This window comes from Hymenobacter sp. PAMC 26628 (assembly GCF_001562275.1).
In the GTDB taxonomy this organism is placed as follows: Bacteria; Bacteroidota; Bacteroidia; order Cytophagales; family Hymenobacteraceae; genus Hymenobacter.
Genome location: NZ_CP014304.1, coordinates 3017449 through 3075119, shown reverse-complemented (window position 1 = coordinate 3075119; position 57671 = coordinate 3017449). Strand labels below are relative to the sequence as shown.

Below are 57671 nucleotides of genomic sequence, written 5' to 3'. Positions count from 1 at the left end.
AACTTGCGGTCGGCCCCGGCCACGGCGAAATCTTGCAGCGGCGCGCCGCCCTTGGCTTGCAGGCCAGCGCCGGTCTGGGTGAACTTTAGGCGGATGGCGGGACCCTCGGTGGCCTGGCTGGCGTAGGTGGGGCCGCTGTAGGTCAGCTGGTTGTCGGCGTAGGCCACGTGGCGGGCGGCCAGGGCCAGGCGGCGGCCCACTTCCTGCTTGTTGTGGGGGTGGATGTCGGCGGGGTTGCCAATGTCGATGGCAGTGGCCATGCCGGTGCGGGGCAATTTTAGGGCCCCGGCCTGGGCTTCGCGCAGCTCTGCCCAGGCCGACTCGGTGGGCTGCGGCTGGGCGGGCTGGAAGTTGGCGAGCTGCACGAACAGGAACGGCAGCTGGGGGCCCCAGTGGGCGCGCCAGTCGGTAATCAGGGCCGGGAACAGGGTGCGGTACTGGGCGGCGCGGTCGGCGTTGGCTTCGCCCTGGTACCAGATGACGCCCTTGAGGGCCATGGGTTCGAGCGGCGCAATCATGGCGTTGTAGAGGGCCGTGGGCGCGTTTTGGGCCCCGCCGGCCACCGGTGGCTTTGGCATTAGGCCGGTAGCAATGCCCACCTGGTACTGCCAGGGCCCCGCCAGCGCCAGGGTGCGGCCGGGCGTGGTGAGGTGCATCTCCTCAACGGGCCCCATCAGGCCGCCGCCGCTGCCGGTGTCCACCACGCGCACGGCCACCACGTTGCGGCCCGGGTGCACCAGCGCGGCGGGCACGTTGTAGCGGCGGGGCAGGGCGTGGCCGGTGGTGCCGCCCACCTTCACGCCGTTGAACCACGTGCTGTCGTTGTCGTCGATGGCCCCCAGGGCCAGGGTGAGGTCGCGGCCGGCGTCGGCCGCGGTCAGCTCAATCTCTTTGCGGAACCACACCACGCCGTCGTAGTTGGCCAGGGCCGGGGCGCGCTCCCAGGCGCCGGGCAGGGCCATGGTGGGCCAGGCGCGGGCGTCGAAGTCGGCGTTGGCCCAGGTTTTACCGCCCGGCAGGTAGCCTTGGTCGTGGGTGGCCATGTTCTGGGCAAAGGCGCGCTGCTGCGCCACGAAGGCCTGCTGGTCGGCGGCCAGGTCGGTGGTGCGGCCGGCAAAGTCGGTCACCGTTTTACCAAACTCAGGAAAGGCTTGCAGTCCCGCGGTGCTCACCCAAGCCTCGGCCGGGGTGCCACCCCAACTGCTCACCACCAGGCCCATCGGCACCTGGTACTGCTGGTGCAAATCGCGCCCGAAGAAATACGCCACCGCCGAAAACTGCGCCACCGTGGCTGGGCTGCACACCTGCCAGCCGCTGCCGGCGGCTTCGGCCTGGGGGCGGTAGGCCACGGCCTGGTTCACGGTGAAAACGCGCATTTTGGGCCAGTTGGCAGCGGCAATTTCCTGGTCGGCGTTGTCGGTGGGCTGGTAGCCGCCGCGGTTGCCGTCCTTCACTTTGTACTGCATGTTCGACTGCCCCGAGGCCAGCCACACGTCGCCCAGTAGGATGTCCGTCAGCTCGATGCGGTTGCTGCCCTGCACCGTGAGGGCGTAGGGCCCCCCGGCGGGCGTGGCCGGCAGCGTGGCCTGCCAGCGGCCACTGGCGTCGGGCGTGGCGGGGTAGGCCTTGCTGCGAAACGTGATGGTTACTTTTTCGCCCGGCGCGGCCCAGCCCCACACCGGCACCGGCCGGTCGCGCTGCAATACCATGTGGCTGCCCACCAGCGCGGGCAGGCGCACGGCGGCGTGGGCGGCCGGCGCGGCCAGGGCCAGCAAAACGGTGGGTATTAGCAGCAAGCGGCGGGTGGGCATGGCGGGCGGAACGAGGGTGAAAAAACGAGCAAAAAGCTTGGGCGAAGGTCGGCCAATTGCGCAGAACAATCCTGGTATTTTTTTGACCAAAACACGTATCAACCAGCGCCCGGGCTGGGCCAAGCCGGAGTTTTGTGGGCGGTGGTGAATACCTTGGGGCCCCAAGTCCTTCCCCTTTCCACCCGGTGTTGGTGGGGTTTGCCGCCGTTGGGCAAAACTCCCCAGTGCCCTGCACCACCGCATGAAACACACCCTTTTGCTCGCCGGCCTGCTGGCCGCCAGCGCCCCCACCTGGGCCCAACGGGCCCCCGCCAAACTTGCCCAAGCGGCCGGCAACCCCATCTTCCCCGGCTGGTACGCCGACCCGGAGGCGGCCATTTTTGGAAACCAGTACTGGATTTACCCCACCTATTCGGCCGTGCCGGGCTTTGTGTACCAGCCGGCCGAGGCGGTGGCCGACCGCGTTTCGTACGCCCAGCAGGTGTTCCTGGACGCGTTTTCGTCGCCTGACTTGGTGCACTGGACCAAGCACCCGCGCGTGCTCGACACGGCCAGCGTGAAGTGGGCCCGCCGGGCCGTGTGGGCCCCCGCCATCGCGGCGCAGGGCGGCAAGTACTACCTGTTTTTTGGGGCCAACGACATCCAGAACAACCAGCAGCGCGGCGGCATTGGGGTGGCCGTGGCCGATAACCCGGCCGGCCCGTTCAAGGATTACCTCGGCCACCCGCTGGTGGACAAATTTTACAACGGGGCCCAGCCCATCGACCAATTCGTGTTCAAGGACGCAGACGGCAAGCACTACCTCGTGTACGGCGGCTGGGCGCACTGCAACATCGCGCAGCTGAAAGAGGACTTTACCGGCTTCGTGCCCTTCGCCGACGGCACCACGTTCAAGTCTATTACGCCCCCGGGCTACGTGGAGGGCCCCGTGCTGTTCCGCCGCCAGGGCAAGTACTACTTCATGTGGAGCGAGGGCGACTGGACGGGCCCCGACTACTCGGTGGCCTACGCCGTGGGCGACTCGCCGTTCGGGCCGTTCCAGCGGGCGGGCAAAGTGTTGCAGCAAGACCTGAAAGTGGGCACTGGTGCCGGGCACCACTCGGTCATCCAGGTGCCGGGCACCGAGCGCTGGTACATTGCCTACCACCGCCATCCGCTCGGCGATGCCGAAGGCAACCACCGCGAGGTGTGCCTCGACGAAATGCATTTTGATAAAAATGGCCGCATCCTGCCCATCAAAATGACGAACCAGGGCGTGGCTGCACAGCCGCTGAAACGATGAGCAACAGCGCCACGAAGCGCCAGCGCCTGGCGGTCCAGTTGCCCGAGATGTTCACGTTGGGGTCGAGCGTCGCGGAAGATTGGTAGATGTCGTCGCCGGCCACGTCCACGTACGCATCGCCCGGATACCAGGCCGCGTCGGGCGTGGCGTCGGTCGAGTACACCCAAATCAGGTTGTGCAGCTGGTGGCGCACCGTCAGGCGGGTGTAAAGCAGCTGCCAGAGCTTCTTAAAATTGTCGGCGCCCTGGTTACCCCACCAGAAAAACGTGCCCGGGGTTTCGTGCAGGGGCCGCCACAGCACGGGTACGCCCGCCGCCTGGAACTTCTTGAGCTGTGCGGCAATCAGGTCGATGTCGTTGAGCAGCAGGTGGTACCTGGTGCCGGAAGTGTCGGCCAGCGCGGCCGCGAAGTTGAAGGCTGTGTTGGCGGTGTAAAAAGCACCGTCGGGGCTGCCACTCGGGTTGGCGGTCGTTACATTGTCGGCGGGGGCCCGCCAGTGCCAGATCAGGGCGGTGATGCCGCGGCCGTTGCCGCTGCGGCTCCAGGTGAGGTAGCGCTCGGCGTCAGTCGAGGCCCCGTACCGCGTCACCGCCGCCGAAGCGTAGTTCAGCAGGTCCATGCTCACGATGGCGGGCTCCTTGCCAGTGGTGGCCAGCACGTATTTGACTTCGGAGTTCGCATTGCCGTACTGGTCGTCTTGCTGGCCCGACAGGATTTTGGTGCCGTACAAGTCGGCCAGGTAGCTGTGCAGCGCCTTGGCACCGGCCGTGGCCAGCGGGTCGGACAGCTGCTTGGGCGGCGGGGCCACCGAGGCAGCCGTCAGCTGCATGTAGTCGACGCCGTAATAGCCGTAGTTGCCGCCGATGGTGACGGTGTTCAGCCCCTGCGGTAGCAGCACAGTGCCGGCATCGCTGACGGCAAAAGCCGGCCCGGTGGCAGTGCCGGCAAATGCAACGGTTGACTTGGACCCGTTCACGTCCAGGTTGGCCACCTTCGGGCCGTAGGGCGACGTGTAGCCCACCGATAGCTTGTAGAGGCCGGCCGTGGGGTTGTTGAAGGTGATGGCAACGTTCAGCGTATCGCTGTTGGTGAAACCCGTAACGTAGCCCGTGCCGGAAAACCCGGTGGGCGTCGTCGCCACGGTCACGCGCCGCAGTACGCCGGCTTCGGCCTCGGCGCGGCCGTTGGTGAGGGGTGCCACCGTGGTTTGGGCGTGGCCAGCCAAAGGGGCCAGCGCGGCCCCTTTGGCTGGCCACGCCCCCAGCGGCCCAGCGAGTCTAGTAAAGTAGAAGAGTCTATAAAAACGGCAAGAAAGTGGAGGGGACAGGAGAGGTAAAGCGCTAAAAAGCAAGGGTTTCGTTTGTCACGGGTAGAGATTTTGGAAACCGTTTGCTTTTTTCATGAAAGTATCTGCGTCAATTGGGCGTTAATACTAATCCGGCAATTACTTGCCCGCAATCCGCGGCTACCGGCGGCGTTTGGTGGGGGCCCGAGGGCCCGCCCCGTGCAGAAGCAAGCCGGAAACCATCATCGGCGCAGTGGCCGGCCACCCCAACAACGGAGGACACCCCGGGCAGTGGTGGGCCGCCCATGGCCTTGCTGCCCGGGGCCCTACCTTCGGGGCGTCCGAGGCGCTAGCTGCGCCGGACGCCTCGCTTATGTCCGCATTCTCTCGATTTTTAACCCATAAACTATTGCTGCTGGGCGCATTGGCTGTGGTTGTGCCCGTAGCGCCGGGGCACGCCCAGGCCCGCGGCGGGGCCCCGCCCGAAACGCCCGCCGCCAGCTACCGCGGCCAGTCGTTTCCCCAGCAGCGCACGCCAATTGAGGCGCTGCCATTAGGTGGCCAGGCCGAAATCCTACGCCTGGAAACGCTCCTTGGCCAGGCCTACACAGCCTTGACGGCCAGCCCCACGGCCGCCGTGTTCCCGCCCATCCTGGCCGAAGCCGTGGCCCAAGCCGCCGAGCAAGCTGCCGCCGTGGAGCCCACCTGGGACCAGGACGCCTACCGCCACGAGGCCGCTTTCTACGCCGCCGAAGAAGCTCGCCGCCGCCCCGCCAGGCCCCCGCGCCAGGCTCCGGCCGCCCCAAAAAGAACGGGCGGCCGGCAGTAAGCCAGCCGCCCGTTCGACGTCGTCAATCCCGGCCCGGTGGTGCGTAAATTCGTGCTATAGCCCCAGGCTGGTTAGTGTAAACTCGTCAAAATCAGCCACGGCGGCGGTGGGTCCCTGGGCCAACACGCCTACCCGAATGCCGCGGTCCCAGGGCGGGAGGTAGGCGCCGTCGGCGCTTGGGCTGTCGGCCCCGGCCATGGGGGCCCAGGTGCGGCCGCTGTCGGTGCTGTAGGCAAAGGTGAACTGGGTATTGCGGCGGGCTTGCAGGCGCAGGCGCAGGGGCCCCGCGCCGGCGGGCAAGGCCGTTTCCACCAGCACTTCTTCCTGCCCTTTGGCGCGGCGCACGAGGCGCAGGCGGCCGTTGCCGGCCAGCAGGGCCAGGGCGTTGTCGGGGTCGCCGAGGGCGGCCAGGCCGGCGGCGGTGCCAGCGGGCAGGGCCCCCGGGCGTAGCAGCGTGGCCGTGGCCTCGTAATCCGCCGCGTAAATGGTGTGGCCCAGGGCCGCGCCGCCGTGGTCGGGCCGGGCCGTGAGGTGCAATTGGCCGCTGCTTACGGCCGCCGTGGGTTGGTATTCCACCGGCCACTGCCAGGCCAGGCCCAGCGCGGCGCCGTCGAAGCCGTCGTGCACGGCCGGCGCGGGCTGGGCCGGGGCCGCCACCGGCACCCCGCCGCCGGCGAATACCGGCCAGCCGGCTGCGTTCCAGGTGAATTCGCTGAGCACGCCCTGGCGGCCCACCAGCTGGCTGCCGGGCGCGGCGGCATAGGCGTGGTGCAGCAGGTACCAGCGGCCGTTACGCTCCACGGCGGTGCCGTGGCCGGGGCACTTCCAGGCCGCGTTTTGGGTGAGGACGGGGTTGCGGGCGTACTTCTCCCAGGGCCCCAGCAGGGTGCGGGCGCGGGCCACGCCGGTGGCGTAGGTGCAGCCGCCCCCGCAGCAGCCATTGGCCGCGTAGAAAGCGTAGAAATAGCCGCCGTGGCGTACCATGCTCACGCCTTCCACGAGGTTGCCCTCCCAGGGGGCGGTGTTGCGGAATAGCTCGGTTTTGGTACCCGTGAGGGCGGTGCGGGCCGCGTTCAGCGGCTGCGCCCAGATGGGCGTGGGCTGGCCGATGCTGTTGCCGTCCTCCTTCCACACCAGGTAGGGCTGGCCCTTTTCGTCGCGCACCGGGAAGGCGTCAATCGAGCCGTCGGGCTGGCCCACCAGCGGGCCGTGGTCGCGGTAGGGGCCCTCGGGGCGGTCGGCGCTGGCCACGCCCACGGCCAGGTTGCCGCCGCGCTTGTGCGCTGTGTAGAAAATATAGGTCTTGCCGCCGTCCTGGCTGATTTCCGGGGCCCAAAAGTAGTAGTCGGCCCAGGCCGGCCGCTCGCCCCCAAACACGCTGCCCACCGGCGTCCAGTCGGTCAGGTTGGTCGATTTCAGCAGCGGAAACACGGGGCCCCAATTCGACGACGTGGCCGTGGCCCAGTAGGTGTTCCCAATTTTCACCACCGACGGGTCGGGAAAATCGCCCGGCAGCACGGGGTTGGCCGGGGCGGGTGGCGTGGCGGTGGTGCCCGGGTGGGCGCTGGTTTGGCCCAGGGCCCCCAGCGGAGTAGCACCCAGCAGCAGACTGCCCACCAGGGCGGTGGCCGGCGGCAAAAACGCGAGGAACGAATGTTGAAAGCGCAAAGCGAGGAAAAGCTAAAAAGTGAAATGCGGAAAGCGGCCCAAACCTACGGCCGTTTTTTGCGGCTCGCTTTTGCCCGGGCGGGCGGCGTGGGCAGCGGGGCCGTTTGGTAAAAGGCTTGGCAGGTGCCGTCCACGAAGTTTAGGGCTACCTCCAGTACGGTCAGGCCGTCGGCGCCGGGCACCAGCTGCGAGCTGTAGTTGGGGCAGGGGTTGTCCTTGGCCTCGGGCACGGGCACGGGGGCGGGCACCTCCGTCCAGGGGCCCTGGCCGTTGTGGTCGTTTAGCATGTACACCCGGCCGCTGGCAGGGGCCACGGCGTTGTCGGCGTTGCTGAGCAGCAGCTGGCCCACGGCCAGTAGGCGGCCCTGGGGCTGGCCGGGCAGCGGGGCCCAGGCCAGGGTGGGGGCGTGGGCAAAGTGGTGGCCTTCGGCCGACTCAATGCGGGTGCCCAGGTCAGCTGGGTTGCCCCAGTGCGTGCCGTCGGGCGAGCGGCGCAAGTAGGCGTCGCAGCCCTGGCCGCACAGCTCGTAGCTCATGGCGTAGGTGCCGTCGGGCAGGCGGCGCACCACGGCCATGCCCGGGCGCAGGGCCCCGTCGGGGCGGCCCACGTCGAGGGTTTCGGGGCCCCAAGTGCGGCCGCCGTCGGCCGAGGTTTTGTGGGCCAGGGCCTGGTTGTAGCCGTCGGCTTTGTGCTCTTCGGTGGAATAATACACCACCAGCTGGCCCGCCGCGTCCACCGCAAACTCGGCTTCCCACAGCCCGATGAAGCCCCTCACGGGCTCGGAAAAGAAGGCCCAGGTGCGCCCGCCGTCCAGGCTGCGGTACGCGCGGATGCTGCACGGCCCGCGCCCGCCGCGGTCGGTGCCCACCGAAGTGGCCCACAGCAGCGCGCCGGCCGGGGTATCCCCCAGGGCCTGCGGCACTTCGTACAGGCCCGAGCAGCACATGCCCGGCGGCGTGGCGTCGGCCACGTCGGCCAGGTGCTGCCAGGTGCGGCCGTTGTCGGGGCTTTCGTAAATGGTACCAGCCTTGCCCACATCGAAGCTGGCCAGCAGGCGGCCCGCCCCGGGGCCCTGGGCCAGCCGGATGACGCGCGGGTAGTAGGTGGGCCGGCTGATGTCGAGCCGGGTTTGGGCGGCGGCGGGGGCGGCTAGGGCCAGCAAGCCGGCCAGGGCCCCCAGGCAGCGAAAAAGCTTGTTCATGGCGCAAATGGGGGAAAGTGAGGGCCCTCGCTATTCGCCCGCAGGCCGGGCCAGAGCAGTGTTAATGGCCACGGGTGCGCCAAAGTTGGGCGAGTCGTCGGCGTTCCAGGTAAACTTCTGCATGCGGGGGTTGCGGGCGTCGCCGCAGCCCTGGTTGGCGGCGTTGTTGGCGTGGTACACAATCCAATCCTCGGTGCCGTCCTTCGACTTAAAGAAGCCGTTGTGGCCCGGCCCATAGGCCCCGCCGGCGGGGTTTTTGACGAGTACCGGCGTGGCCGACTTGCTCCAATTGGCGGCCACCAGCGGGTCGGCGGTGCTGCTCATGCGCAGCTCGCCCAGGGCGTAGTCGTCGGTGTTGCAGTGGCTGGCCGAGTAGATTAGGAACGTGCTGCTGCCGTGCTTTATAATTTCGGGGCCCTCGTTCACCGGTATGGGGCCATACTTTTCCCAGTCGTACTGCGGGCTGCTCAGCTCCACGCGCGGGCCGGTCAGCGTCCAGGGGTTGCTCATTTCGGAAATGTAAATGCGCTGCGTGTCGTCGCCGTCGGTGCGGTGGCCCGACCACAGCAAGTAGCGCTTGCCGCCCTGCTCGAACACCGTGCCGTCGATGGCCCACTGGTCGTCGTTGGGGTTGAAGAGGCGGCCCTTCTCCGTCCAGGTGCCCTGGGTGGGGTCAGCGCTGGCGTTTTCGAGCACCCACAGGCGCTGGCCGCCGCAGCAGTTGCCGGGCCCCGCCGTGAAGTAGATGTACCACTTGCCGTCGAGGAAGTGCAGCTCCGGGGCCCACACGTCGCGCGAGTTGGCGACGTTGGTGGGCCGCCACACAATCTGAATGGACCCCGTCGCCAACTCCGACATCTTGGCCGTTTTGCGGATGCGCACGTCGCCGCCGCTCGTGTTCAGGAAGTAATAGAACCCGTCCTTTTGGTACACCCACGGGTCGGGCCCCGAGGCCAGCAGCGGGTTGGTAAACGTGGTGGCCGCCGGCCCGGCCGGGGGCGGGGTGACGGGCGGGGTGCTGGGGGCCACCGTGGCGGTGGTGCCCTGGCAGGCCACGAGGGCCCCCAGCAGCGCGGCGCGGATTAAAAAATTGGGAAGCAACGGCATACGGAAGGAAATAAAAACGGGTAGGAAGCAGCGAACCGAACCGGCCTGGCCAGTGGGTCACCACCAGCTTCCAGGGCCGCCGCGCTGCCGCAGTTTTGCACCGGGCTGTTCGACACGGTGTTGTGCTGGCCGTGGCCGATGAGGCCGGCCTCGGGCAGGTTGCCGTCGTCCAGCTCCAGCAGGTCCGGCGTGTTGTTGTCGTCCGTGATTTCAAACGCCGCCGCGTGGTGCGAAGCCGGGGCCTTGCGCACCACGGCCTCGGCTTCGCCGCGGATGGCGACGCCGTCCTTGCCGGCGGTCAGGCGGATGGGCGTGGTAACGTAGTGGCGGCCCGCGCGCAGGATAACCACATCGCCCGCCCGTGCCTAGTCCACCAAGCCCTGAAAAGCGGAATTATCGCTCGGCGCGCTTCGGTAAAAAGTGGTGGCCCGACTGGAAAAAGCAGCCAGCGCCAAGAAGCCCAGTGCCAGGCAAGAGAGGACGTTTTTCATAACAGGATGTAAAAAAGAGCGGAGGAAAGCAGGGCGTCAGGGCTGCGGAACGGCGGGTGCCGGCTGCGGGCCGGTGCTGGGCGTGCCGTCGGGCACCACGCGGGGCCAGCCGTCCACGTAGTCGAGCCGGTCGAGCAGCATCACCCGGCGCGTGCCTTCCTGTTCGGCGTTCACCGCGTCGAAGGTTTTGCGCCCGGTGCCGATGGCGTGGTAGGTAATCCAGTCGTGGCCAGCCGCGTCGGTCACCACCGAGTTGTGGCCGGGGGCCAGCCACCGGGCGTTGCGCACCAGGATGGCGCTGTTGGGGGCCCCGGTGGCGTGTTGGCGCGTTTCGAAGGGCCCCGTAGCGCTGCGCGAGCGGGCCACCAGCACCGCGTAGTGGGCCCGGTCGCCGCAGCAGTTGTCGCCGGAGTAGAAGAGGTAATACCAGCCATTCCGCAGCACTACCCAACTCCCCTCCACTAGCTTCTGGTAGTTGTCGGGGCTATCGGTTTTGTCCGGGAAAACCAGGTCCGTGGCCACGCTGCCGGGCGCGAAATGCAGCCGGTCGGCTGCCAGCTCGCGCACCTTCAGGGCCCCGAAGCCCGAGCCCCAGTACAGCAGCCGCTTACCCGTTGCCGGGTCGTCGAACTGCATGGGGTCGATGTTCACGAAGCTTGGCCCGCACTGCAAGGGCTCGTTGGTGGGCACGAACGGCCCGGCCGGCGAAGTGGCCACGGCCGTGGCCAGGCATAGCCCCGCGCCAGGGTCCTTGCTATCCACCGCGTTGTCGGGTTTGGCCGAGAAGTACATGTAGTATTTGCCGCCCACCTCGCTTACGTGCGGGGCCCAAAACGAGTCGGTGCTTTTGGCCCAGCCTGGCTTTGCCGGTAGGGCGTCGCCTAGGTGCGTCCAATGAACTAGATCGGGCGAGCGGGCCACCTGAATGTTGAGCACCTTACCCGCCCGGCGCGTTTCGGTGCCGTAAGCGTAGTAGTTGCCGTCGCGCGCCCGGATGACGGTGGGGTCGGCAAAGTCGGCGTCCCACACGGGGTTGGTGTAGGTGGCGGGCGGTTTAGGGCCCCCCGCCGCGCGGCCGGGGCCTTGCGCCCGGGTCGGCAGCGCCCCGCCGCTGCTCACCAGCAGCGCCCCGGCGAGCAGGTAGCCGGTTCTGGTTATAAGTGTTGCCATGCGGGTTGTTTAGATAATGGAAGCCGCGCCGGGCAAGGCCCCACGGCAAGGCCGCCGGAACAATTGAATTCCGGCGGCCCGTTGGTAAAAAAAATGTGCTCGACTAGTAGCCGGGGTTCTGCTTCAGCGCCGGGTCGAGGGAGATGTCGGCCTGCGGAATGGGCAAGTACAGCGACTTGCCAATGACGTAGTTGATGTAGTCGGGGTCGCGTTCCGCGATGCTGTTCACGCCGGCTTGCGTGTCGAGCAGGCCCGAGCGTTGCAAATCGGGCCAGCGGGTGTTCTCGCCGCACAGCTCCGTGTTGCGCTCGTGCAGCAGCTGCGTTTTCATGGTCGCCTGCGTGAAGGTGCCGGCCACCAGCGGGGTCAGGCCCACGCGGGCCCGCACCTGGTTAATGAGCGGCACGGCGGCGGCCGGCTGGCCTTGCTCGTTCAGGGCCTCGGCCTGCATCAGCAGCACGTCGGCGTAGCGCATCACCCGGAAGTCGATGGGCGAAAAGTAGTTTTCAAAGGTGCGGGTCTTGTCGTTCTGGTACTTGCGCCAGAACACTTCGCTGTTGTCGGTGTAGCCGCGCTGGGCGTAGGTTTTGCCGTACACCAGCATGCTGCTGCTGAGCAGGGTCACGTCGCGGCGCGGGTCGGGCTTGCCGTCCACGGTAAGGTCGCTGAACGCATTATAAAGCCATTTGCGGGGCTGGCCATCGCACCAGCCCACCTGCCGGGCCCCAAAAAACTGCGCCCGCTGAGAGCCCAACGATGAGCCCGCCACGTCCTGCCCGTCGCCTTGCAGCTCGCTGGTGAAGCCGATTTCAAAAATGGATTCCTTGTTATTCTCGCCGGCCACGTTGAAGTTGTCCTCGTAGTTGGGCACCAGGGCGTAGGTCCCCGCGTCAATCACCTTCTGAAACTGCGCCTGGGCCTCGGCCCACTTGCGCTGCTGCATGTACACCTTGCCCATCAGGGTTTGGGCGGCGCCTTTGGTGGCGCGGCCCACGTCGTTGCCGGTGTAGGACACGGGCAGCGTAGTTTCGGCGGCTTTCAAGTCGGCCAGCATGAAATCCCAGCCCTGCTGCACGGTGCCCTGGGCCTCGCGCGAGTTGGCGTTTACGGGCTCCGAAATCAGCGGCACGTTGCCCCAGAGCGTTATCAGGTTCCAGTAGTAGAGGGCCCGCACGAAGTGGGCTTCGCCCAGCAGCCGGTTCTTCAGCGCCGTTTCGGTGCCAAAATCGATGGCGGGCACGTTGTTCAGCACCTGGTTGCAGCGGTACACGCCGCGGTAGGCTTCCGTCCAGGGGCTGCCCACCGTCGGAAAGTTGTAGTCGATGATGATGAAGCGGGTCGAGTTGGCCAGGTCCGTCCAGGGGCTGTTGCTAAAGCCCTCGTCCGAGCGCAGGTCGTAGTCGAAGTGAATCCAGCGGCCGTAGCTGCCCTCGAAGTGAAACGGGTCGTAGCACGACGTGGTAGCCAAAATGGCGTCGTTGGGCGTTTTAAAAAACGTGGACGTCGACGGCGCGTTGGGGTTCACCTGGTCGAGCAGGTTTTTCTGGCAGCCGGTGGCGAGCAGCACGCCGCTCAGCGCCAGGACCGAAGTAAACTTGAACTTGAAGGATTTCATAAAAATCAATTTTTAAACGGATGAAGAGCTAAGCCAAGGCTAGAAACCCAGTTGCAGGCCCCCGGTGAAGGTGCGCAGGTTGGGGTAGGAATTGAAATCGACGCCGCGCTGGAAAGGGTCGCCGTTCACAAACTCCGGGTCGGGCCCGGTGTATTTGGTGGCCGTGAAGAAGTTTTGGCCCGTTACGTAAATCCGCAGGCTACCCACGCTCTTCACCCGGCTGGTCAGCGCCTTAGGGAAGGTGTAGCCCACCTGGAAATTCTTGCCGCGCAGATAGTTGCCTTTTTCAAGGAAGCGGCTGCTGGGCTGCGAGTTCTGAGCCGAAGCCACCTGAAGGTCGTTCGTGACGCCGTTGTTGGCCAAGGCCCGGGGCGTTGTAGTCGAGTGGTTTTCGGGTGTCCAGGGCACGAAATTTGCGCGGTAGTTGCTGGGGTCGTCGGTGCGGTCCATCGTGGCGCGGGCCACGTTGTACACTTGGTTGCCGGTTACGCCCTGCAACAGCACCGACACGTCGAAGCCCTTGTAGCCCGCGTTGAGGCTCAAGCCGTAAGAAATTTTGGGAAAGGGCGTCCCGATGTGCACCCGGTCCTTATTGTTGATAGTCCCGTCGCCGTTGGCATCCACGTAGCGCACGTCGCCGGGCTTGGCGTAGGGCTCGATGATTTTGCCGTCGGCGCTCTTGTAATTATTCACCTCGTCCTGCGTCTGGAAGATGCCGTCAAACTGAATCATGTAGGCCGAGCCGATGGGATAACCAACTTCCGTGTAGGTCTGGCCCCGGTCGTACACCGAGTTGTTTGCATCGGTGGCCAGCACGCGGTTGCGCAGCGTGGTCAGGTTGCCCGAAATGCCGTAGGTAAACGGGTGCCGGTTGTCCTGGTAGCCGGCCACGAACTCGAAACCACGGTTTTCCAACTCGCCCAGATTACCGAAAATGGTGGTGTTGAAGCTGCCCGAGTAAATGGGCACGTTGAGGGGCACTAGCGCATCCTTGGTCCGCGAAATGTAGTAATCGCCGGAGAGCGTCAACCGGTTGTCGAAAAAGGCAATGTCCAGGCCGTAGTTGGTGAAATAGCGGCGCTCCCAACGTAGGTTGGAGCTGGGAAAGCCCACCTGAATAGCGCCTGGGGTTATGACATTACCGTTGAAAACGGCGGAAGCGTTGGTGTTGATGAGCGGCTGGCTGGGGTATGCGTCGCCGAGTCCGTCGTTGCCGTTCACGCCGTAGCTGAAGCGCGGCTTGAAGTTGCTGACGAAAGGCGCGGCGGTTTTGAAGAACTCCTCCTCGCTCAGGCGCCAGCCAATGGAGCCGGCGTAGAAATTAGCGTATTTCTCGTCGAGCTGCGACGAGCCGTCGCGACGGAAACTGCCCGTCAGCAAGTAGCGGTTTTTGTAGTCGTACACCACTTGCCCGAAGTACGAGCGTTTGGTAAATACCGCCTGGCCGCCGGTGGTGGCATTGGGCGTAGCCCCCGAGCCGAGCACTGGGAAGTACTGCCCGCCGTACTGCGCGTAGCCGTTGGCGCGGGCAAACGCGTTGGTGAGGCGGCGGTACTGTTCCGAGTAGCCGAGCACAGCATTGACGTGGTTATCGCCAAAGTCCTTGTTGAAGTTGAGGGTGTTCTCCGCAATGGCGCGGAGGTTGTCGCCGCGGTTTTCGGTCAGGTAGCCCGGCTCGTTGGGCGCGTTGTAGCTGATGATGCCGGGCTTGCGGAACGAGCGGTCGGCAAAATCGAGTGCGTCGATGCCCAGGTTGAGCTTGTACGAGAGGAAGTTGGTGAACCGGAATTCCGGCGTCAGGCTGCCTTGCAGGCGGTTGTTGTACTGCGTCGAGTTGATGTACTCCTGCTCGGCCACTGGGTTGGTGCCGAAGGTATAGGCCGCGTCCGAACCGAAGCCATAGCCGCTGCTGGTGGTGGGGTCGTATACCGGAATAGTGGGCAGCAGGCGAATGGCGTCCTGAAACGGCTGGCCGTTGGGCAGGGTCGCGAACGTGTGCGAAAGTTGCAACGACTCGTTGATGGTGAACCGGCCGCTCGTGATGCCCGAGTTCAAGCGCAGTGAGTACCGCTCGAAGTCGGTGCCGATGAGCGTACCCTTTTGCTTGAAGTAGCCGCCCGACACCAGGTAGTTGGAGTTATAATTTTCGCCGCTGGTACCGCCCGATAGGCCCACGTTGTAATTCTGCACCGAACCGGTGCGCAAAATGGCGCTTTGCCAATCGGTGTCGGCATATTGCCCGGGGTTGGCGGCCGAGGCCAGCGGGGCGCGGCCCGCATTAGTATAAGCAGCACTGCTGATGGCGGCCCATTGGGCGGCGTTGGTCAGATTCCAGCGGCTCACCACGTTCTGCGCCCCGGCCGAGGCGTCAAACGTAATGGCAGGCTTGCCCGACTTGCCGCGCCGGGTGGTGATGATAATAACCCCGTTTGCCCCCGCCGAACCGTAGATGGAGGTCGAGGAAGCATCCTTCAACACGTTGACGGCCGCAATGTCCTGCGGGTTCAGGTCGCGGATGTTATCCACCCAGGCCCCGTCCACCACATAGAGCGGGTTGCTGCCCGAATACAATGTGCCTGCCCCCCGGATGACTACGTTGGGAGCTTGGCCGGGGGTACCGCTATTGTTGATTTGTACGCCCGAAACGCGGCCCTGGAGGGCTTCGGTGATGGTGGCCACTGGGGCCTTTTTGGCCTCCGCTATGTTCACGCTGCTCACGGCGCTGCTCAGATTCTGGCGGTCCTGGGTCACATAGCCCAGCACCACCACCTCGTTGAGCTGCTGGTTGTCTTGCACCAGGCGCACGGTCAGCGGGCCGCCGGTCGCGGCCACTTCCTGCGTGGTGTAGCCCACTGATGACAGCACCAGGGTAGCCCCGGCGGGTGCATCGAGGGTGAAATCACCGTTGGCGTTGGTGGAGGTGCCGTTTTGGGTACCCTTCACGAGCACCGTCACGCCGGGCAGGCCTTCGCCTTTTTCATCGGTCACGTGCCCCGTAACGGGCTGAACCGAGGCTAGGCGGGCAACAACAAGCGGGCGGTACGCTGCTAAGGCGTTGGCGACCCCAACCGTGGGTAGGCAGCACACCAACGCAGGGAGCAGGTACCGCGAGGATAGTAGCAACTTTTTCATGAAAGAAAGAAAAAAATGAGGAAAATGAAAAGTAAGAAATATGCAAACGTTTGCGCTATTTATGGTAAAAAAACCCGTCAATTCGACGGCGAAGCATATTGTATTTTAATTAGTAGACGTTTACTTAAGTAGCGCAAATGGGATGGTCCTTCGCGTAAAAAGAAAATGTGGGGACTAACACAAACCCTTGCCACACGGTCAATCACCCGTTGTAAAAATAGTAGCATATTATTAAAGCACAAACGTTGGTTGCGATTTGATAATATAATTGTGCATTCCATTGCGTAATTCATGATATTTTTTTTCTGGGCCTTATTAAAAAAGCGGCTTTTGTAAGCCGTCGTGGCCGCAACGGATGGCTTCCAAGGAAAATTCTGCACCGTTCGGCTGAGCCACTAAATACGCTGGGCCCTCGGCTCGCAACCTGGCGGATAACGTCAAATGGTTTTTATACTTTACCGGGAAATAATCAAACCACTTTAAAGGTGATTTTGCCGGGTTAGTGATAACTCTGAAGAATATGCATGGGTAGATAAGTAGTGCAGTTAACAGTGTTTTACATGCATGTGTCTGATGCTAACAATCACCTTAATTGAATAAATTAAGCGCAAACGTTTGTCCATTTTATAGAAATTTCTCATCTTTAGCCGGCCCAAACGACACTTCAGGGGCCCTAAACCTGCCTGCTCATGCCCATTGCTGCCATTGCCGCCGATTTTCACCGCCGTTTCGGCCATGAACCCCTACTGGTGCGTGCCCCTGGCCGCATCAACCTCATCGGCGAGCACACCGACTACAACGACGGCCTAGTGCTGCCGGCCGCCATCGACAAGGAAATATTCTTCGCGGTGGGCCTGAACGGGGGCGATGCGGTGCGCTTGGTGTCGTTCGACAAGGCCGATACCTACGAGGTAGCGGTGGCCGATGTGGCCCCCAGCGACCACCTGTGGGCCAACTACTTGCTGGGCGTGGTGGCCCAGTTTCAGGCGCACGGGGTGGTAGTGGCGGGCTTCGACTGCGTATTTGGTGGCAACGTGCCGATGGGGGCGGGCATGTCGTCGTCGGCCGCCATTGAGTGCGGGCTGGCGTTTGCCCTCAACGAGCTGCTGCACACGGGCTTCGACCGCATGACGCTGGCCAAAATGGGCCAGCAGGCCGAGCACACCTACGCCCACGTGATGAGCGGCCTCATGGACCAGTTTGCCAGCCTGCACGGCCGCGCCGGCCACGTGGTGCGCCTCGACTGCCGCTCGCTCGACTACGAATACTTCCCCTTCGCCGCCGACCAATACCACCTCGTGCTGTGCAACTCGGGCGTGAAGCACTCGCTGGCCAGTTCCGAGTACAACAAGCGCCGCCAGGAATGCGCCCAGGGCGTGGCCGTGCTACAAAAGAAACACCCCGAAATCAAGAGCCTGCGCGACGCCACGCTGGCGCAAATCGAAGCCGCTCGCACCGAGATGGGCGACGTGGTGTACCGCCGCTGCCGCTACGTGGTGCAGGAAAACCAACGCGTGCAGGAAGCCTGCGACGCCCTGAAGGCCAACGATATGGATGCCGTGGGCCGGGCCATGTACGCCTCGCACGCCGGCCTGCGCGACGACTACCAAGTGAGCTGCCTGGAACTGGACGAACTGGTGGAAATGGCCCGTCCGCTGCCCGGCGTGCTGGGGGCCCGCATGATGGGCGGGGGCTTCGGCGGCTGCACCATCAACTTGGTGGCCGTGGCGGAGGTGGAGGTATTCGTGGCGGCGATGGGAAAGGCGTTTGAGCAGCGGTTCCAGCAGAAGCTCGAAACCTACCACACCACCATTGTGGGCGGCGTGAGCGAGCTGCATGGCGCCGCTGTGCAAGCGTAAAGCCATCCCTTTTTGCTCCATTCGCGTTTTCTAGTCATGTCTGATTCCGCCTTCGACCCCACCCACCAATCGCACCGCCGCTACAACCCCCTCACCGGGGAATGGCTGCTTGTCTCGCCCCACCGCGCCCTGCGCCCCTGGCAGGGCCAGCAGGAAAAAACGCCCCCCGACAAGCGCCCGGCCTACGACCCCGCCTGCTACCTGTGCCCCGGCAACGTGCGCGCCAACGGGGCCCACAACCCGCCGTACACCGGCACGTTCCGGTTTGATAACGACTTCGCGGCCCTGCAACCCGACGGGCCGGCCGGGGGCATCAACATTGATAACCTGCTGATTGCGGAATCCGAAACCGGCGTGGGCCGCGTCATCTGCTTCTCACCGCGCCACGATTTGACTTTGCCTGAAATGACCCCGGAGGCCATTCGGGGCGTGGTGGACGTGTGGGTGGACGAGTACCAGACCCTGGGGGCCCGGCCGGACATCAACTACGTGCAGATTTTCGAGAACAAGGGCTTCATCATGGGCTGCTCGAACCCGCACCCACACGGCCAAATCTGGGCCCAGCACACCGTGCCCGTCGACCCTGCCAAGGAAACCGTGCAGCAGGCCAAGTACTTCGAGGAGCACGGCCGCACGCTGCTCACCGACTACCTCGCCACCGAGCTGCGCGAAAAGCAGCGCGTCGTCATCGAAAACGACAGCTGGGTGGTGCTGGTGCCGTTCTGGGCCACCTGGCCCTTCGAAACGCTGCTGCTGCCGCGCCGCGCCGTGGCCTCGCTGGAGCTGCTGAACGACGCCGAGAAGAACGACTTGGCCGACATCCTGCGCCGCCTCACCATTCGCTACGACAACCTGTTCGAGCTATCGTTCCCGTACTCGGCCGGCTGGCACCAGCGCCCCACCGACGGCCAGCAGCACTCCGAATGGCACCTGCACATGCACTTCTACCCGCCGCTGCTGCGCTCGGCCACGGTGCGCAAGTTCATGGTGGGCTACGAAATGCTAGCCAACCCCCAGCGCGACGTGACGGCCGAGTGGGCCGCCGACCGCCTGCGTTCGTTGCCCGAAATCCACTACAAGCAAACCGCCGCTGCTACCGCCGCCCCAGTGGCCGGCGAGGTAGCCCCGCCCGAGGCCCCGGGTAAGTAGGGGCCCTGGATTGTTGTTGCTAAAAAGGCCCGCTAAATAATTAGCGGGCCTTTGCATGTAGCGCGGACTCTGCGAGTCCGCGGCTCTCGCTTCATCCCGCCGGTCGCTGCACGATTACCGGTAGGACGAAGCGAGAGCCGCGGATTACAAAGTCCGCGCTATAGATTGTCCAGCGACCGTTCCACCGCGCGGACTCGCAGAGTCCACGCTACGGGCTCGGGCTACTGGCCCGAGGGCACGGCCAGCACTTGGTCGGCGGGTACGGGCTGGCCGAAATCGGGCGTGCCGTCGGGGCGCCACGTGAAGCGCTGCATCCGTGGCGTGCGCTTGGGGCCGCAGCCCTGGTCGGGCGCGCTGTTGGCGTGGTACAGCAACCAGTTTTCCTTGCCGTCGGGCGAGGTGAAAAAGGAATTATGGCCCGGCGCGTACACCTTGTTTTCGGGCGACTGCTGGAACACGGGCGTGGGGGTTTTCGTCCACGACGCGGGCTTGCGCAAGTCGCTGTTTGCGTCGGCCGTGAGCATGCCGAGGACGTAAAAATCCGTCCAGCAGCCGCTGGCCGAGTACACCAAGAACAGCTTATTGCCGTGCCGAATCACCTCGGGGCCCTCGTTCACGGCCACGTGGGGCGGGTCGTTGGGGCTGTGCAGGTCGCCGTTGCGCTCCCAGGCGTAGGTGGGCGTGGAGATGCGCACCCGCGGGCCGGCCAGCGTCCAGGGGTTTTTCAGGGGGGCCAGGTAAATGTCCTGGCGGCCGTTCACGATGCCGTCCCAGCCCGACCAAATGAGGTACAGACGCCCGTTGTTGAGGAACACCGAGCCGTCGATGGCCCAGCGGTCGGCGGCCGGGTCGGCCAGCTTGCCGCGGTCGGTCCAGGTGCCTTGCAGCGGGTCGGGCGACGCGTTTTCGAGCACCCAAAGGCGGTGCGAGGGGTTGTCGCCGGCGTCGGCGGCGTAGTAGAGGTACCATTTGCCGCGCAGGAAATGCAGCTCGGGGGCCCAAATGTGCCGGCTGTTGGGGCCCGTGGCCGGCGGCGTCCACACCACGCGGTGCGCGGCGTTTTTGAGGTCGGCCAGGTTCTTGGTTTTCCAGAGCGTGAGGTTGTCGCCCGTCGTGTTGGTGTAATAGTAGTAGCCCTCGTGGTAGATGCTCCACGGGTCGGCCCCCACCGGCAGCAGCGGGTTGGTGAACGTGGCCGCTGGGGCCCCCGTGGCCGGCACCAGGGCGCCGGGGCCCCGCTGCCGGGTGCAGGCGGGCAGCAGCACCAGCGCCAGCAGCACCGCGCTGATAGTTTGCGTTACCCGAGGTGAAATGCGCATCGTCGGACTGGGTTGTTGTGGATCAAAAGAGCAGAAGTACGGCCTTTTGCATAACCGTGCTTTTAGCAGCAGTAAGGTGCCCTTCGCAGCATAGGAAGGCCTTTGCTGCCAAAATAGGGCCCTGGGCCCCTACTTGCCGTTAGTTTTCTTGATCAGGTCCACCTCGTCCTGGTGGTAGGGCGTGCCGTCTTTGCGGAACACCTCGTGGAACCACTCGCCGGGCTCCGAGCCGTCGGCGATGGGCACGTCCCACTGGTACTTGGTGTTGGTTTTGCCGTCCACCAAGCCCCAGTTGATGGCGGCCACGTTGTATTTTTTCAGCAGGGGCATGATGTTGACGAAGCGCGAGTTGCGGGGCCGCGCCATGTACTCGGTGCAGAGCAGCGGCCGGCCGTGGGTGGCCAGCAGCGCAATGATGCGCTCATGCGATGGCACCTCGTCGTAGCAGTGGTAGGTGATGACGTCGGAGTGCAGGGCCTGGTACGTGTTCAGGGCCCCATAGCCCGGGTCCCAGTTCCAGAGGCCGGCGCTCAGGGGCTGGTCGGGGCGCACCGCCGATGCCCAGGCGAACACGTTGCGCAACAGCGGCAGCGAGGCCACGCCCTTGCCGTTGTTGCCCGGCTCGTTGTACAAGTCCCACAGCAAGATGCGCTTGTCGTGGGCAAAGCTCGTGAGCACGTCCGTCACGTAGGGGCGCAGCTGCACGAAGGTGGCCGAATCGCGCGAGGCGGGGTCGCCGGGGTCCTGCGCCCAGCCCGAGTTGTGGACGCCGATTTTGGGCGCGGGCTGGGGCCCCGCCTTCGGGTCCTTGTTCCAGCAGTCGTCAAAAAACACGAGAATGGTGCTAATGTGGTGCTTGTCGGCGATGGCGAGGTAATCATTCACGCGCTTTTTGAAGCCGGCCGGGTCCTCCTTCCAAGCCAAGCTGTGCAAAAACACGCGCATCGTGTTGAAGCCGATGCCCTCGGCCCAGCCCAGCTCCTTGTCGATGGTTTGCGGGTCGAAGGTGGCGGCCTGCCACATTTCGAGCTGGTTGATGGCCGTGCTGGGCGTGAAGTTGGCGCCCGACATCCAGGGGTGTGTCTGGTACCAGGCGTTGGCCTTGGATGTCGTCCAGCGGGGGCCCTGGGCGGCGGCCGTATTGGCGCCGGCGCCCTTGGTTTTGGTTTTGACTTTTTGTGCCTGGGCCCCCGGCGCGCCGAGCAACGCCACGAACAAGAGCAAGAACGAAATTTTCTTCATGCGAAAAAGGAAAGAAATTAGTTAAGAGGGATTTAATAGAAAGCGTTACTCGCCCGACGGCACGGCCTGGGGCGTGGCCAGCGCGGCCGGGGCCCCAAAATTGGGCGTGCCGTCGGGGTTCCAGCCGAAGCGCTGGGCCCGGGCGCTGCGTCCCTCGCACTTGCCGTCGGCGGCGGCTTTGGCGTGGTAAATAAGCCAGTTTTCGCGCCCGTCGGGTGAAGTGGTGAAGCCGTTGTGGCCGGTGCCCCACACGCCGTTTGCGGCCGACGGGTGAAAGACCGGCTGCGGCGCTTTCGTCCACGAGTCGGCCCGCAGCGGGTCGGCGCCGGGGCGGGCCGTGAGCAGGCCCAGGCAGTAGTTATCGTCCCAGCAGGCGCTGGCCGAGTACACCACGAACAGCTGGCCCCGGCGGCCCGCCAAAAATTCGGGGCCCTCCAGAATCTGGCGGCCGCCGCCCTTTTCCCAGGCGTAGGTGGGCCGGGCGATGATGGTTTCCTTGCTGGCGTCCAGCGTCCAGGGGTTGGCCATGGGCGCAATGGCCAGCACACTTTGGGCCCCCACGTAGGCCGAGTACAGGAAGTAGCGCCGGCCGCCGTGCTCAAACACCGAGCCGTCGAGGCCCGAATAGCGGGTATTGATTTTGCCCTTGTCCACCCACGTGCCGGCGGTGGGGTCGGGGCTGGCGTTTTCCAGCACGAACACGTAGCGCGTCTGGTCGCTAAAATTGGCCTTGTCCGTGGCGGTATAATAGAGGTACCACTTGCCGCTGAGGAAGTGCAGCTCCGGGGCCCAAATTTCGTAGGAGTTGGGCCCCGCGGCGGGCGGCGTCCACACCACCGCGCCGGGGGCGTCTTTTATCCCTTCGAGGGTTTTGGACTTCCACAGCGTGAGGTTTTTCCCCATCGTGTTGGTGTAGTAATAATAGCCGCCGTGGCGCACGACCCACGGGTCGGGTCCGTTCGCTTTCAGGGGGTTGGTGAAGGTGCGGCCGGCCGCGGGGCCCTGGGCCCGGGCCGCTGGCAGGGCGCCGAGCAGCAGCAGAAAAATCAGGATTTTACGACGAAGCATAGGCAGGGGAGAGGGAGCGAAGCAGCGGGTTAGGGCACGACGGGCAGCGCCACCACGCGCAGCTTGGTGCAGCCGTAGGGGATGAAGGTGAGGGGCTCGGCAGTGGCCGCCACGGGGCCCTTGTACACGCCGTCGCGGGCCGTGACGGGCTGCGGCGCCACGCCCGCGCTCAGCTGCCAGTCGGGCAGGCGCCGCCCGCTGACGGTGAGGGCGATGGGCGCATTGGCGGCGTTCCAGTAGAAGCCCGGGGCATCGGCGGCCACGGGCTTCGCCACTACGGTGATGTGGCCTACCGGGTCGTCGACCACGGCGCGGGGCAGGCCGTAGTTCCAGGGGCCCTGGGGCGCGAGGGTGAAGTAAGGGCCTTCCTCGGCCTGCTGGCTTTGCTGCCACTGGGCGTCAATTTTGAGGGCGTACACCAAGGGGCCCCGCTCCAGGGTGCGCGAGTTGCGAGCCCAGTTGCTCGTGCGCACCGCCATGGGCAGGCGCAGCGTGAGGCGGTCGTGGCGCTGCCAGGTGCGCGCCACGGTGATGATTTGCCCGCCCCGGTCGGTGCGCAGCGGCTGGCCGTTGAGCAGCACGGTGGCCTCGGCGCACCACGCGGGCAGCCGCAGCGCCAGCGGGAAGGCGGTGGGTTTTTTCAGCTCCACCACGAAGTCCACCTGGTCGCCAAACGGGTAGGCCGTTTCTTCGCGGACGGTGACCGGCACGTTGCCGTTTACGGTCGCAGTCAGGATATTAGGTGCGTACTCAAGGGCCGCCAGGCCCTGGGCCGGGGTGGCGTACCAGAGGTGGGTGGCGAACTTGGCCCAGCCCTGGTGCATGTTGGCGGTGCAGCACGTGTAGCCGGCGTAGGGCCCGAACACGTTGTTCATGCCGCGCTCGAAGGGCAGCGTGAAGTCGAGCACGCCGCGCTGCACCTGCACCTGGTTGGCCACCTGGAAGTACTGGCGGCTGGTGTAGTCGTCGGTGGTTTGGGTGGGCAGGGCGTTGTAGGCGATGCGCTCCAGGGCGTCGAGGTAGGCGGCGTCGCCGGTGAGGGCGGCGGCCTGCTCCAGCGAAAACATGGTTTCGGCGACGGCGCACAGCTCCGTGCCCTGGGTGGGCAGGTTGCCGTGCAAGTCCTCGTCGGCCGAAAACATGCCGGCGGGCAGGCCGTGCAGCGTCATCAGGTCGTGCCAGCCGGTGCGCAGGGCCTGTGGCAGCTGCGGCTGGTCGGGGTGAGCCTGGGCGTACACCACGGGCAGCTTCAGGCCCATGCCCACGTTCACGCCGTGGCGGTCCATCCAGTGGGCCCCGGTTTGGTTGGCGGCGGCTTCCAGCACCCAGTCGCGCCCGCCCAGCAGGGCGGTCCAGGGCGTGGTTTGTTGGTAGAGCAGCTCGCCCAGCTCCAGCAAAAACGGCGCGCCGGTTTGGCGGTACAGCCAGTACACCACCAGCAGGTTGTCGCCGCCGCGGGTGGTGCTCCACTCGCTCCACTGGCCCAGGGGCGCGGCCGGCAGGTTGGCCAGCTGGTAGCGGAAGTACTTGGTCAGGAACGGGATAACGCGCGCGTCGTGGGTGGCCTGGTAGTGCTGTTGCAGCACCTTCAGCATCACCATGCGCGGCCACCAGTCTTCGCCTTGGGTGCCCTGCACGTCGAGCAGGTGGCCCGCCTGCTGCTCGGCTTTGGTGAGGGGCCCAAAGTAGCCCGAGGGCCGCTGGTGGGCCAGGGACCAATCGACGTAGCGCTGCACCTTGGCCAGCAAGGGCCGGTCGTGCAGCAAGTGGGCCAGGGGCAGGGCCCCGTCGAGCCAGTAGGGCGTTTCCTCCCAGCCGTCGCCAGTGCCGCCGAGCCAGCCGTTGCGGTCGCGCAGCTTGGGGTAAGTTTCGTCGAGGTGGCCGGTGGTGTGGTCGCGCATCACGGCGAGCTGGGTGCGCAGCCAGCCGTTGGGCCGAATGGCCCCCGGCGCCAACTCGTGGTACGCCAGCGGGGCCAGCGACTGGGCTTGGACTGAGGCCACGGCGGCGCCCAGTACCCCGGCCACCAGGGCCGCCGCCCGAATGAGGCGGAATGCACTTACACAAACGTTGTACATCAACTGCCTAAAAAGTTAGGATAGTACCGCTGCGAAACCAACCGAAATCCGTGTTGGGATTACCTGCCGCAAGGTAGTAAGCAATTTGATATTCGTGCAAACGTTTGCACTTTCTTCGGAATATTAATACATTCGTCGTCCCAGCCCCGCCGTTGCGGGCCCTTGCCCACGAGCCGCTTCCTTTCGCCTGCCCATGCCCTCCGCCGATTCCCGCCGCGACTTCCTGCGCTACGCCGCCTTAGCCGGGGGCCTGCTGGCCCTGCTGCCCAGCCGCAACGCCCGTGCCGCTGCCCGCACCTACACCAACCCCGTGGTGCGGCGCAACTTCCCCGACCCCGCCGTGCTGCTGCACCAGGGCACATACTACGCCTTCGGCACCACCGGGCAGGGCCGCACGGCCGATGGCCGTATCTTCAGCGTGCTGACGTCGAGCAACTTGGTGGACTGGCGCGACGCCGGCGGGGCCCTGGCGCCGCCGCCCGGCAGCGCGGGGCTCGACTTTTGGGCCCCCGAGGTCGTGTTCCGCGACGGCACGTTTTACATGTACTACTCGCGGGGCGGCGGCGCCATTGCCGCCACCGTGGGCCACCGCCTGTACGTGGCCACCAGTGCCGCGCCGCAGGGCCCCTACGCGGAAGTGGCGGCGCTCGACGTGCCGGAAAGTAAGTTCACCATCGACGCCCACCCGTTTCAAGACACTGACGGGCAGTGGTATTTGTTCTACGCCCGCGACTTCATCGATTCCAACGACGGCTATTTCCCCGGCACCGGCCTGGCCGTAGACCGCCTCGCCACCATGACGGCGCTGGCCCAGCAGCCGCGCACCGTGCTGCGCGCCCGCCACCCGTGGACGATTTTCGAGGCCAACCGCCGGGTGCCGCTCTATGATAACCAAGTGTTTGCGCAGTGGCACACACTGGAGGGCCCCTACGTGCGCCGCCACGACGGAAAGTACTACTGCTTTTATAGCGGGGCCAATTTCCTGACCGACCGCTACGGCGTGGATTTTTGCGTGGCCGACAGCATCCTGGGGCCCTACTCGGAGGCCGGCGGCGGGGCCGGCGCGCGGGTGCTGCACGCGGTGCCGGGCCACGTGCGGGGCCCCGGCCACCACTCGCACGCGGTGGGCCCCGACGGCCACACCGAATACCTCGTGTACCACGCCTGGAACCCGCAAATGACGGAGCGCCAGCTCTGTATCGATAAACTGGCGTGGACGGCCCAGGGGCCCCGCTGCCTGGGGCCTACCTATTTGCCGCAGCCGCTGCCGGGCTAAAAAAATAAGCGGCTCCGGGCAGTTCCGGAAGTGCAAAATTTGCGTAGATCTTTGCGTAGCGGTTTTCGCTGCTTTCTCCCTCAATTTCCCGTCTATTGGCTTCTAAGCGCGCTTCCATCACCGACATGGCTACTGCCCTGGGCGTGTCGGTGTCCACCATTTCGCGGGCGCTGAGCAACCACCCGAGCATCAGCGACGCCACCAAAAAGCGCGTCACCAAGCTGGCCAAGGAGCTGAACTACCACCCCAACCACTTGGCGGCGGGCCTGCGCAAGGGCCGCAGCAACATGCTGGGCGTGCTGGTGCCGCACATCGACGGCCACTTTTTCACGATGGTGGTGAAGGGCATCGAAACTGTGGCCACCAAGGCGGGCTTCAATATCCTCATCTGCCAGTCGAACGAGGACGTGGCCCACGAGCGCAAGAACATCGAAACCCTCATCAACGCCCAGGTAGAGGGTATTTTGGTGTCGCTGGCCCGTACCACGCGTGACTTCAAGCACTTCGACAAGGCGGCCAAGCGCGACTTGCCGCTGGTATTTTTCGACCGCATTCTGGAGGGGCGCGACGTGAACGCCGTGGTGCTCGACGACCGCGAGGGCGCCTACCAGAGCACGGTGCACCTGTTGGAGCAGGGCTGCCGGCGCATCGCCCACTTCGCGGGGCCCCAGCACCTGAATATCTACAAAAACCGCCGCCAGGGCTACCTCGACGCGCTGCGCGAGCACAATGTGCCCTTCGACGAAGCCCTGGTGTTCACCTGCGACATGCGCCTGGAGGACGGCATCCAGGGCATGGAGCAGCTGTTGAAGCTGCCCACGCGGCCCGACGCCGTGTTTTCGGCCAGCGACTTTTCGGCCGTGGGGGCCCTGCAAGTGCTGAAAAAGCGCGGCCTGCGCGTGCCCCAGGACGTGGCCGTAACGGGCTTCAGCAACGAGATGTTCACCTCGTTCACCGAGCCCATGCTGACCACCGTGGACCAGCGCTGCGAGCAAATGGGCCAGGCTGCTGCGCGCCTGCTGCTCGAAATACTGGGCGAAAAGCGCCAGAACGTGTCGCCGCGCCGGGTGCTGCTCCAGCCCGATTTGCTGGTGCGGGCCTCCTCGCAGCGCGGCAAGTAGGAGCCCGGGCCGCGGGCCGCGCGGGTGGCGCAGCCTACAACCGGGTGGCGCAGCTCACGGGCACGCACTTCCTTAGCCTATAGCCCGGCCGCTGGCTTTGCTTTGGAAGCAGTTTGCGTTAAAACCAGCACGGTTCAGCACGGGGCAGCGAAGCAGGGATGCCTTTCTACCCCGTTCCGGGAGCCAAAAGATTAAGCCAAACAGCTTTTCAGGGTTTTGAGCGGCACTCCGAAACCAGCGCGGAATTACTCTTAGGCAAATTTAATTGCGCACAATCGAACATTAGGCAATCGAACGTTGTTTACCCAGCTGAAGCCTATGGAAGCTACCCCCGCCCCCGCCGCCGATAACTCTTTGCTGAAGCTGGAAAGTCAGCTGTGCTTCCCGTTTTACGCCGTGTCGCGGCAGCTCACCAAGGCTTACCAGCCCTACTTGCAGGCGCTGGGCCTCACCTACCCGCAGTACCTCGTGTTGCTGCTGCTGTGGGAGCGCCAGGAGCTGACGGTGAAGGAGCTGGGCGAAAAGCTCCTGCTCGATTCGGGCACGCTCACGCCCTTGCTCAAGCGCATGGAGCAGCGGCAGTGGCTCAGCCGCCGCCGCGACCCGCGCGACGAGCGTTCGGTCATCATTGGGCTGCTGCCGGCCGGTAGGGCCCTGGAGGCGCAGGCCGGCGACATTCCCACCCAAATGCTCGCCAAGCTCCACATGACGCCCGCCGAAGTAGGGGCCCTGCGCGCGCACCTTACCCACATTCTGGCCCAGTTGGCCTAAGCCGCGGGGGTTTTTTAAGAAGCTATTTGAAGTAAAAGCGTCATGCTGAGCGCAGTCGAAGCATTTCTACCGCTTACCAATCATTAAATTACTGCCGCAGTAGAGATGCTTCGACTGCGCTCAGCATGACGTTCAATTCTGAATCTTCTGGCTTCCTAAATAGCTTCCTAATAACAAGTAGATTACCCACTCAATGAACACGAAAACCATCCTATTGGCCAGCCGCCCCGTGGGCGTGCCCACGGCCGCGCAGTTCCAGTTCGAAACCCGCGCAGTGCCGGCCCCCGCCGCGGGCCAGGTGCTGCTCAAAACCCGGTACGTATCCGTCGACCCCTACATGCGCGGCCGCATGAGCGCCGCCAAGTCGTACGTCGCGCCTTTTGCCGTGGGCGAGCCCATTGCGGGCGGCGTGGTGGCCGAAGTGGTGGAAAGCCGCAGCGAGCAGCTGCCCGTGGGCAGCGTGGTGGTGGGCAACCTGCCCTGGCAGGAGCACAGCGTGGCCGATGCCAGCGCCGTGCAGCGCGTGCCCGCCGACCAGGCCCCCGCCAGCTATTTCCTGGGGCTGCTGGGCATGCCGGGCCTCACGGCCTACTTCGGGCTGCTCGACATTTGCCAGCCCCAGGCCGGCGAAACGGTGGTGGTGTCGGGCGCGGCCGGCGCCGTGGGCCTGGTGGTGGGCCAGCTGGCCAAAATCCAGGGTTGCCGCGTGGTGGGCACCGCTGGCTCCGACGAGAAGGTGGCGCACCTGCGGGCGCTGGGCTTCGACGAGGCCATCAACTACAAAACCACGCCCGACCTGGCCGGGGCCCTGGCCGCCGCCGCGCCCAACGGCGTGGACTGCTACTTCGACAACGTGGGCGGCGCCATCACCGACGCCGTGTACGACCTGCTGAACAAGCACGCCCGCATCGCCCTCTGCGGCCAGATTTCGACCTACAACGCCACCGAAGCCCCGGTGGGGCCCCGGCCCGAGGGCAAGCTGCTCAAAACCAGCAGCAAGCTCCAGGGCTTCATCGTGAGCGACTATTACGCGCGCTGGCCCGAAGGCGTAAAAAAACTCACCGAGTGGTACGCCGCGGGCCAGCTGAAGGGCGAGGAAACCGTAACCGAGGGCTTCGACCAGATTCCGGCCGCGTTTCTGGGCCTGTTTCAGGGCGAAAACACCGGCAAAGCCGTGGTGAAAGTAGCCTGACCCGGCCTCCCTTATGCTCTTGATTATGAGTGCCGAAACCCAAAATATTATCGCCGTGGCCGCCGAGTGGCGCGCCCAGCCCGGCCACGAAGCCACCGTGCGCCAGCTGATGCTGCAAGCCGCCGAAGCCGTGCGCCAGCACGAGCCCGGCAACCTGCTCTACGTGGCCCACCAAGACGCCGCCGATCCGGCCCGCTTCTTCTTCTACGAGCAGTACGCCAACCAGGCGGCCCTCGACGCGCACCGCGACTCGGCGCACTACCAGGAGCTGGTGGTGGGCCAGATTGTGCCGCTGCTGGCCGAGCGCAAAGTCACCTTTTACCAGCTGCTGGCCTAAAACCAGCGGCCACGCGGTGGGGCCCGGCGTTGGCCGGCTCCGCCACCTTTTACCACCATTCTACTGCTTCGGATTATGAAAATCGCCATGGTTTTGACCTCGCACGACGAGCTGGGCACCACGGGCAAGAAAACCGGCTTCTGGCTGGAAGAATTTGCCGCGCCCTACTACGTGTTCAAGGACGCCGGCATCGACCTCACGCTGGCCTTGCCCAAGGGCGGCCAGCCGCCCCTCGACCCCAAAAGCGACGAGCCCGGGGCCCAAACCGACGCCACCGAGCGCTTCAAAAAGGACGCCGCCGCCCAGCAGGCCCTGGCCCACACCGTGCCGCTGGATACCATCCAAGCCGCCGATTTTGACGCCATCTTTTACCCCGGCGGCCACGGCCCGCTCTGGGACCTAGCCGAAGACCCAAAGTCCATCGCCCTGATCGAAACGGCCTACGCCGCCGGCAAACCGGTAGCCGTGGTGTGCCACGCCCCCGGCGTGCTCCGCCACGTGAAGGCCCCCAACGGCGACCTGCTCGTGAAAGGCAAGGCCGTAACCGGCTTCACCAACACCGAGGAGGAGGCCGTGCAACTCACCGACGTCGTGCCCTTCCTGGTGGAAGACATGCTGAAAAACGCCGGCGGCACCTACTCCAAAGGCACTGACTGGGGCCCCTACGTTGTAACCGCCGGCCACCTCATCACGGGCCAAAACCCGGCCTCGTCGGAGCCCGCCGCCAAGGAGCTGCTCAAGCAGCTGGGCAAGTAGCCCCCGGCTCCTCCAAACACAAAGCCGCCCCGGGAACCCTTGCAATGGGGGCCCTGGGGCGGCTTTGTGTTGGGGACTGATAACCAATTTACAGCGGGCGCAGCAGAGCGCGGCAGGGGGCCCCGTCGGCGCCTACGATGCGCAGCGGCAGGCAGATGAGCTCGTAGTCGCCGGGCTCCACGTGGCCCAGGGCCAGGGCTTCGATGACGGTGATGCGGTGGTCGAGCAGGGCGTGGTGGGTGTCGGAGCCGCCCACCGAGATGTAGTCCACGCCGACGCAGACGACGCCGCGCTGCTGGAGGAACTTCGCGGCGGGGAAGTCCAGTTTTACGAAGTCGGGGTTGAAGGGCTGGTGCGTCCAGTCGGCGTCCGAGTTGCGGGTGCGAAAGAGGATGCGCTGGCCGGGCTGCGGGTCGAGGGGCTCCACTTCGGCCAGCGTGATGAGCCGGGGGTCGTGGATGCGCACCACGCGGCAGGGCCCCAGCAGCGTGTTCAGGTCGAGCGTCGTCACGTCGGGCCCGTCCTGGATGAAGTGGCGCGGGGCATCGACGTGGGTGGCCGTGTGCACGCTCATGCTGATTTCGCTCACGTTGGCCGGGTCGCCGTAGGCAAACGAGCGGGTGAGGCGCAGGTGCACCGGGGCGTTGTCGGGCCAGTGCACCATCTGGTCGGAAATGGGCGTGGTGATGTCGAGGTAGTTCATGGCTTGAATGTTTTATTCAGCCCGTCATGCAGCGCGCAGCGAAGCATCTTTGCCGCGCCAGTAATCCTGATTAGTTACGCTAAAAAGATGCTTCGCTGCGCGCTGCATGACGGCCTAGTTATGACGGCCTGATAAGTTGCTGAAAGATGATGGTGCTACTTGCCTCGCGGCTGCAACAGCTTGGCCACGAGGCCGGTCCAGCCGGTTTGGTGGCTGGCGCCGAGGCCCTGGCCGGTGTCGCCGTGGAAGTACTCGTGGAAGAGCAGGTAGTCTTTAAAGTTGGGGTCGGTTTGCTGCTGCGCGTCGGCGCCGAAGCAGGGGCGCTGGCCTTTTTCGTCGCGCAAAAACAGGCCGGTGAGCCGCTCGGTGAGCTGTTGGGCAATGGCCAGCAGCGTGCTGTATTGGCCGCTGCCGGTGGGAAATTCTACCTTGAAATCGTCGCCGTAGTAGTGGTGGAAGCGCTGCAACCCCTCGATGAGCAGGTAGTTGACGGGGAACCACACGGGGCCCCGCCAGTTCGAGTTGCCGCCGTAGAGGCTGGTGGTGGATTCGCCGGGATCGTAGTTCACCGTGAACGACTGGCCGTCGGTGCGGAACACGTAGGGGTGGTCTTGGTGGTACTTGGAGAGGGCCCGCACGCCGTGGTCGGACAGGAATTCGGCCTCGTCGAGCGTGCGGCGCAGCAGGGCCTTGAGGCGGTGGCCGCGCAGCAGCGAGAGCAAGTGGCGGTCGCCCTTGCCCGGTTCCTGCCAGCGGCTCACGAGGGCCGCCAGGTCGGGGCGGTTGGCCAAAATCCAGTTCAGGCGGGCCAGGAATTTCGGGGCGTTTTGCAGCAGCTCGTCGTCGAGCACTTCCACCGCAAACAGTGGCACCAGGCCCACCATCGAGCGCACTTTGAGCGGGGTGCGGCCCTGGGGCGAGTTCAGCACGTCGTAGTAAAACTCGTCCTCCTCGTCCCACATATCAATGTCGTGGGGCCCGTAGCCGGTCATGGCCTGGGCAATGGCCAGGAAATGCTCAAAGAATTTGCCGGCCAGGTCTTCGTACACGGGGTTGGTCTGGGCCAGCTCCAGGGCCATGCGCATGAGGCTGAGGGCGTAGAGAGCCATCCAGGCCGTGCCGTCGGCCTGCTCGATGTACACGCCGGCGGGCAGCGGGGCCGAGCGGTCGAACACACCGATGTTGTCGAGCCCTAAAAAACCGCCCTCGAAGATGTTGCGCCCAGCGGTGTCCTTGCGGTTCACCCACCACGTGAAGTTTAGCAGCAGGCGGTGGAAAATGGTTTCCAAAAACACCACGTCGCAAGTGCCGCCGCACTGCTTCTGGTCCATCTTGAACACCCGGAACGTGGCCCAGGCGTGCACCGGCGGGTTCACGTTGCCAAACTGCCACTCGTAGGCCGGCAGCTGGCCGTTGGCGTGCATGTAGCGGTCGTGGCACAGCAGCCGGAGCTGGTCTTTGGCAAACTCGGGGTCCACCAGCGCCAGCGGCACGGCGTGGAAGGCCAGGTCCCAGGCCGCGTACCAGGGGTACTCCCAGTTGTCGGGCATCGAGATGATGTCGTGGTTGCGCACGTGCCGCCAGCCAGCGTTGCGCCCCTCCAGGCGGCCGGCCGGTGGGGCGGGCAGGGCGGGGTCGCCGGCCAGCCAGCGGCGCACGTCGTAGTTGTAAAACTGCTTGTTCCACAGCATGCCGGCCAGGGCCTGCCGCTGCACGGCACGGGCGTCGGCACTGGCCAGGTCGTGTTGCAGGGCCCCGTAAAAGGCATCGGCCTCCTGCCGGCGCTGGGCCACCAGCTGGTCAAAATCGGCAAACGGCGCGGCCAAATCGTCGGGGCCCAGGCGCAGGCGCAGGGTCTGGCTCTGGCCGGGCTCGATGGTGAGGACGTAGTGCGCGGCGGCCTTGGTGCCGCCGCGGTCGGGGTTCACGGCGTCGGCGCGGCCGCCCATCACGTACTCGTTCAGCCCGTCTTTGAAGAACTTAGCGCCCGGCCGGGGCGCGGCCTGGTAGAGGCGGGGTGCGTTGGTTTCATTGTCGCAAAACAGCAGCTCGGGGGCCCCGTCGGCGTGCAGGGCCAGGCCGGGCAGGTCGCGGTGGCACACGGCAATGTGGCCGCGGTTGGTGGCGCGCAGGTCGGGGTAATAGTCGTCGTCGCCCCAGGCCCAGGTGTTGCGGAACCAGAGCGTGGGCAGCACGTGCAGCGGCGCCGCCTGGGGCCCCCGGTTGTGGGCCGTAATGGTAATCAGCACATCCTGGGGCCCCGCCTTGGCGTACTCCACAAAAATATCGAAGTACTTGTCCTCGCGAAACACGGCCGTGTCGGCCAGCTCAAATTCGGCATCGTTGCGGGTGCGGCGGGCGTTTTGCTGCACCAGCCACTCGTACGGAAACGCGTGCTGCGGGTACTTGTACAGCATCCGCATGTAGCTGTGGGTGGGCGTGTTATCGAGGTAGTAATACAGCTCCTTCACGTCCTCGCCGTGGTTGCCCTCGGGCCCGCTCAGCCCAAACAGCCGCTCTTTAAGGATGGGGTCCTGCCCGTTCCAAAACGCCGGCGCGAAGCAAAGCAGCTGCTGGTTGTCCGAAATGCCGCCCAGGCCGTCCTCGCCCCAGCGGTAGGCGTAGGAGCGGGCCATGTCGTGGGTGGTGAAGGTCCAGGGCTGGCCGTCGGCCGAGTAGTCTTCGCGCACCGTGCCCCACTGCCGCTCGGCCAGGTAGGGCCCAAAGGTGCGCCAGGGCCCCACGTCGCACAGGCGTTCGTGTTCGGGTGTCATGGTGAAATGTGAAAATGTGGGGATGTGGAAATTTGTGGATGAGGGGGCAAAGCGGCTAGCATTTGCTACGGGAAAGAGCCTGTGGGTAAAACGCACGCATTTTCACATCCCCATATTTCCACATTCTGCACATTCAAAAACTAGCCGCCGGTGGCAAAGCCCGGGTAGAGCGTCATGCCGCCATCCATGAAAATGGTTTGGCCGGTGATGTAGTCGGCCTCGTCGGAGCAGAGCCAGGCGGCGAGGCCCCCGATGTCCTCAATGACGCCCACCCGGTCGTAGGGGATGAGCTTGAGCAGGGCGGTTTCGGCCTCGGGCGTATCCCAGGCGCTGGTGTTGATGGGCGTTTTGATAGCGCCCGGCCCGATGCTGTTCACCCGGATTTTGTGGGGCGCCAGCTCCTGGGCGGTGCTTTTCATGAGCTGCATGATGCCGCCCTTGCTGGTGGCGTAGTTCACGTGGCCGGCCCACGGAATAACTTCGTGCACGCTGCTGGTGTGCAAGATGACGCCCGTGGCGCGGGCAATTTCGGGCTGGGGCCCCCGGCGCAGAAACTCGCGGGCCGCCTCGCGCGAGCACAAAAACTGCCCGGTCAGGTTCACGTCAATCACGCGCTGCCACTGGGCCAGGGTCATGTCCACAAAGGCCGCGTCTTGCTGCTGGCCCGAGTTGTTCACCAAAATGTGCAACGTGCCGCACTGCTGGATGATGTGGGCAAACATGGCCTGCACCTCGTCCTCCTTGCTCACGTCGGCTGGGATGGCGAAGGCTTGGCCGCCGGCGTCGGTGATGGACTTAACCACGGCGTCGGCCTTGTCGGAGGGCCCCCCGTGGTAGTTAACGAACACGGTGGCGCCGTCGGCGGCAAACTGCCGGGCGATGCCCGTGCCGATACCCGAGCTGCCGCCCGTGACGAGGGCGATACGGTTTTGTAAGCGCATGGAGGAGAGAAGCTGGTGAAAGCGAAGGACTATCCTGCAAACGGCCCCGGGGCCCCCAGGGTTGAGTGAAAAACAGGTGAAACGGCTGATAGAAAACCTATTACGACTACGTTAATGCGGAGGTAACGTCTTGAAAGTTAGAGCGCCAGCACCACACTGCCCGCCACGATCAGGCCCGCGCCCAGGGCCGTGCGCCAGTTCAAACTTTCCCCCAAAAACATTACCGCCAGCCCAATGGCCAGCGCCACGCTCAGCTTGTCGATGGGGGCCACCTTGCTCACGGGGCCCAGCTTCAGGGCCCGGAAGTAGCACAGCCACGAGGCCCCCGTGGCCAGCCCCGACAGCCCCAAAAACAGCCACGTGCGCCCGCTCAACTCGGGCAGCCCGGCCGTGGCCCCGCGCCCGATGGCAATGCCCCAGGCCAGGATGAGGATGACCACCGTGCGAATGGCCGTGGCCAAATCCGAATCGACGCCCTTGATGCCAACCTTGGCAAAAATGGCGGTGAGGGCCGCAAACACGGCCGAAAGCAGGGCAAACGGGAGCCAGGGTGCCATTGGGTTTCGGGAGAAGTAGGGGTAAAATTTCAGAGCTGAAAATGCATACGCACATTCTGCCCTGTCCGCTCAGTTGTTGTTCACGATGCTGCTTTTATTTAGCCGCCATGAAAAAATTAATTCTCTTGAGCGCGTGCCTACTGGCCCTCGCCGCGCGCCCCGCCGCCGCCCAGACGCAGGGCCCAGATATTGTAGTAGTGCGGGTGTACGACGGCGGCGGTTCTGGGAAATTTATCATCACCCGTGGGGAGGGCAAGAGCGAACAGGTAGAATTCAAGGGCGGCGTGAGCGATAAGAACCAGGCCGCTTCCAGCGAGGCGTATCACAAAATGTTCAGCTAGCTCTACCGTGAGGGGTATGCGCTGCAAAGCACGTTCACTACCACGACTTCCATCACCACGCTCCTGTTTGCCAAAAAGCCTTGACGGGTGGGCCAGTGGGGCCCCTCGCAGAAAAAGATGCCCCCGATGCAGCAAAACGCGCCGTTCTGTTGTTACCGAATCATGTCCCCACTTCCCGCCGACCCCGCCTTTCGCCGGCCCGACCTGCTGCGCCTCGACTACGACACCTACCGGGCCCTGCCGGCCATTGCCAACTCCGACCTCTCGCGCCTGCGCGACGCCCTCGATGGCCGCCCCCCGCGCACCGACGGTGGCAACCAGGGGGCCCTCAGCTTCGGCACCGCCTTTCACACCGCCCTGCTTGAACCCACTGATTACCAACCCGGCCAGCCCGGCCTGAACGACACGCTGGTTTGGTGGCTGGTGGAGGGGGTGAAGCTCAACACCGAGCTCAACCGCCTGCTCGAAGCTGGCACGCCCGAGCCCAGCGTGCTCTTCACCGAGCCCCAAACCGGCACCCTCTGCAAGCTGCGCGCCGACCTGGTGGTGAACGCGCCCGGCCTGCCCTACACCATCGTCGATTTCAAAACCACCAACGCCCGCGACGCCGACCACTTCCGCTGGCAGTGCTCGGCCTACGACTATGACCGCCAGGCCGCCTTCTACACTGACGCCCTGGGCGCCGAGCGGTTCCTGCTGGTGGGCGTGCAGAAATCGGAGCCGTTCAGCGTGTTCCCGCTCGAAGTGACCGACCAAATGCTCGCCGAAGGCCGCGAGAAGTACCACCGCTTGCTGCGCCTGCTGCGGGCCCCCGCCACCGCGCCCGCCTACCGCGCCGAGGCCGTGCAAGCCGCCGTCGAGGCCCTGGGCCTCAGCAGCGAAGAGTAGCTCGTGGCGCAACTGTAGCGCGGACTTTGTCGTCCGCGTCGCTGCACGGTAGTCGTACAGGAATTGGTGTGACGAAGCGAGAGCCGTGTATTACAAAGCCCGCGCTACACTGTTTCCAGGCCTTCGGCGGCTAGCTCGCGCAGCACTTCGCGCAGGCCGGCGGTTTCGCTCAGCTGGCGGGCCACGTGCTGCACGTATTCGGCCTCGGCGCGCAAGTCGCGCTTGATTTGGCGCAACTCGATTTCGCGCTTCTTGCCGGTGCTGGCGCCCGCGCCGTCGGGGCCGTATTGCAGGGCGCGGAGCTGATTTTTGAGGTCGATTTGCTGGCGGTGCAGGGCCTGGGTGTAGGCGATGAGCACGTCGGCATCGGCCGCGTCGGCGTGGGCCGAATCGGCCATCAACTGCAGCAGGGCGTAGAGGTCGCCGGTTTCGTAGGCGGCCGTAATTTCCTGCATCAGCGCGGTTTTGGCGCGCTGCTGGGCGGGGTCGCGCTCCAGGTCGGGGTGGTGGGTGCGGGCGAGCTGGCGGTACACGGTTTTGGCGCTGGTTTGCAGGCGCTGCTGGTCGGTGCGGGCGGCCAGGGTGGTGGCCTCGGCCAGGCGCTGGGCCCGGGCCTGCTGGCGGGCCTGGGCGGCCTGCTCCTGCGGCGAAAGGGGCGGCGCGGCGGCTTCCGCCGCCGCTTCGGCCGGGGCCCCCGCCGGGCGCGGCGCGGCGTACTTGGCCACGATGGCCGCCTCGTCTTCGCCAAACCGGGTAATCAGGGCCCCGGCGTTGCCCACGATGAACTGCACAATCTGCGCCTCCTCCAGGCGGCTGAAGTAGGGCGTCAGCAGGGCCCCTTCGAGCGGGGCGTAGAGGGCGCGGCGGGCGGCCACCACCGCGGCGGCGGCGGGCCCCACCTGCTGCCAGTAGCGCTGGCGGGCCGCCGCTTGGGCTTCCTGCGCGGCCAGCAATTGCGCCCGCAGCTCCTCCAGGGCCAGCAGCGCCCGCCGGAACGCGGCCTGGGCCAGGCTGCCCGGCGCGCAGGCTTCGGCAATTGGAACGGGCACGCGCACCGGCGCGGGCAGGGTGGGGGAGGCGGTAAGTTTTTTCATGGCGACGGCAGCGGGTGGTTAACGCTCGGCTAGGGCCAAAAGTTGAATGCCACCCGAAACGTGTTGCAGTGCGCGTCCACGATGTCGGCCAGCCGCTCGGAGTAGCCGCCGCCCATGCTCACGGCCACCGGCAGGGCCCTGGCCCGGCACAGGCCCAGCACCAACTCGTCGCGCTGCTGGCAGCCGGTGGGCGTCAGGGCCAGCTTGCCGAGCTTGTCGGTGGCCAGCACGTCCACCCCCGCCTGGTAAAAGATAAAGTCCGGCCGCACGCGGTCCACCAGGGGCCCCAGCGTGGCGGCCAACGTGCGCAAATACGCCGCATCGCCCGTGCCCAGCGCCAGCGGAATATCCAGGTCCGACTGCTCCTTGCGCAGCGGGTAGTTGGCCCCGGCGTGCATCGAAAACGTGAACACGCGCGGCTCATCGCGGAAAATGGCGGCCGTCCCGTCGCCCTGGTGCACGTCCAAATCAACAATCAAAATTTGCCTCGCCAGCCCGTGCGCCAGCAGGTGCGCAGCGGCAATGGCCTGGTCATTCAGCACGCAAAACCCCTCGCCGCGGCCGGCAAAGGCGTGGTGGGTACCGCCGGCCAGGTTCAAGCCGATACCGCTTTTTAGGGCCCCCAGCGCCGATTGCAGCGTGCCCGCGCTACTGCTCAGCGAGCGGCGCACCAACTGCGGGCTCTGCGGCAGCCCCAGGTTGCGCACCTCGCGGGCCGAGAGCTGCAAGTCGCGCACCCGGTGCCAATAATCGGCGGTGTGCACCCGTAGTACGTCAACCTCCGCGCACAGCCCCGGCTCGTAAAAATCCTCCGGCGCGGCCACGCCCTGCCACAACAGCTGCTCCCGAATCAGGGCGTACTCGGCGATGGGGAAGCGGTGCCCAGCGGGCAAATCCAGGGTGTAGTGGTCGGAAGTGGCAAGGCGCGGCATACGCGGCAGGTACCGCAAAACGGACACGGATGTTTTTTCGGGCGGCCGTGGTGGCTTTGGAGCCCCAGCATCGGGGGCCGTTACCCTTGGGGTTTTCCACGTTTCCCACCCGCCGTCTGTCATGCTCATCTGGCGTCCCGAAGGAAGCATCCTTTCACGCCAGCAGAGTAATCCTAACGTGATAAAATGCTTCCTTCGGGACGCCAGATGAGCATGAGACAGAGTTAATATTTAAATAATCACTGCGGGATTAATCGAGGTTTAAAATAATAAATCAGTGCTCAATTAACCAGAATGAAAAATATTTATTAATTATTTTAAAAATTAGTTGCGTAATTAAAATTAATGCTCAACCTTTGTCGCACCAAAAAGCAAACAACCATGTACCGCCACCTGACATTCACCAGCAATTCGGATAAGACGCAGCCAGAACGGCTGTCTCTGCTCGGTACGTTTGCCTGATTTCAGCCCCCGCTGAAACCCGACACCGCCCGAGCCCATAACGCTCGGGTTTTTTGTTTAGTGGCCCTTTCCTAGCCAGTTACCAACTCGCCCCGTGCCGTTCCTTCCCGCGCTGCTTTCCTGCAAACAGCCCAATTGCCGCCCCAGCCGCGGCCAGCGGGACCGGCGCGGCCGTGCTCTCCTACTGCGTGAAATGCCCCGATAAATCCGGCCCGCATTGCGCAATTAGTGAAAGCCCGGCCCCAAAAGCCGTGCTTTTTCGTGGGATTAATTCACAAATAAAAATGCCTTTTATTTGTCAGGGAGGGGTGTGTCTAATTGTAATTATTAATTATCAAGGCGAGCCAATTCGAATTAATTAATTGCCAATAAAGCCCGAATTATAATCCTGCCACTTCTGCTTACTTCCCACCTATATGCGCTTCAACTTCTTCTCCCGCACTACCGCCACCCTCACCACCAACCACCAGGGGGCCCCCGCCTTCGTCCTCACGCCGCAGCTGGAATTGTACGCCGCCGTGGCCACCGCCGCGCTCAGCGACCAGTTCTACGAAACGGCCAATGCCCGCTTGCTGCGCTTGCGTGAGTTGGTGGCCAAAAACGAGCCGCGGTTCGTGGCGCAGCTGGCGGTGTACGCCCGCGAGCAATTGCACTTGCGCTCGGTGCCCCTGGTGCTGGCCGTGGAGTTGGCCCGCGTGCACAATGGCGACAATATTGTGGCGCGCCTCGTGGCCCGCGTGGTGGCCCGGGCCGACGAAATCACCGAATTGCTGGCCTACTACGCCGCGGCCAACGCGCGCACCGGCCGCAAAACCCTGGGCCGCCTTTCCAAGCAGGTGCAGCGCGGCCTGGCCGAAGCCTTCAACCGTTTCGACGCCTACCAGCTGGCCAAGTACGACCGGGCCGGGGCCGTGCGCCTGCGCGACGCGCTGTTTCTGGTGCACCCCAGCGCCAAAAACGCCGCCCAGCAAGCCGTATTCAACCAGCTCGTGCGCGGCGAGCTGCCCACGCCCTACACCTGGGAAACCGAGCTGTCGGCCATTGGCCAGCAAGCCTTCGCCGGCGCGGCCGACCGGCAAACGGCCGTCCGCACCGCCTGGGAAACGCTCGTGGCCAGCGGCAAGCTGGGCTACATGGCCTTGCTGCGCAACTTGCGCAACTTGCTCGAAGCCAACGTATCGGCCGCGACCATGGCGCAGGTGTGCGCCACCCTGGCCGATGGGCGGGCCGTGGCGCGCAGCCAGCAGCTGCCGCTGCGCTTCCTGGCCGCCTACCGCGAAATAAAGGCGGTGCCCAGCGGCCACACCGCCGCGGTGCTGGGGGCCCTGGAGGCCGCCATTGCCCACAGCGCGGCCAACCTGCGCGGCTTCGGCCCCAAAACCCGCGTGCTGGTGGCCTGCGACGTGTCCAGCTCCATGCAAAAGCCTATTTCGCCGCGCAGCAAAGTGCTGCTCTACGACGTGAGCCTCGTGCTGGGCATGCTGCTCCAGAGCCGCTGCCAAAACGTGGTCACCGGCATGTTCGGCGATGCGTGGAAGCGCGTGGCGCTGCCCCGGGGCCCCGTGCTCCGCAACGTGGAGGAGTTCTACCGCCGCGAGGGCGAAGTGGGCTACAGCACCAACGGCCACCTGGTAGTGCAGGACCTGCGCCAGCGCCGCGAGGTGCTGGATAAGGTAATGATTTTCACCGACGTGCAGCTCTGGAACAGCCAGTGGGACGGCAACTCCTTAGCCCAGGAATGGGCCCTGTACCGCCGCACCGTGGCCCCCCACGCTCGCCTCTACCTCTTCGACTTGGCCGGCCTCGGCACGGCCCCGCTCGACGTGCGCCCCGCCGACGGCGTGGCCCTCATCGCCGGTTGGTCCGACAAGGTATTCGACGTGCTGGGGGCCCTGGAAAACGGCGGCTCGGCCCTTGCCGAAATCCAAAAAATCGATTTGTAAACCCTTTAATAACAGCGGCCGGGCAATAAAGCGGAACCCCCGGCCGCCGCAGCGCAAGGTGCCGCAGGCGGGCCCTGCTTCGCGGGTGCTGGGAGGGCCGCTGCGGCGGGGGTTCGATTCCCCTCACTCATGTAGACCTACCGCCCGTCGCCCTTGCTGTCAAAATAATAGGCCCCGGGAACGACTCTTTCAATCATTCAAGCGGCCCTCGTTCCCGGGTAGGGCCCCTCACCATAAGAAATTTTCTTACTCGTTATGACCTTCTAATAATGCCATTGGGAAGACGGCTGCGCAATTTGGCGTAGTCGCCGACCGGGGCGGTGCCACCGAGGTGGCCCGTCCCAACTCGGCTAATTCCGTTTGGTTCAGGTGCCGTAGGCGGGCGTTACTTCGCTGGCTGTTTCCGGCGCGGCCCCCTTGGCCGCGTTGCGGGTTCGATTCCCGTCCCCTGGCTTCGGCCGCGGGAGAAAATACGCGCTGGCCGACTGTTGCCCTGAATTTCGGAGGCGGCCGAATGTTACTTGTTTCCGGGTGGGTGCCGCGGCCGGGCCATTCTTCGCTCTAATACTGGGCGCGGGTTCGACGCTCGAAGTGCTGCCGCGAGGTAGGGCGCTTGCGCATCGGTAGGGCCGCGCCAGCTGGCCGGGCGACGGCTGCCCCAGCCGGAAACAAATAATGCACATTGGATGCCGTAGGCTGGCGCTGTCACGTCGCCATTTGGCCCCACGCCAGCCGCTTATTGCTCCGTTTTTATAGCCACCACGGGCCGGTGCCGTAGCACCGCCATACTTCGATTCATTAGGTCGCGGGTTCGATTCCTGCCCGCTGGCGTGCCGGCGGTAGCTCAGTTTGGTAGAGCAAATGATAACCGGCGATGCGCCTTTTTGCCCGGTCTGTTGCGGCTATTTTTTTACTGTTCATCAACGCCGGGGCCCTATTTAGCGCGGCCCCGCTTCGCGTGCAAACTTCCTTTTTATGGCTTCTCAATTACGCGGCAACGACTTGCGGCAACTCGGGTTTCCCGAGGGCCGGGCCATTGGCCTGGCGCTGGCGCAGCTGCAACGCAAAGAACACAAGCGCCTCACCCAAACCGAACAAACAGAATTGCTCGTCCGGGTGCTGGCCAACCCCACCAATTTCCTGGCCGACCTGGCCTGGAGCCACACCGCCGCGGCGCTGCTGCCGGTTCCCTCGCGCCACATCGCCCTGGCCGAGCGCAAGCCCTACGCCACGTTCGGCGCCGAGCACATCGAGGCCGGGGCCATTCACCAGATGGAAACGGCCATGAAGCTGCCCATCACCCTCGCCGGGGCCCTCATGCCCGACGCCCACCACGGCTACGGCCTGCCCATCGGCGGCGTGCTGGCCACCGACAACGCCGTGATTCCCTACGCCGTGGGCGTGGACATTGGCTGCCGCATGGCGCTGTCGGTGTTCGACCTGCCGGCCAAGTACCTCACCCAGCGCACCCAGGAGGTGGGCAAGCTCTTGCTCGACCACACCCGGTTCGGCTCGGGCCGGGCCTGGGAGCGGGGCCAGCGCCTCGACCACGCCGTGCTGTCCGACGACGCCTTTCGGGCCGTGCCGTTCCTGAAAAACAAGCTCGACAAAGCCGCCGAGCAGCTCGGCACTTCGGGCTCAGGCAACCACTTCGTGGAGTTCGGCCTAGTCGATATCACCGACCCGGCCAACGACCTCGGCCTGCCCGTAGGCCAGTACGTGGGCCTGCTCTCGCACTCCGGCTCGCGGGGCCTGGGCGCCAGCACCGCCAACCACTACACGGCCCTGGCCATGGAGCAGTGCATGTTGCCCGCCGAAGCCAAGCACCTCGCCTGGCTGGGCCTCGACACCGAAGCCGGCCAGGAGTACTGGGCCGCCATGAACCTGGCCGGCGCCTACGCCTCGGCCTGCCACGACCAGATTCACCGGCGCCTGGCCAAAGCCTTGGGCGAAAAGCCCCTGGCAAAAGTGGAAAACCACCACAACTTCGCCTGGCAGGAAACCCTGGCCGATGGCCGCGCGGCCGTGGTGCACCGCAAGGGCGCCACGCCGGCCGGAGCGGGCGTGCTCGGCATCATCCCCGGCTCGATGACGGCCCCCGGCTTCATCGTGCGGGGCCGGGGCGCGGCGGCCTCGCTGGCCTCTGCCTCGCACGGGGCTGGCCGGCTCATGTCGCGCACCCGGGCCAAGGCCGAACTGGGCGAAGCCGAGGTGCGCCAGCACCTAGCCGCGCAAGGCGTAACCCTGCACGGCGGCGGACTCGACGAGGCTCCAATGGCCTACAAAAACATCCACCAAGTAATGGCCAGCCAGCACGAGTTGGTAGACGTGCTCGGCTCGTTCACACCCAAAATCGTCCGGATGGACGGGGCGTAAGCGGCGCCAACAACAAACAGGGCCCCGGCGTACGATGCGTCCGGGGCCCTGTTTGTTGTTGGCGCCGCCGGCTACTCAGCCGCCGGCGCGGCTACCTGCACCACCCGCACCGCGTCGCCCACCCGGATGGTACCACCGCGGGCAATGTGGGCCGTGAGGCCGCCGTGGCCGCGCATGGCGTTGTAGCCGCCGGGGCCCAGTTCTTCTTCCATGCGCGAGCAGGGGTGGCATTCGCCGGTGATGTCGAGCAGCACCTCGTCGCCGATCTGTATTTGGCGGCCTTTGAGGGCCAGCAGGTTGAGGCCGCTCACCACCAGGTTGCGGCGCAGGCGGGCGGGGTCCAGGGGCCCCGGCAGGCCCAAGAAGCCTGCCACCGCGGGCAGGTGCTCGGCTTGGATGAGGGTGATTTGGCGCTTGCCGCCGGCCTTGGGCCGGGCGTGGTCCCCGGCCAGGTGGGCATCGGTGATGGCCTGGGCTTCGGGCACGCTTACCAAAGGCTGGCGGCGGGCCGGGCGCTGGCCAATCCAGGCGAGGCGGCCGGTTTGGGGCAGGGTGGCGAGTAGGCGCGCCACGGTGGATTTATCGTCGCCGAAAAATGGATAAGGCATGAAGTTTTAAAACCAGAAAAAAGGAAAGTTACGCCTGTGCCGCACGGGCCGCGGGAGGATAGAAAAGCAGGGCCGAAAACCACACAAATATACCCATGGCCTTAACCCCGGCCCCGCGCTTACGTATGGTAGGCAAGCTGTTTCGCCAGCTCTTCTTCCTAAAAAAACTTCTAAAAATCTTGCTCTATGGCTGCTCCTGCCAAAACCAAAACCGCCGCTCCTAAAAAAGCCGTTAAAGACGTAACCACCTCGGTGGCCATTGCCAAAGGACCGAACAAAAACATCAACGTTCAGCCCATCCTCAACCAGCAAATTAACGCCCCGGCCGTCACCCAAAAGTTCGGTACCGTGAGCCAACGCCTGCCCATCGGCTTGGCCGACAACGTGCGCCTCGAAAGCGTACGGATGCTGAACCAGCTGCTGGCCGATACCATGACTATCCGTGACCTCTACAAGAAAAGCCACTGGCAGGTGACGGGCCCCACATTCTACCAGCTGCACTTGCTGTTCGACAAGCACTACGAGGAGCAGTCAGAGTTGGTAGACACAATTGCCGAGCGCATTCAAATCTTGGGCGGTGTGGCCATTGCCATGGCAGCCGACGTGGCCGAGAACACCCTCATTCCGCGCCCTCCGCGCGACCGTGAGGAGGCCCCTGTGCAGATTTCGCGCCTGCTGGAAGCCCACCAGATTATCCTCCAAGAGTGCCACGAAATCGCCAAAAAAGCCGATGATTCAGGTGACGACGGCACCAACGACCTGGCAGTGAGCGACGTGATGCGTACCAACGAGCTGCAAGTGTGGTTCATATCGGAGCACCTCGTGGACACGCCTCTGGTGCAGGCCCGCTAGGCTACGCAAAACCTGTAAAAAGGCGGTTCCCGTTACCGGGGCCGCCTTTTTTATTTGCCATCGCGCCGGGCGGCCAGCTTTTCCTCGTGGTTATCCTCGGCCTTCTCCACCGAGTGAGTTTGGCCGAGGTCGGTGTCCGCCTTGGCTTTGTCGGCCAGCAGGCAGAAGAACTGGTGAATGATCTTTATTTCTTCTTCTGACAGGTCTTGCGCATTAATCAAGCGGTTACTGGCGCCCTGGGTAGCTGCAATTAGCCCGTTGAGCTTAAGGTGCAGCACCAACGAATCTTTGTTTTGAGAGCGTTGGATGAGAAAAACCATCAGGAACGTGACGATGGTGGTGCCCGTGTTGATGACCAACTGCCAGGTTTCGGAATACTTAAACAGGGCCCCCGTGGCGGCCCAAAAGCGCCACCACGCTTATCGAGCCAATGAACGCCGCCGTCGAACCCGAGAAGCGGGTGATGCCTTTGGCCAAGTGGCCAAAAAAAGAACCAGTTTTGGCAGGGGCGAGTGGGCAGCCATGCAGCAGAAAATGAGCGTGAAAAAGTGCGAAGATGAGGAGTTTTTGCTTTGGAAAAGGTGAAGCTGGGGCCCGGCGCAGTCAAAAAAAGCCGTCCATCGTTGCGGGGGCCGGCCCGCCGCCCTATCTTTGCACCCGCTTCGCCACCTCAGCGGAGCCGGTTTCGGCCGAGGTTGCCTGGTTCAGTGCCCCAAGTTTGCGCACGTGGTGAAACTGGTAGACACGCCATCTTGAGGGGGTGGTGCCTTCGGGTGTGGGAGTTCGAATCTCCCCGCGCGCACTGAACAAAAAAAGCCCGCTTCGCAGCGGGCTTTTTTTATGGCCGTTGGGGCCCCGGCTACCGCTCTTGGGCCTCGAAGGGATTGGCAGGCACCACCAGCACCACCTGCTCGCGCTCCACAATAACCTGCCCGGGCCGCGCCCCCTTGGGCTTGCGCACGAACTTTTTGGGCGTGACGGTGACCGGGCACAGCGAATCGTTTTGGCGGCGCGAATACCAGGCAGCCAACTGGGCGGCGTGCTCCAACACCGGCGCTGGCACGGGCTGGCCGGCTCGGTGGCGCACCACCACGTGCGAACCGCTTACGTCCTTGGCGTGCAGCCAATAGTCGTCCTTGTGGGCGTATTTCTGGGTCAGCAAGTCGTTATTAGCTGCGTTGCGACCCACCAAAATCGTAAAGCCCCGGTCCTCGAACACCTTAAACGGCAGCTCCGTGGGGCCCTTGCCGGCGGCCGCGGCGGGCTCCAGGCCGTGCTGTTTACGCCAGGTGCGGAAGGCGCGCAGTTCGGCCAGCGCGGGCTGGGTGTCCAACTCCTCCAGCCGCTCTAGGGCCCCGAAAGCTTCCGTTTCGCGCCGCTCGATGCGCTGGCTGAGCTGGCGTTCCTCAATCTGCTGGTTTTTGGCCTTGCGGTAGAGGTTCTCGGCGGTGCGTTGGGGTTTTTCGCCGGCTTTGAGCTTAATAAGACGTGGCTGGTTGGTGTAATAATCCAGCAGCTCCACCTCAGCCGCGCCGGCCGGAATCTCGTGCAAATGCGCCATGATGAGGTCGGCGGCGTGGCGGTAACCGGCCTCGTGGGCCAGGGCGTGCAGGCGCTGGCGGGCGTGGGCCGCGCCGGCGGTAGCCTCGTCGGCGCGGCGCGTAAGGGCCTGGCGCACCTGCTTGGTTTCGGTTTCAAGCGCCCGGCGGGCCAGGGCCAAAGGCACGAAGCGCCGCAATGCCCCCACAGGATCGGCGCCGGGCAGCGTTTCTAGGATTTCGCCCAGTGGTAGCAAGCTCAGGCGCGTGCGGCCGTCGAGCCGGATGAGGTAGTAGTGGGCCGGCGTTTCAAGCTGCGCCAGCACCTGGTTCACAGCGCGCACTTTGGCCTCTGCGAGGGCCGTGTCGTAGCCGTGAGCGCGCAGGTAGCGGACCGGCAGGTCTGCCAAGGCCGGCGGGAGTTTGCCATTTCCGGTAGGGCCCAGGCCGTTGCCCGCGGGAGCGCCGGAGGCGGGCAGCGGGCGCAGGTCGGCATCGGCCAGCAGGCGCTGTTGAAACAATTGCGCCGGGGCATCGGGAGTGGAGCGGAAGATGGCGTTCGGCCGCGGGCCGTAGAGCTTGAACACCAGCCGGGCCCCGCTGCGGAAATTTACTTGCAGCACCCGGTCCTGGGGCCAGGCGGCCACGGTTTCTACCTGCTCGCCCAGCAGCTCCGAAAATAAATCGACGGAGTTGGCGCGGGCGCGCTGGAAAGTTTCGGGTAAGGCCAGGGCCGGGAACGTGGCCCCGAGTTGCGCCTTTAGCCAAAACTCCCGCCCGCCGTCGGTCAGCCCAACGACCAACTCGTCCTTCTCCTGCGAAAAACAGCTGGCCACCCGGTAGCCCCGCAACTGGGCGGTGAGGGCCGGGGCCAGCTGGCGCAGGAAGTAGTAGTTGGTGTGCATGGTGCGTAGAGGAGGCCGTGAAGCTACGTGGCCGAAGCTGCCCTTGGCCTCATCTCTAGTAATTCCGTTAGAAATGACCGTGACCTGTTGGCTTCCTCTTTGAGTTGTATTAGCAGAGAAAACCAGGCAACGGTTGGTGGTATAAAGTAAAACAAGCACAATAAGCTATTTGCGCCGGTGCTCAGCCATTCTTTAGCAATGCCAATAATGCCAGCCATAATCGCAGCCAGCACCAACGCACCGGCAACCACCACGGAAGCCATCAGTTGCGGACGGTACTCTAAACACAATGTGCTTCCCTGGCTACCTACAACTGCCTTCACATGGCCTCTGATGGGTGGAGGCTGCGCGCGGCGAATACGTAAAATAATGATGCGTTCAATTAGAAACGAATCAGCGCCTATTACGCCCTGAAAAGGCTGGACAGGATTTACTTCAAAAGTGTCGCGCCAGCTATCATTCGGCGTGGTAAGTGTGCTGTTCCGCACACAGCGCAGCACTTCGGCCGGGGTTAGCGGCGAAAGAAACTGCTCAGTGAAAAACGGGTAAAATCTCACGGTTGCTATACCTCCACCTGCAGCCCGTCGTAGGCCAACCTAATCCAGGAGGGTAGCTCGGCTTCCACGGCCAGGTGGCGGCCCAGTTGGTGGCTGATGTGGGTGAGGTAGGCGCGCTTGGGCCGCAGTTCTTCCAACACGGCCACGGCCTCGGCCAGGGTGAAGTGCGACACGTGTTGCTCGCGCCGCAGCGCGTTTAGTACGATGACGTCGGCGCCCTGCATCAGGGCCCGGGTTTCGGCGGGCAGGTGGTTGGCGTCGGTGAGGTAGCAGAAGCCGCCGATGCGGAAGCCCAGCACGGGCAGCTTGTGGTGGCGGGCGCGCAGGGGCTGCACGGCCACGCCGTGCACGTCAAACGGCGCGTCGTCGGCCAGAATGGGGTGTAGGCTGACCTGGGGTACGCCAGGGTATTTGTGCTCGGCAAACACGTAGGCAAATTCTTTCTTCAACTGCTCCAGCACGCGTGGCTCGCCAAAAATGGGGATTTCCCGCTGCTGGCGGAAGTTAAATGCCCGGATGTCGTCAAGGCCCGCCGTATGGTCTTTGTGCTCGTGGGTGAAGAGCAACGCGTCGAGCTGCGTGATGCGCGCGCGCAACATCTGCTGCCGGAAATCGGGCCCCGTGTCCACTACCAAGCTGCGGCCGTCTACGGCCACGTGCACAGCCGTGCGCAGGCGCTGGTCGCGGTGGTCGAGCGAGCGGCACACCGGGCACGAGCAGCCAATGATGGGCACGCCCGACGAGGTGCCGGTGCCAAGAAAGGTGATGGTCACTGCGCGGTAAATTAGGGGCTCGGAAACGGCAAACGCCGGGGCCCTTGGCTGGGTAGCCAAGGGGCCCCGGGGCCCCACCGTTTACAATTAGCGGTCTCAAATTAATAAATTATAAATAAACAGGTAGTTGCATTTCGCCCAGATAAGGACGAAGACTGATTATCCGTTTATTTATAATTTATAATTCAAAATTCATACTATAAAATACTAGCTCACGTACTGTTTCACCACGCGTACCAGGGCGTCGAAATCCAGCGGCTTGGGCAAGTAGTCGGTCACGCCGGCCTCGCGGAACTGCTCCATGGAGTAGTTGTTGGCGTTGCCGGTGATGGCAATAACCGGCAGTTGGTTGATGGCCGGGTTGGGGTGGCGGCGGATGACGCGGGTGCACTCCATGCCGTCCATCACAGGGATGTTGATGTCCATCAGCACGCAATCTACCGGGTTGGCTTCCAGTTGTTTAATGACTTCGCCGCCGTTGCGGGCCAATACAATTTTGTATTTCTGTAGCTCTAATATTTTGCGAGTTAGGTTGAGAATAACGGAACTGTCTTCGGCGATGAGCACAGTTTTGGTGCTGGTTTCGGGGGGCATGGCAGGCGGGGCAAAGGGGGTGGAAAACAAAAATCAAGGCGGCGTTAACTGGAAGCAGCGTCGGCGGGTAGAGCCAGTGCCAATGCGTAAGCCTCCGCAAACGCCACAAAGTAATGCTGTAACACGAGAAAATTATCTTTCACGTCAGCGGCGGGATCCGCTTTGAGTTGCATTTCGAGCACCCGGGCCTGCGCTGCGAGGGCCACCGCGCCCACCGTGGCGGCCGTGCCCTTGAGCTGGTGCAGGGGCGAGAGCAGCGCCGTGCCGTTGGCCGCCGTAGCCTCCTCGGTCAGCGGGGCGGCGTCGGTAATCAACTGCCGGGCCTCTTCCTCAAACTCGCGGTACAGGTCAACCGCAAATTCGGGGCCCCCCAGCTCTTGGAGCTGTTGCAGCACGGCCACGTCGAGCACCGGTTCCGGGTCGGCGGCCGGCGTAGTGGCCAGGGGCGCGGCGGGTACCGGCTTAGCTGCGGGCGCAGCAGCCACCGACGCGGCTACGGGCGCGGGCGCCACGGCGGGCACGGCCACCACTTCGGGGGCTACCACAGAGGCTGGGGCTGCTGGCAGGGCTAGGGGCTCGGGGGCCCCGGCGAGGCGGGTACGGCGGGGCGGGCGGGGGCGCACCCAGCGGTGCAATACCTCGTGCAGGCGCTGGCTTTTCACGGGCTTGCCCACGTAGTCATCCATGCCTTGACGCATGAAGCGGCTGGCATCTTCCTGCATTGAGTAGGCCGTCATGGCTACCACGGGCGGGCAGCCGGTGCCCAGGCGCTCCCGAATTTCGCGGGTAGCCGTGATGCCGTCCATGTCGGGCATCTGGATGTCCATGAAAATCAGGTCGTAGTTGGCCCCCAATGCCGTGGCCTGGGCGATGGCGTCGGGGCCATCGGTGGCCACGTCCACCACGCAGCCCAGCTTGTGCAGCAGCCGCTGGCCTACTTTCTGGTTGATGGGATTGTCGTCGACGAGCAGGATGTGGGGCGGGGTGAGAAATACCTGCACGGGACCTTCGGGCTCAGGCAAATGCACGGGCAGGTCTTCAAATTGAGCCTGGCGGCAGCGGATGGTAAACCAGAACACGCTGCCTTGGCCGGTGTCGGAAAATACGCCGATTTCGCCGCCCAGCAGCTCGGCCAGCTGCCGGCTGATGGCCAGCCCCAGCCCCGTACCGCCGTAGGTTTTGCTGGAGGTGGTATCGAGCTGGGTGAAGTTGGTGAACAGCCGCGAGGCATCGTCAGGCGAAATGCCGATGCCTGAGTCCTGCACTGCGAAGCGCACGGTGTGGTAGTCGCCGTCGGTGGCCACCGACGATACCACCACGCTCACCGTGCCCTCGTTGGTGAACTTGAGAGCATTGGCCACCAGGTTGGAGAGAATTTGCAGCAGGCGCACCTCGTCCGTTACCACGAAGCGCGGCGTGTGGGGCGTGATGTGGTAGGTGAAGATGAGGCGTTTCTGCTCGGCCCGGTACAAGAAGAGTGAACGGATGCGCTCGAGCACCGCCTTTAGCTCCAGGGCGCCTTCCTGCAGGCGCATCTTGCCCGCTTGGATCTTGCTCAGGTCGAGAATGTCGTTGAGGATGGTGAGCAACGCGTCGCTGCTCTTGCGCAGCGTTTCTACGTACTCACGCTGCTCGTCGGTGTTTACCGTCTGGTTCAGCAGATCAATCATGCCGATGATGCCGTTCATGGGCGTGCGCAGCTCGTGGCTCATGTTGGCCAGAAACTGCGTTTTGGCCTCCAGGGCGGCCTCGGCCGTGTCTTTGGCCAGGCGTAGGTCGTCCTGCATCTGGTGCAGTTCGGTCACGTCGCGGGCAATGCCCTCGCTGCCGGGGGCCCCCTGCAAGGCCTGGCGGGCGTTGATGAGCACACTGACCGGGTGGCCAGCGCGGTGGCGCATGGCGGTTTCGAAGTTGCGCAGGCTACCAGTGTGCTCCACCAGGCTGGCCAGGCGGTCGGCGGTCGTGGCTTCGTAGTAAAAGTCTTGCACCGGGCGGCCCAGCACCTCGTGGGGCTCATAGCCCAGCACCTCGCGCACCGAGGGGCTGACGATGGTGAGCAGGCCCGCCTCGTCGGTGCGATAGTACACGTCCTGGAACGACTCGAAAATGGAGCGGAACTTCTCTTCCTGGGCTTCCAGGGCCAGCTGGGCCCGCTTCTGCTCGGTGATGTCGTGGGCGATGGCCGAAATCTCCTCAAACGAGCCGTCGCCGAGGTAAATCGGGTTCAGGTGCACCTCAATCCAGAGGTCGCGGCCGCGCAGGTCGCGCAGGCGCACCTCAAAGCGTTGGGGCTGCCCGGTTTCGGCCAGCTGGTAATACTGCGTGAAGGTTGAGCGGGGCTCGTCGTCCATGCGGGCCAGGTCGGCCACGCGCAGGTCGAGGCCGCGGGTGGCGGGGACCCCGTTGCGGCGCAAGAAGTAGGCCCCGTAGTTGCGGTTGAACGAGGCCAGGCGGCCGCGCCCGTCCACGGTCCACATCAGGTGCGAGCCGCTCTCAAAAATGGCGTTCAGGCGCGCGTTCTGGCGCTGGATCTGCTCCTCGTTGCGCTTGCGCTCGATGGCCAGGGCCACCTGGTTCGAGATGAAGTGGAGCACGTCGAGGTCGCCGGGCGCGTAGGCGTCGGAGCGGTGGTAGTCTTGCACGGCCAGCACCCCGATGATGCGCTCGCCCACGCTCAGCGGCGAGGCCAGCATCACCTCCGGCATCAACCCGAAGGCCGAGATGGTGCCGTTTTGCACCAACTCCTGCATCTCGGCCCGGGTGATGTAGCGCGGCTGCCCGCCGCGGATGACGTACTCCGAGAGGCCCGACGAGAACGGCCGCGGGGCGTGGGCCCGGGGCTGGGGGTGCTGGTCGACGTAGTAGGCAAACTGCAGCTCGGTGCGGGCGTCGTCGCACAGGGCAATGAACAGGTTGCTGGTTTCGATGATCTTGCTCAGCTCGCGGTGGATGGCCCCGTAGAGGGCAGCCAAGTCCTTGGCGCTGATAGCCAGGTTGGCGATGCTGTAGTACACCTTCTGCAGGCGCTCGGCCTTGATGCGGTCGGTGATGTCGTGCAGGATGGCGTGGCCGCTCACCGGCTGGCCGGGCTCGCGCACGGCGCTGAGGCTGCCGATGAGGTGCACCGGCTTGCCGGTGCTGGTGAGGAACACGGTTTCAATTTTGTTCACCGGCTCGCCCTCGTACAAGTTACGCAGCTGGTAGAGCAGCTTGGCTTTGTAGTAGGGGTGCACCACGTCGGTGAGGGAGCGGTGGGCTAGGTCGGCGTCGGTGTAGCCGAGCTTTTCCTTCCAAGCCTTGTTCACGAAGAGCAGGTTGTTGTCGGCGCTCAGGTGCATCACCAAGTCCTGGGCGTTGTCGAGGAACTCCTGCAAGTGGGAGCCGTCGTGGCCGGCCAGGGCGGGCGGGGGGGCGCTGCGGTCGGCAATTTCCTGGCCCGCCAGCCACAAGCCCGTCACTTGGCCGCCGGCGTCGCGGGCAAAGCCGCCCTGCCAGCGCAGCAGGCGCACGTAGCCGGCGCGCGTGAGCACGGCGCACTCCAGCCCGTCGTCGAGGCGCTCGCGCTGCAAGTATTCCTGGTGGGCCTGCTCGCGAGCGTTACGCTCGCTGGACGGCACAAACAGGCGGTAGAACGAGCGCCCCAGCACCTGCGCCCGCTCGTAGCCGGTAAGGGCCAGGAACGTCGCGTTCACGTCCATCACTAGCCCCTGCCGGTCGGCCAGCACGTACGATTGCCCCAGCTGGTCGAATAGCGCGGGCAACGGGGGAACGACGGGCGTGGGTGACTGAACCGTGTGAGAAGGCGACATAAACACGAACGAATAGGATAGGTAATAGGGCCCCGCACGGCACAGCTCGAGCGGGTGTAAATTTGGCCAAATTACCACCAAAAATATGATGCCGCCGGTAAAAAATAAGTTGCCGCCGCGGCGGCCTCCCACCGGGCTCCGGCTGCTCTTCGCCGCCACCACCGATTTGGTGCACGACCAGCGGATGCAGCGCATTTGCAGTAGCCTGCAAGATGCTGGCTACCAAGTGGAATTGGTGGGGTGGGCGCGGCCTGCCTCGGGGCCCCTACCGCCCCAAAGCTACCGCCAGCACCGCCTGCGTGGCTGGTTTCAGTCGGGTAAGCTGTTCTACCTCGAATACAACCTGCGCCTGCTGGTGCACTTGCTGCGCCGCCGCGCCGACGCCTGGTGCGCCGTCGACCTCGATACGGCCCTGCCCGTATGGCTGCGGGCCCGTCTGGGTGGCCAGCCGCTGGTGTACGACGCCCACGAGCTGTTCACCGAAACGCCCGAAGTGGTGGGCCGGCCTGCCGTGCAGCGCGCCTGGCGCTGGGTGGAGAACTTCGTGGTGCCCCGCGCCCGGCTGGCCTACACCGTGGGCCCGGCCCTGGCGCGGGTTTTTGAGGCGCGCCACGGCCGGCCGTTTGCCGTGGTTCGCAACGCTGCCCGCCCGGGGCCCCCGGTGGCCGCGCCCAACGGTGAAGCTGGCGGCTACGTCCTCTACCAAGGGGTGCTGAACGTGGGCCGCGGCCTGGAGGCCCTGCTCGACGCCATGCCGCAGGTGCGCGGCCGCTTGGTGCTGTGCGGCGAGGGCGACTGTTCGGCCGCGCTGCGGGCCCGGGCCGCGCACCTGGGCCTGCTGGCCTCGGGGCAGGTGGAGTTCCGGGGCTACGTGCGGCCCGACGCGCTGCGAGCCGTCACGGCCGGGGCGGCGGTGGGGGTCATGCTGCTCGAAAACCGTGGCCTTAGCTATTATTACTCGCTGGCCAACAAATTTTTCGACTACGTGCACGCTGGTATTCCGCAGGTGCTCATCGACTTCCCCGAGTACCGGGCCTTGAACGACGCCTACGATGTGGCCGAGCTAGTGCCCGACCTCGACCCGGGGGCCCTGGCGGCGGCCCTCAACCGCCTGCTGCCCGGCGGCGACGCCGCCCGCGCCCAGCAACTGGCCACCAACTGCCGCCGCGCCGCCCCGCACCTCAGCTGGGCACAGGAGGAAGATGTGCTGGTGGCGTTGTACGCTGGCCTATTCGGGGGCCCCAAGATGTAGCGTGGACGCTGCGAGTCCGCGGCTCTCGCTTCGTCCTGCCGGTAATTGTTTAGCGGCCATTCAGCCGCGCAGACCTGCAACCAAAAGGTCAGCGTAACTAAAGTCCGCGCAACAGGGCGCGCTACGGGCAAACTATCCTAGCTTTGCCCGTAGCACTTGCCCCCGATTTTATATGCTGAAAAAACTACTGCCTGCTTTGCTGCTAGGTGCTGCTGGCTTTGGCGCCGGGGCCCTGGTGGCCCGCCCTACCGCCGCCGAGCCCGTAACCGTCCCGCTGCTGCGCGCCGCCCAGGAGCTATTGGGCCTGCACTTCACCGATGCCCAACTCGACTCGGCCAAGGGCGCCATCGGGCGCAACCGCAGCAGCTACGAAGAGTTGCGCAAAATTAACCTGCCCAATACCGTGGCCCCCACGCTCGTGTTCGACCCCGTGCCGCTGCGCCTGCGCCTGGCCCCCGCCGCCGGCAAGCCAGGGCCCGACCGAATGGCCCCCATCGGCAAAATAAAAATGCCGACCAACCGCGACGACCTGGCCTTTTACACCGTGCGGCAGCTGGGCGAGCTGCTGCGCACCAAGCAGGTGTCATCGGTCGAGTTGACCGATTTTTTTCTGGCGCGGCTGCGCAAGTATTCGCCCAAGCTGGAGTGCGTCACTACCCTGACCGAGGAGCTGGCCCACCAGCAGGCCCGCGCCGCCGATGCCGAAATAAAGGCCGGCCACTACCGGGGCCCCCTGCACGGCATCCCCTTCGGTGTCAAGGACTTGTTTAGTACCAAAACCTACAAAACCACCTGGGGCTCGGTGCCTTATAAAGAACAGATGCTGGACGAGGACGCGGCCGTGGTGACGCGCCTGCGCGACGCCGGGGCCGTGCTGGTGGCCAAGTTTACGCTGGGCGAGCTGGCGATGGGCGACGTGTGGTACGGCGGCCAAACCCGCTCGCCGTGGGACATCAAGCAGGGCTCGAGCGGCTCGTCGGCGGGCTCGGCGTCGGCGGTGGGGGCGGGGCTGGTGCCGTTTGCGCTGGGCACCGAAACGTTGGGCTCCATCGTGAGCCCGAGCACGGCCTGTGGCGCCACCGGCCTGCGCCCCACCTTTGGGCAAGTGAGCCGCGCCGGCGCCATGGCCCTGAGCTGGAGCATGGACAAAGTAGGGCCCCTGACCCGCTCCGCCGAAGACTGCGCGCTGGTGTTCCGGGCCATTCAGGGCGAAGACCCGCGCGACGTAGCCACGCTGCTGCGCCCGCGCGCTGCCGCCGACTTCCGCTGCGCCTTCGATACCGACGTGAAAAAGCTGCGCGTGGGCTACCTCAAGGCCGATTTTGAATCCAAATACCCCTCGCAAGGCACCGATAAAGCCACGCTCGACGCGCTACGCAAGCTAGGCGTGGAATTGGTGCCCCTCGACCTGCACAACCTGCCCGCCGGCGAACTGACCTTCCTGCTCAGCGCCGAGGGCGCGGCGGCCTTCGACGACCTCACCCGCTCGGGCCGCGATGCGCTGATGGTGAACCAGGGCCGCAACGCCTGGCCCACCACCTTCCGCGCCGCCCGCTTTGTGCCGGCCGTGGAGTACCTCCAGGCCCAACGCGCCCGCCGCGTGCTGATAGAGGACGTGGACAAGCGCCTGCTGGGCCTCGACGCCTACGTGGGGCCCTCGTTCAACAGCCCCAGCCTGGTCATTACCAACCTCACCGGCCACCCGGCTGTGGTGGTGCCCAACGGCATGCGGCCCAACGGCTTGCCCGCCACCATCACCTTCACCGGGCAGCTCTACGGCGAGGCCAAGCTGCTGGCCTTGGCCAAGGCCTACCAAGACGCCACCGACTTCGACGAGAAACACCCACCGCTGAATTTTTAGGTTTGCCCGCCGCTCCCACTGAGTTATTGCCCTCGGAAATCCTGGCTCAATTGGGGCCCCGGCCCGGCGACCCGCGCCCGGTACTGCTCGTGGTGGCCGGGCCCACGGCGGTGGGCAAAACGGCCCTGTGCGTGCGGCTGGCCCAGCATTTCGGTACCGAAATCGTGTCGGCCGATTCGCGCCAGTTCTTTCGCGAAATGAGCATTGGCACGGCCAAGCCCACTCCGGCTGAGATGGACGGTGTGCCGCACCACTTCGTTGACAGCCACAGCATTGCCGAGGAGTACAGCGCCGGCCGGTTCGCTGCTGACGCGCTGGCCAAGCTTGACGAACTGTTTCGAACGCACCCTGTGGTTATCCTCACCGGCGGCTCGGGGCTGTACGTGCAGGCCGTGACCGACGGCCTCGACGAGCTGCCCGGCGTGCTGCCCGAGGTGCGCGCCCAGCTGCAAGCCGAGCTGGCCGCCCACGGCCTGGGGCCCCTGGTGGCCGAGCTGGCCGCCACCGACCCCGTGGCCCACGCCCGCATCGACCCGCAAAATCCTCAGCGCGTGCTCCGGGCCCTGGAAATTACCCGCGGCACGGGCCGCCCGTTTTCAAGCTACCACACCCAGGACACCGCCGCGCGCGACGCGGCGCGGCCGTTTCGGGTCGTCAAAGTAGCCCTCACCCGCGAGCGGGACGTGCTCTACCAGCGCATCAACCAGCGCGTGGAAAACATGCTGGCCGAGGGCTTATTGGCCGAGGTAAAAGGCCTACTGCCCCAGCGCAGCCGGCCTGCTTTGCAAACCGTGGGCTACCAGGAAATTTTCGGCTTCCTCGACGGGGAATATGACTGGGACGAAGCCGTGCGCTTGCTCCAGCGCAACACGCGCCGTTACGCTAAGCGCCAGCTCACGTGGCTGCGCCGCGACGCGGCCTACCAGTGGGTGGAACTGGGGTAGCGTAGGTTGTGCCATAAAGTCGCCTGTCATCCTGAACGCAGCGAGGGATGACAGGCGATTTTGTTGTCCTACTTTGTGCGTTACACGCTCAGAATTTCTACCATGCGCATGAAGCTCTGGTTGATGGGTTTTTTCTTGCTGATGGTGTCCACAAAGGGAGTGTAGACCAGTTTGCGGTCGATGATGCCAGCCATTACGTTTCGCATACCGTTCATCAGGCCTTCGACGGCGGCGATGCCAATTTGCGAGCCCAGCAGGCGGTCGGCGGCGGTGGGGGAGCCCCCGCGCTGGATGTGGCCGATAACGGTCACGCGGGTGTCGAGTTGCGGAATGGCGGCTTTGACGTGGGCCGCCACGTGGTGGGCATTGCCTTCCACGTCGCCCTCGGCCACGATGACAATGAAAGAGGTTTTGTGGCGCTGCCAGCCGCTGCGCAGCGTTTCGATGGCCGCCTCTACACTCATCTGCGTTTCGGGAACCATCACGATTTCGGCCCCACCGCCGATGGCGCACGGAATGGCGATGTAACCCGAGTCGCGGCCCATCACCTCGATGAAAAAGCAGCGGTCGTGCGAGTCAGCCGTGTCGCGGATTTTGTCTACACAATCCAGGGCCGTGTTCACGGCCGTGTCGTAGCCGATGGTATAATCCGTGCCGTAAAGGTCGTTGTCGATGGTGCCCGGGGCCCCCACGGTAGGAATGCCAAACTCTTCCTCAAAAATCATGGCGCCGGTGAAGGTGCCGTTGCCACCGATGGCCACCAAGCCCTCAATGCCATTGTTAACTAGTTGATCGAACGCCTGTTGGCGGCCTTCCTTGTTGCGGAAGGAGTGGCTACGGGCCGACTTGAGGATGGTGCCGCCCTTCTGCACAGTATTTGACACGGAGGCCGAGTCTAGCTTCACAAATTCGCCCCGGATCATGCCCGAGTAGCCGCGCATGATGCCGTACACTTCGATGCCGTGGTACGTGGCCGTGCGCACCACCGCGCGGATGCACGCGTTCATGCCTGGCGAGTCGCCGCCACTGGTAAAGACTCCAATTCGTTTCATGGTAATTCAAAAAATCCAATTTTGCGCCGTTTTCAGTGCAAACCGCGCAAAGGTGCGGTTTTCGGCGGAACAAACCTAGTTTTTTGCCGTTAGCAACCCCGCCCGCCCTAGGGGTGTAACTCTACTGATTCCGCCAAAAGAGATATAAAAATTCG

At 64.7% G+C, this 57671-nt stretch carries 46 protein-coding genes and 1 tRNA gene (1 of these 47 running past the window's edge); 19 read left to right on the top strand and 28 right to left on the bottom strand.

What is annotated here, in order from left to right; all coding sequences use genetic code 11:
- Positions 1-1811, bottom strand: the 5' portion of a protein-coding gene (locus AXW84_RS13445; RefSeq protein ID WP_068234073.1) for a sialate O-acetylesterase. The gene continues 187 nt to the left of window position 1, outside the view; the window shows 1811 of its 1998 coding nt (coding positions 1-1811); the start codon lies at positions 1809-1811; its stop codon lies off the left edge, out of view.
- A 241-nt stretch (positions 1812-2052) separates the two neighbouring features.
- On the opposite strand from AXW84_RS13445, the gene AXW84_RS13440 reads away from it, so the two are divergent.
- Positions 2053-3093 carry a glycoside hydrolase family 43 protein gene (locus tag AXW84_RS13440; protein WP_068234070.1) on the top strand — a complete coding sequence of 347 codons (1041 nt, stop codon included), beginning with the start codon at positions 2053-2055 and terminating at the stop codon, positions 3091-3093.
- On the opposite strand, the gene AXW84_RS13435 is transcribed toward AXW84_RS13440, so the two are convergent.
- Positions 3047-4318 carry a glycosyl hydrolase gene (locus AXW84_RS13435; protein ID WP_162268266.1) on the bottom strand — a complete coding sequence of 424 codons (1272 nt, stop codon included), beginning with the start codon at positions 4316-4318 and terminating at the stop codon, positions 3047-3049. The genes AXW84_RS13440 and AXW84_RS13435 overlap by 47 nt on opposite strands.
- A 433-nt stretch (positions 4319-4751) precedes the next feature.
- Here AXW84_RS13435 and AXW84_RS13430 point away from each other — a divergent pair, with 433 nt between their 5' ends.
- On the top strand, positions 4752-5207 hold the full coding sequence (locus AXW84_RS13430) for a hypothetical protein (RefSeq protein WP_157887009.1): 456 nt from the start codon (positions 4752-4754) through the stop codon (positions 5205-5207).
- 54 nt (positions 5208-5261) lie between these two features.
- Here AXW84_RS13430 and AXW84_RS13425 read toward each other — a convergent pair whose 3' ends face one another.
- From AXW84_RS13425 to AXW84_RS13395, 8 genes are all read right to left on the bottom strand, one after another.
- Complete coding sequence (locus tag AXW84_RS13425) at positions 5262-6875, bottom strand: family 43 glycosylhydrolase (protein ID WP_236943123.1); 1614 nt, start codon at positions 6873-6875, stop codon at positions 5262-5264.
- Positions 6876-6919: 44 nt separating this feature from the next.
- A complete protein-coding gene (locus AXW84_RS13420; protein ID WP_068234062.1) occupies positions 6920-8077 on the bottom strand; it encodes a sialidase family protein in 1158 nt (385 codons plus the stop codon).
- A gap of 30 nt (positions 8078-8107) precedes the next feature.
- Positions 8108-9184, bottom strand: a complete 1077-nt coding sequence (locus AXW84_RS13415; protein WP_068234059.1) for a glycoside hydrolase family 43 protein — start codon at positions 9182-9184, stop codon at positions 8108-8110.
- Positions 9160-9534: a hypothetical protein gene (locus AXW84_RS13410; protein WP_068234055.1), complete on the bottom strand. Its 375-nt coding sequence runs from the start codon at positions 9532-9534 to the stop codon at positions 9160-9162. Before AXW84_RS13410 ends, AXW84_RS13415 begins: the two co-directional genes overlap by 25 nt.
- Positions 9535-9549: 15 nt before the next feature.
- A complete protein-coding gene (locus tag AXW84_RS26245) occupies positions 9550-9675 on the bottom strand; it encodes a hypothetical protein (RefSeq protein ID WP_257722063.1) in 126 nt (41 codons plus the stop codon).
- Between the two features lie 36 nt (positions 9676-9711).
- On the bottom strand, positions 9712-10845 hold the full coding sequence (locus tag AXW84_RS13405) for a glycoside hydrolase family 43 protein (RefSeq protein ID WP_082773888.1): 1134 nt from the start codon (positions 10843-10845) through the stop codon (positions 9712-9714).
- A 103-nt stretch (positions 10846-10948) separates the two neighbouring features.
- Positions 10949-12460, bottom strand: coding sequence for a RagB/SusD family nutrient uptake outer membrane protein (locus tag AXW84_RS13400; protein WP_071892720.1), 1512 nt, complete (start codon positions 12458-12460; stop codon positions 10949-10951).
- A 39-nt stretch (positions 12461-12499) separates the two neighbouring features.
- Positions 12500-15592: a SusC/RagA family TonB-linked outer membrane protein gene (locus AXW84_RS13395; RefSeq protein WP_082773887.1), complete on the bottom strand. Its 3093-nt coding sequence runs from the start codon at positions 15590-15592 to the stop codon at positions 12500-12502.
- Positions 15593-16281: 689 nt separating this feature from the next.
- On the opposite strand from AXW84_RS13395, the gene galK reads away from it, so the two are divergent.
- Positions 16282-17451 (top strand): galactokinase, encoded by a 1170-nt coding sequence (gene galK, locus AXW84_RS13390; protein WP_068234046.1) that lies wholly within the window; start codon positions 16282-16284, stop codon positions 17449-17451.
- Between the two features lie 36 nt (positions 17452-17487).
- The gene (locus AXW84_RS13385) at positions 17488-18600 is read left to right on the top strand and encodes a UDP-glucose--hexose-1-phosphate uridylyltransferase (RefSeq protein ID WP_068234043.1); all 1113 of its coding nucleotides are present in this window, start codon (positions 17488-17490) and stop codon (positions 18598-18600) included.
- 221 nt (positions 18601-18821) lie between these two features.
- On the opposite strand, the gene AXW84_RS13380 is transcribed toward AXW84_RS13385, so the two are convergent.
- The 4 genes from AXW84_RS13380 to AXW84_RS13365 all read right to left on the bottom strand — a co-directional run bounded on the left by AXW84_RS13380 (position 18822) and on the right by AXW84_RS13365 (position 24307).
- The gene (locus AXW84_RS13380) at positions 18822-19919 is read right to left on the bottom strand and encodes a glycoside hydrolase family 43 protein (RefSeq protein WP_082773886.1); all 1098 of its coding nucleotides are present in this window, start codon (positions 19917-19919) and stop codon (positions 18822-18824) included.
- A 129-nt stretch (positions 19920-20048) separates the two neighbouring features.
- Positions 20049-21161 carry a 1,4-beta-xylanase gene (locus AXW84_RS13375; RefSeq protein WP_068234040.1) on the bottom strand — a complete coding sequence of 371 codons (1113 nt, stop codon included), beginning with the start codon at positions 21159-21161 and terminating at the stop codon, positions 20049-20051.
- A gap of 45 nt (positions 21162-21206) precedes the next feature.
- Entirely contained in the window at positions 21207-22229 is a 1023-nt protein-coding gene (locus AXW84_RS13370; RefSeq protein WP_071891314.1) for a glycoside hydrolase family 43 protein, read from the bottom strand.
- A 29-nt stretch (positions 22230-22258) separates the two neighbouring features.
- Positions 22259-24307, bottom strand: coding sequence for a beta-L-arabinofuranosidase domain-containing protein (locus tag AXW84_RS13365; RefSeq protein ID WP_068234037.1), 2049 nt, complete (start codon positions 24305-24307; stop codon positions 22259-22261).
- A 193-nt stretch (positions 24308-24500) separates the two neighbouring features.
- On the opposite strand from AXW84_RS13365, the gene AXW84_RS13360 reads away from it, so the two are divergent.
- From AXW84_RS13360 to AXW84_RS13335, 6 genes are all read left to right on the top strand, one after another.
- Positions 24501-25583 (top strand): glycoside hydrolase family 43 protein, encoded by a 1083-nt coding sequence (locus AXW84_RS13360; protein WP_082773885.1) that lies wholly within the window; start codon positions 24501-24503, stop codon positions 25581-25583.
- A gap of 95 nt (positions 25584-25678) precedes the next feature.
- Positions 25679-26704, top strand: coding sequence for a LacI family DNA-binding transcriptional regulator (locus tag AXW84_RS13355; RefSeq protein WP_082773884.1), 1026 nt, complete (start codon positions 25679-25681; stop codon positions 26702-26704).
- Between the two features lie 318 nt (positions 26705-27022).
- Positions 27023-27475 (top strand): MarR family winged helix-turn-helix transcriptional regulator, encoded by a 453-nt coding sequence (locus AXW84_RS13350; protein WP_068239377.1) that lies wholly within the window; start codon positions 27023-27025, stop codon positions 27473-27475.
- Between the two features lie 193 nt (positions 27476-27668).
- A complete protein-coding gene (locus AXW84_RS13345; RefSeq protein ID WP_068234033.1) occupies positions 27669-28667 on the top strand; it encodes an NADP-dependent oxidoreductase in 999 nt (332 codons plus the stop codon).
- Positions 28668-28692: 25 nt separating this feature from the next.
- Entirely contained in the window at positions 28693-29004 is a 312-nt protein-coding gene (locus tag AXW84_RS13340) for a putative quinol monooxygenase (protein WP_071892713.1), read from the top strand.
- Between the two features lie 75 nt (positions 29005-29079).
- Complete coding sequence (locus AXW84_RS13335) at positions 29080-29760, top strand: type 1 glutamine amidotransferase domain-containing protein (RefSeq protein ID WP_068234026.1); 681 nt, start codon at positions 29080-29082, stop codon at positions 29758-29760.
- Between the two features lie 88 nt (positions 29761-29848).
- Here the strand turns inward: AXW84_RS13335 and AXW84_RS13330 are convergent, their stop codons facing one another.
- The 4 genes from AXW84_RS13330 to AXW84_RS13315 all read right to left on the bottom strand — a co-directional run bounded on the left by AXW84_RS13330 (position 29849) and on the right by AXW84_RS13315 (position 34735).
- Positions 29849-30463, bottom strand: coding sequence for a cyclase family protein (locus tag AXW84_RS13330; RefSeq protein WP_068234023.1), 615 nt, complete (start codon positions 30461-30463; stop codon positions 29849-29851).
- Between the two features lie 155 nt (positions 30464-30618).
- On the bottom strand, positions 30619-33237 hold the full coding sequence (locus AXW84_RS13325; RefSeq protein WP_068234020.1) for an MGH1-like glycoside hydrolase domain-containing protein: 2619 nt from the start codon (positions 33235-33237) through the stop codon (positions 30619-30621).
- A 140-nt stretch (positions 33238-33377) separates the two neighbouring features.
- On the bottom strand, positions 33378-34178 hold the full coding sequence (locus tag AXW84_RS13320; protein ID WP_068234017.1) for a glucose 1-dehydrogenase: 801 nt from the start codon (positions 34176-34178) through the stop codon (positions 33378-33380).
- A 137-nt stretch (positions 34179-34315) separates the two neighbouring features.
- Positions 34316-34735 (bottom strand): EamA family transporter, encoded by a 420-nt coding sequence (locus AXW84_RS13315; RefSeq protein WP_068234014.1) that lies wholly within the window; start codon positions 34733-34735, stop codon positions 34316-34318.
- A 107-nt stretch (positions 34736-34842) separates the two neighbouring features.
- Between AXW84_RS13315 and AXW84_RS13310 the strand changes: the two genes are divergently transcribed.
- Positions 34843-35076 carry a hypothetical protein gene (locus tag AXW84_RS13310; RefSeq protein WP_068234012.1) on the top strand — a complete coding sequence of 78 codons (234 nt, stop codon included), beginning with the start codon at positions 34843-34845 and terminating at the stop codon, positions 35074-35076.
- A gap of 162 nt (positions 35077-35238) precedes the next feature.
- Positions 35239-35964 (top strand): PD-(D/E)XK nuclease-like domain-containing protein, encoded by a 726-nt coding sequence (locus tag AXW84_RS13305; RefSeq protein ID WP_068234010.1) that lies wholly within the window; start codon positions 35239-35241, stop codon positions 35962-35964.
- Positions 35965-36068: 104 nt separating this feature from the next.
- On the opposite strand, the gene AXW84_RS13300 is transcribed toward AXW84_RS13305, so the two are convergent.
- Positions 36069-37058 carry a J domain-containing protein gene (locus AXW84_RS13300; protein ID WP_068234007.1) on the bottom strand — a complete coding sequence of 330 codons (990 nt, stop codon included), beginning with the start codon at positions 37056-37058 and terminating at the stop codon, positions 36069-36071.
- Positions 37059-37087: 29 nt separating this feature from the next.
- Entirely contained in the window at positions 37088-37990 is a 903-nt protein-coding gene (locus AXW84_RS13295) for a histone deacetylase family protein (protein WP_068234004.1), read from the bottom strand.
- An 878-nt stretch (positions 37991-38868) separates the two neighbouring features.
- Between AXW84_RS13295 and AXW84_RS13290 the strand changes: the two genes are divergently transcribed.
- Both AXW84_RS13290 and AXW84_RS13285 read left to right on the top strand, forming a co-directional pair.
- Positions 38869-40395, top strand: coding sequence for a TROVE domain-containing protein (locus AXW84_RS13290; RefSeq protein ID WP_068234001.1), 1527 nt, complete (start codon positions 38869-38871; stop codon positions 40393-40395).
- A gap of 975 nt (positions 40396-41370) precedes the next feature.
- Positions 41371-42771 carry an RtcB family protein gene (locus tag AXW84_RS13285; protein ID WP_068233998.1) on the top strand — a complete coding sequence of 467 codons (1401 nt, stop codon included), beginning with the start codon at positions 41371-41373 and terminating at the stop codon, positions 42769-42771.
- A 71-nt stretch (positions 42772-42842) separates the two neighbouring features.
- On the opposite strand, the gene AXW84_RS13280 is transcribed toward AXW84_RS13285, so the two are convergent.
- Complete coding sequence (locus AXW84_RS13280; protein ID WP_068233995.1) at positions 42843-43379, bottom strand: MOSC domain-containing protein; 537 nt, start codon at positions 43377-43379, stop codon at positions 42843-42845.
- Positions 43380-43565: 186 nt separating this feature from the next.
- Between AXW84_RS13280 and AXW84_RS13275 the strand changes: the two genes are divergently transcribed.
- Complete coding sequence (locus AXW84_RS13275) at positions 43566-44231, top strand: Dps family protein (RefSeq protein WP_082773883.1); 666 nt, start codon at positions 43566-43568, stop codon at positions 44229-44231.
- 50 nt (positions 44232-44281) lie between these two features.
- Here AXW84_RS13275 and AXW84_RS13270 read toward each other — a convergent pair whose 3' ends face one another.
- Entirely contained in the window at positions 44282-44590 is a 309-nt protein-coding gene (locus AXW84_RS13270) for a low affinity iron permease family protein (protein ID WP_335339468.1), read from the bottom strand.
- 361 nt (positions 44591-44951) lie between these two features.
- On the opposite strand from AXW84_RS13270, the gene AXW84_RS13265 reads away from it, so the two are divergent.
- Positions 44952-45033 (top strand) — tRNA-Leu (locus AXW84_RS13265).
- 57 nt (positions 45034-45090) lie between these two features.
- Here AXW84_RS13265 and AXW84_RS13260 read toward each other — a convergent pair.
- From AXW84_RS13260 to AXW84_RS13245, 5 genes are all read right to left on the bottom strand, one after another.
- Entirely contained in the window at positions 45091-46674 is a 1584-nt protein-coding gene (locus tag AXW84_RS13260; RefSeq protein WP_068233992.1) for an NFACT RNA binding domain-containing protein, read from the bottom strand.
- 23 nt (positions 46675-46697) lie between these two features.
- On the bottom strand, positions 46698-47231 hold the full coding sequence (locus tag AXW84_RS24965) for a hypothetical protein (protein ID WP_157887008.1): 534 nt from the start codon (positions 47229-47231) through the stop codon (positions 46698-46700).
- Positions 47232-47236: 5 nt separating this feature from the next.
- The gene (locus AXW84_RS13255) at positions 47237-48004 is read right to left on the bottom strand and encodes an MBL fold metallo-hydrolase (protein ID WP_068233988.1); all 768 of its coding nucleotides are present in this window, start codon (positions 48002-48004) and stop codon (positions 47237-47239) included.
- Between the two features lie 207 nt (positions 48005-48211).
- Positions 48212-48598, bottom strand: a complete 387-nt coding sequence (locus AXW84_RS13250) for a response regulator (RefSeq protein WP_068233985.1) — start codon at positions 48596-48598, stop codon at positions 48212-48214.
- 44 nt (positions 48599-48642) lie between these two features.
- Complete coding sequence (locus tag AXW84_RS13245) at positions 48643-52407, bottom strand: PAS domain S-box protein (protein ID WP_236943122.1); 3765 nt, start codon at positions 52405-52407, stop codon at positions 48643-48645.
- An 85-nt stretch (positions 52408-52492) separates the two neighbouring features.
- Here AXW84_RS13245 and AXW84_RS13240 point away from each other — a divergent pair, with 85 nt between their 5' ends.
- The 3 genes from AXW84_RS13240 (at position 52493) to miaA (ending at position 56464) form a co-directional block, all read left to right on the top strand.
- Positions 52493-53659 (top strand): glycosyltransferase, encoded by a 1167-nt coding sequence (locus AXW84_RS13240; RefSeq protein ID WP_068233979.1) that lies wholly within the window; start codon positions 52493-52495, stop codon positions 53657-53659.
- A gap of 172 nt (positions 53660-53831) precedes the next feature.
- Entirely contained in the window at positions 53832-55520 is a 1689-nt protein-coding gene (locus tag AXW84_RS13235) for an amidase (protein ID WP_068233977.1), read from the top strand.
- Between the two features lie 2 nt (positions 55521-55522).
- A complete protein-coding gene (gene miaA / locus AXW84_RS13230) occupies positions 55523-56464 on the top strand; it encodes a tRNA (adenosine(37)-N6)-dimethylallyltransferase MiaA (protein WP_236943121.1) in 942 nt (313 codons plus the stop codon).
- Between the two features lie 80 nt (positions 56465-56544).
- Here miaA and pfkA read toward each other — a convergent pair whose 3' ends face one another.
- Positions 56545-57516, bottom strand: a complete 972-nt coding sequence (gene pfkA / locus AXW84_RS13225) for a 6-phosphofructokinase (protein ID WP_068233974.1) — start codon at positions 57514-57516, stop codon at positions 56545-56547.
- Positions 57517-57671 lie beyond the last annotated feature (155 nt).

Excerpts from the sequence above, each read along its gene's own strand:
- AXW84_RS13440 (WP_068234070.1), top strand. The coding sequence starts at position 2,053 with ATGAAACACACCCTTTTGCTCGCCGGCCTGCTGGCCGCCAGCGCCCCC.
- AXW84_RS13430 (WP_157887009.1), top strand. The coding sequence starts at position 4,752 with ATGTCCGCATTCTCTCGATTTTTAACCCATAAACTATTGCTGCTGGGC.
- AXW84_RS13420 (WP_068234062.1), bottom strand. The coding sequence starts at position 8,077 with ATGAACAAGCTTTTTCGCTGCCTGGGGGCCCTGGCCGGCTTGCTGGCC.
- AXW84_RS13415 (WP_068234059.1), bottom strand. The coding sequence starts at position 9,184 with ATGCCGTTGCTTCCCAATTTTTTAATCCGCGCCGCGCTGCTGGGGGCC.
- AXW84_RS26245 (WP_257722063.1), bottom strand. The coding sequence starts at position 9,675 with ATGAAAAACGTCCTCTCTTGCCTGGCACTGGGCTTCTTGGCGCTGGCT.
- AXW84_RS13405 (WP_082773888.1), bottom strand. The coding sequence starts at position 10,845 with ATGGCAACACTTATAACCAGAACCGGCTACCTGCTCGCCGGGGCGCTG.
- AXW84_RS13400 (WP_071892720.1), bottom strand. The coding sequence starts at position 12,460 with ATGAAATCCTTCAAGTTCAAGTTTACTTCGGTCCTGGCGCTGAGCGGC.
- AXW84_RS13395 (WP_082773887.1), bottom strand. The coding sequence starts at position 15,592 with ATGAAAAAGTTGCTACTATCCTCGCGGTACCTGCTCCCTGCGTTGGTG.
- galK (WP_068234046.1), top strand. The coding sequence starts at position 16,282 with ATGCCCATTGCTGCCATTGCCGCCGATTTTCACCGCCGTTTCGGCCAT.
- AXW84_RS13385 (WP_068234043.1), top strand. The coding sequence starts at position 17,488 with ATGTCTGATTCCGCCTTCGACCCCACCCACCAATCGCACCGCCGCTAC.
- AXW84_RS13380 (WP_082773886.1), bottom strand. The coding sequence starts at position 19,919 with ATGCGCATTTCACCTCGGGTAACGCAAACTATCAGCGCGGTGCTGCTG.
- AXW84_RS13375 (WP_068234040.1), bottom strand. The coding sequence starts at position 21,161 with ATGAAGAAAATTTCGTTCTTGCTCTTGTTCGTGGCGTTGCTCGGCGCG.
- AXW84_RS13370 (WP_071891314.1), bottom strand. The coding sequence starts at position 22,229 with ATGCTTCGTCGTAAAATCCTGATTTTTCTGCTGCTGCTCGGCGCCCTG.
- AXW84_RS13365 (WP_068234037.1), bottom strand. The coding sequence starts at position 24,307 with ATGTACAACGTTTGTGTAAGTGCATTCCGCCTCATTCGGGCGGCGGCC.
- AXW84_RS13360 (WP_082773885.1), top strand. The coding sequence starts at position 24,501 with ATGCCCTCCGCCGATTCCCGCCGCGACTTCCTGCGCTACGCCGCCTTA.
- AXW84_RS13350 (WP_068239377.1), top strand. The coding sequence starts at position 27,023 with ATGGAAGCTACCCCCGCCCCCGCCGCCGATAACTCTTTGCTGAAGCTG.
- AXW84_RS13345 (WP_068234033.1), top strand. The coding sequence starts at position 27,669 with ATGAACACGAAAACCATCCTATTGGCCAGCCGCCCCGTGGGCGTGCCC.
- AXW84_RS13340 (WP_071892713.1), top strand. The coding sequence starts at position 28,693 with ATGAGTGCCGAAACCCAAAATATTATCGCCGTGGCCGCCGAGTGGCGC.
- AXW84_RS13335 (WP_068234026.1), top strand. The coding sequence starts at position 29,080 with ATGAAAATCGCCATGGTTTTGACCTCGCACGACGAGCTGGGCACCACG.
- AXW84_RS13330 (WP_068234023.1), bottom strand. The coding sequence starts at position 30,463 with ATGAACTACCTCGACATCACCACGCCCATTTCCGACCAGATGGTGCAC.
- AXW84_RS13325 (WP_068234020.1), bottom strand. The coding sequence starts at position 33,237 with ATGACACCCGAACACGAACGCCTGTGCGACGTGGGGCCCTGGCGCACC.
- AXW84_RS13320 (WP_068234017.1), bottom strand. The coding sequence starts at position 34,178 with ATGCGCTTACAAAACCGTATCGCCCTCGTCACGGGCGGCAGCTCGGGT.
- AXW84_RS13315 (WP_068234014.1), bottom strand. The coding sequence starts at position 34,735 with ATGGCACCCTGGCTCCCGTTTGCCCTGCTTTCGGCCGTGTTTGCGGCC.
- AXW84_RS13310 (WP_068234012.1), top strand. The coding sequence starts at position 34,843 with ATGAAAAAATTAATTCTCTTGAGCGCGTGCCTACTGGCCCTCGCCGCG.
- AXW84_RS13305 (WP_068234010.1), top strand. The coding sequence starts at position 35,239 with ATGTCCCCACTTCCCGCCGACCCCGCCTTTCGCCGGCCCGACCTGCTG.
- AXW84_RS13300 (WP_068234007.1), bottom strand. The coding sequence starts at position 37,058 with ATGAAAAAACTTACCGCCTCCCCCACCCTGCCCGCGCCGGTGCGCGTG.
- AXW84_RS13295 (WP_068234004.1), bottom strand. The coding sequence starts at position 37,990 with ATGCCGCGCCTTGCCACTTCCGACCACTACACCCTGGATTTGCCCGCT.
- AXW84_RS13290 (WP_068234001.1), top strand. The coding sequence starts at position 38,869 with ATGCGCTTCAACTTCTTCTCCCGCACTACCGCCACCCTCACCACCAAC.
- AXW84_RS13285 (WP_068233998.1), top strand. The coding sequence starts at position 41,371 with ATGGCTTCTCAATTACGCGGCAACGACTTGCGGCAACTCGGGTTTCCC.
- AXW84_RS13280 (WP_068233995.1), bottom strand. The coding sequence starts at position 43,379 with ATGCCTTATCCATTTTTCGGCGACGATAAATCCACCGTGGCGCGCCTA.
- AXW84_RS13275 (WP_082773883.1), top strand. The coding sequence starts at position 43,566 with ATGGCTGCTCCTGCCAAAACCAAAACCGCCGCTCCTAAAAAAGCCGTT.
- AXW84_RS13260 (WP_068233992.1), bottom strand. The coding sequence starts at position 46,674 with ATGCACACCAACTACTACTTCCTGCGCCAGCTGGCCCCGGCCCTCACC.
- AXW84_RS13250 (WP_068233985.1), bottom strand. The coding sequence starts at position 48,598 with ATGCCCCCCGAAACCAGCACCAAAACTGTGCTCATCGCCGAAGACAGT.
- AXW84_RS13245 (WP_236943122.1), bottom strand. The coding sequence starts at position 52,407 with ATGTCGCCTTCTCACACGGTTCAGTCACCCACGCCCGTCGTTCCCCCG.
- AXW84_RS13240 (WP_068233979.1), top strand. The coding sequence starts at position 52,493 with ATGATGCCGCCGGTAAAAAATAAGTTGCCGCCGCGGCGGCCTCCCACC.
- AXW84_RS13235 (WP_068233977.1), top strand. The coding sequence starts at position 53,832 with ATGCTGAAAAAACTACTGCCTGCTTTGCTGCTAGGTGCTGCTGGCTTT.
- pfkA (WP_068233974.1), bottom strand. The coding sequence starts at position 57,516 with ATGAAACGAATTGGAGTCTTTACCAGTGGCGGCGACTCGCCAGGCATG.